A 57,671-nucleotide genomic window follows, 5' to 3' on the forward strand; every position below is an offset into this window, starting at 1 on the left:
CACCGAACTCGGCACTTAGCTTACTAGGTTAATCGATTGAAAGGCCACGTTGACCATAAGTATTTTTGATCATAAGCGTTAACGTTAGGCTTCCACAAATTAGCTCGTGGTGAGAGATGAGCGCTAAACAGACCCAGCTTCGGCTGGGTTTTTTATTGCCTGAAATTTGGTGAAGGTGTATTTGGAAAAGTGTAGTGCGGGTAAACAGAAGCGAAAGCGAGATTCCCTATCACGCTCGTTCCTCACTGTAGGGAATGACGGGATCGGGAAATGATAATTTCATCGCTTATTGTACCGAAGCTACCTTTCGTCATTCCAGAACCGAGTAAAACGAGGTATCAGGAATCTGACTTTTAATGAGCGGACTTGTTTAGTTCTCGCTTATCATTCTAGGGAGTGACGAGCTACTTATTGGTCGATGAGAAGATTCATCGTCATCCCAGAATCGAATAGAACGAGATCTCAGGGATCTCTTTTGGTTTTATATTCAACACCACGCTCAATAATCAAGAAAACGGGAAACTTTAGCGAATGTCGCCCTATTAATTGAAGCCCGATCACACTTTCCTTTGTTGTTGAAAAGAATATGAAAAAAAGCGCATTTTTTATTAAAGCTTCTAATTAAGGGGCCGTTAAAGGGATTGAGAGAAATGATATGTACCAATGTAAGGTGAGAGAGACACTGGTGCATAAACAAAATTGACATGTATTTGTGTGAGGTGAGAGTCACATAAGTACATTAAAAATGCCTAAAGGAGATCAACTATGGCGATTAATGTAAGCACAAATGTGTCTGCAATGACGGCTCAGCGCTACCTAAATAGCGCGGCTGAAGGTACTCAAAAATCAATGGAGCGTTTGTCTTCTGGCTATAAAATCAATAGCGCAAAAGATGATGCTGCTGGCCTACAAATCTCTAACCGCTTAACGTCGCAAAGCCGTGGCCTAGATATGGCTGTGAAAAACGCGAATGACGGTATCTCTATTGCACAGACAGCTGAAGGTGCAATGAATGAGTCAACCAACATTCTGCAACGTATGCGTGACCTTTCTCTTCAATCTTCAAATGGTTCAAACAGCAAATCTGAACGTGTTGCGATCCAAGAAGAAGTCTCTGCTCTAAATACAGAACTTAACCGTATTGCTGAAACGACCTCTTTTGGTGGTAATAAGCTTCTTAACGGTACTTACGGCAGCCAATCTTTCCAAATCGGTGCAGATTCTGGTGAAGCAGTAATGCTGACTATGAACAACATGCGTACCGACACTCAAGACATGGGTGGTAAGAGCTACGGCGTTACAGAAGGCAAAGATGCTTCTTGGCGTGTAGGTGCTGGTGCTGACTTAACAATCAAATACAACGATAAGTTTGGTGAAGCACAAGAGTTGTCTATTTCTGCGAAGGAAGGCAACGATATGGAAGAGCTAGCAACTTACATCAACGGTCAAAGCCAAGATGTTAAAGCGTCGGTAGGCGAAGGCGGTAAACTGCAACTTTTCGCTTCAAGCCAAAAAGTTGATGGTGATGTCGAGTTCGGTGGCAGTCTTGCTGGTGAACTAGGTATCGGTGCAGGTAAAGACGTTACTGTTAACGATATCGACGTAACATCGGTTGCAGGTGCAAACGAAGCTGTATCTATCATTGATGGCGCACTAAAATCTGTTGATAGTAACCGCGCATCTCTTGGTGCTTTCCAAAACCGTTTTGACCATGCAATTAGCAACTTAGATAACATTAACGAAAACGTTAATGCGTCTAAGAGCCGTATCAAAGATACCGATTACGCGAAAGAAACAACGGCTATGACTAAGTCTCAAATCCTACAACAGGCGAGTACTTCTATCCTAGCTCAAGCAAAACAATCACCATCAGCAGCTCTAAGCTTATTGGGCTAAACTTACCTCGGTAAGTAGCGGTAAACTCTACTCTGGGTAGAGTTTTACTGTATGGCTCATAAAGGAGGGAGGGAGAGTGTTATGGAAATATCATCCAACGCATCGAACATCCAGCCTTATGGCTCACCTAATGGCATTAAAATTGCAAGCGATGAAGGTAGTAGTGCGTCGAGTATTTCGCGACTAAAAGAAGCAACATCTTATGGCAAGGTAGAGAAATCGAAAGAGGAAGCTACCGAAGCAGCGATTCAATTAGCTCAACATAGACAAGAGCTAAATGATGAAGAGCGAGTCAAAATGGTGGAGAAGGTAAACGAGTTTATCTCCTCCCTCAATAAGGGTGTTGCCTTTAAGGTCGATGAAGAGTCGGGTAGGGATGTGGTGACCATTTATGAGACCACAACCGGTGATATTATTCGCCAAATACCCGATGAAGAAATGCTTGAAATTCTAAGACGCCTAGCAGCCCAAAACTCAAATAGTCGAATATTTGAGGTGAAGGTTTAAGTCGTATTATTGAGGTGGTTTAATGAGTTTTGGCCCAATGGGGATTTCGTCTGGCATGGATATCAATTCCATGGTCAGCAAAATTGTTGATTCGGAGCGTGTACCTAAACAGCAACGAATTGACAATGAACGAACGCGAATCGATACCAGCATTAGTGCCTATGGAAGACTCAGAGAATCCCTCGATTCGATGAAAAACCTGATGACAAACTTTCGTCAGGAAAAAGCTTTCGCTGTGCGAACAGTGGAAAGTACTGATGAAGCTCTTGTCTCTGCAACCGCGACTACCGAAGCGATCGCTGGCAAATATGCCATCGATGTGTTGCAGCTTGCCCAAAGCCATAAAGTGGCTTCTGATGTACTGTCAGAGGACATGAAATTTGGCCCAGGTAAGCTGCAGGTTTCGCTTGGTGATGACAGCTTTGATGTGCAAGTTGGCGACAGATCGAAACTTATCGATGTTGTTCGCAGTATAAACGGTGCAGATAGCAACCCAGGCGTTCGTGCATCTATTATCAACGATGTTGAAGGCCCACGACTTATCGTTGCCTCGAATCAGTCTGGTTCAGACCAGCAGATCAGCATCAACGTTGAGTCAGATGCCGCTAATCCCCTAAAAAAACTCGAATACAAAACTCTTGAAGAGCGCGTTAAAGCTTTAGAGAAAGCGCGCCTTGCAGCTCAAGATGTTCTTGCTCTAACTCCTGCAGGAAAAGCCGCACAACTCGTTGATGACGTAATTTCGAACGATGATCCAAATGCGAGTGAAACAATCGATGAAGACGGTAATGCCCTTCCTGCATCCCAGACCGACGCTACTTCATTAGCTGATGAAGGCTCTCAAAGCCTTAGCTACGGTGAGCAAGCCGCCGCCGACGGACAAGCTGCCCTTGATGCAGCTAAAGCGGCAAAATCTGTCATGCCGGAAGACAATATCCCAGGTTGGACGGAAACTGCATCTGGTACGCTTCTTGATTCTTACTACACACCTGAACTTGAGCTTGATGAAAAAGCGATAGAGAAAGCTCCTGATGTGCCGGGGTGGTCAAATGCTGCTTCAGGTACGTTGACAGATTCTTACGTGACGCCAAAAGAAGCCCAGCAAAAGCTAGAGGCTGAACAAGCTCGTATCGAAGAAAAGATCTCACAAGAAAAAGCAGAGCTCGCTGAGAAAGTTCAAAAAGGCGAATTGACCGCTGAACAAGCCAAAAAAATTGAACGTGCCAAACTCGATCCGGAAGAGCGTGAGCAATTAGAGAAGGTCGATAAAGCACAAGCTGATCTTGCTCAGGCTCAAGAGTCTTTCGATACCTACAGTGGTATGACGGAAGTTCAAGCCGGACAAGATTCAATGGTTGTCTTGGATGGCGTTGCTCAGCTCTCAAGTAACAACAATGTGATTGAAGATGCCGTGGAAGGCATCGATATTACGGTAAAAGGAAAAACACCTAAAGATAAGCCGCCGGCAGAAATTGGTGTGGAGTACGACCGTAATAGTGTTCGCCAAGACATTGAAGCTTTTGTTAATTCTTATAATCAGTTTTACCAAGTGTCTAAAAACTTGGCGGGTGTTGACCCAACGACTGGCCAAAAAGGCCCGCTGTCTGGTGACAGTACCGTGCGTAACGCCGACTCACGATTAAAAGGTGTGTTCTCATCAAGCATTGAAGGCGCACCTGATAACCTAAAATCTTTGACCGAGTTTGGTATCACGACCACAAGACAAGGCTCGTTAGAAATCAACTACGACATGCTTGACCGTCAACTTAACAATAACTTTGATAAGTTGGGTGAGTTCTTTGGTGGCAACAACGGCTTCGCCAAAAAAGTGGAAGACGCGATTCAAGGCATTACAGGTATCACGGGTTCAATCCGTACTCGAGAAAAGAGCTTGGTCGAGCAAAATTACCGCCTAGCAGATGACCAAAGCGCGCTTGACCGCCGCATGGACAGCCTTGAGAGCCGTACCCACTCTAAGTTCACGGCCATGCAAGATGCGACCAGTAAGATGCAATCTCAGTTGGGCAGTATGATGAATGCGTTGGGCTAATAGATGAATAGCCAGCTAAAAGAGCTTTGTGAACTCGATCAATTAATTCTCTCTAAGCTTGAATTTAGTGAAATTAATGCTGAAGAAATAACGCTGCTTGTCGATAACAGAGAACAGTTATTGCAAAACGTGCTTCAAATAATCGACTCACACCCCGACGTTAAGCAAAGTTCTGAATGGTTTGAAGCCATTATCAGAACCAGAAAATTAGTCGAATTGATGCAGTCTGAGACGAGTCGAGTAGGTAAGGCCCTACACAAATATCGTCACGGTGCTAAATCAGTTCAACAATACAAAAAGTTTTTATAGAAGAGGTTTACTATGCGCGGTTCTTTACAGGCATATAAAAAGGTATCAGTGGATAGTCAGCTAACGGCTGCCTCACCGCATAAGATTGTACAGATGCTAATGGCAGGTGCTATCGAGCGTTTGATTCAAGGTAAAGCGGCAATGCAAGCGGGTAACATCCCGGTGAAAGGTGAGCGACTTGGTAAGGCTCTAGATATCATTATTAGCCTACGCAGTTGCCTATCTATGGACGATGGTGGCGATATTGCGAAAAACCTAGATCAACTTTATGAGTTCATGATCACGCAAATTTCTGCGGCAAATCACAAAAATGACCCACAGCCTATTGATGATGTTATCGATATTATTCGCGAAATTAAGAGCGCTTGGGACCAAATTCCGAACGAATATCACAACTTGACGTCTGCTGACGTAGGTATTTAAAGAAAAATTGCAGTTTTAACCAATCTCATATCCCTTAATTGGTTGGTTGCCTTATTTTTTTAATCAAATAAAATAGAAGCCATTAGATAGCCTAATGGCTTTTTTCGTTGCTGATTTCCTAAATTTGTCCACGTAGACCATAATCATTGATACTTTTCATTGTTTTATAGACTACGTCGCTCACCGTTTTTCCGCATCGCACCAAAATAAAGGCAATAATTCCTACTTATGCAAGGTTTGGCAAAACTGCTTGTCGTCGACGATAGCGCTCAAGATCGTCACAATTTAAGCACAATATTAGAGTTTGTAGGAGAGAGCTGCGAAGTAATCAGCTCTGAACAAGCACGTAAAGTTGACTGGTCACTACAGTGGGCCGGCTGCATTATTGGTACCATTAAAGGTAAAGGCTTCAACGCATTACTGAATGAAAAGCTTGTTCACGCCAATCACATCCCTTTACTGGTGATTGGCAAAAACAATCACCCGGTTGACGAGTTGACTAACTATGTTGGTGAGCTTGAACTTCCGCTTAACTACCCTCAATTAAGTGATGCATTAAGACACTGTAAAGACTTCTTAGGTCGCAAAGGTGTTCAAGTGGTGTCTTCGGCACGCAAGAACACTCTATTTCGTAGCCTAGTAGGACAAAGTGCTGGCATTCAAGAAGTACGTCACTTAATTGAACAAGTCTCTTCTACGGAAGCGAACGTGCTGATTCTTGGTGAATCTGGTACCGGTAAAGAAGTTGTAGCGCGTAATATTCACTATCACTCTAAACGTCGTACTGGGCCTTTCGTGCCGGTAAACTGTGGTGCTATCCCACCAGATTTACTTGAGAGTGAATTGTTTGGTCATGAGAAGGGCGCGTTTACTGGTGCGATTACCGCACGTAAAGGTCGTTTTGAATTGGCTGAGGGTGGCACACTGTTTCTTGATGAAATTGGCGATATGCCAATGGCGATGCAAGTTAAGTTGTTGCGTGTACTGCAAGAGCGATGCTTTGAACGCGTCGGTGGTAACAGCACCATACAAGCTGATGTTCGTGTGATTGCGGCAACCCACCGCAACCTTGAAGATATGATCGATGATGATTTGTTCCGTGAAGATCTTTACTACCGCTTGAACGTATTCCCAATCGAAATGCCGGCGCTTCAGGACCGTAAAGAAGATATTCCACTGTTGCTTCAAGAGTTGATGACTCGAATGGAAGCGGAAGGCAGCATGCCTATCTGCTTTACCGCTCGTGCGATTAACTCTCTAATGGAGCACTACTGGCCAGGTAACGTTCGTGAATTAGCGAACCTGGTTGAGCGAATGGTTATCCTGTATCCAAACAGCTTGGTTGATGTGAATCACCTTCCAACTAAATATCGATACAGCGATATTCCTGAGTTCCAGCCTGAGTTTAATAGCTTTGTATCTGAAGAAGAGCAAGAGCGTGATGCACTTTCCGACTTGTTCGCAGAAGATTTCAGCTTTGATCAGCAAGATGAACTTGCTGACAACGCCAATGCACCTCAAGAGTTACCGCCAGAAGGGGTTAACCTGAAAGAGTTACTCGCGGATATGGAAGTGAATATGATCAATCAAGCCTTGGAAGCGCAAGGAGGCATTGTTGCCCGTGCTGCTGACATGCTTGGAATGCGCAGAACCACTCTGGTTGAAAAAATGCGTAAATATAACTTGCAGCGATAGTGTCCAGTTTTAGATGAAAACGAAAAACTAGCACACACTTTTTAGCTATTTGGCAATTCTAGCTAAGTGAACAGATAAACCATAGTCGAGTTGTTGCTTGCTTAACTATGTGATAAATATAGCAAATAGCCTGACTCGTGTTATACGTCTCAGGCTGTTTTAGTATTTGAGGCAAATTTTTGACATGCACGTATCGAACGAACCAGAAAATCAATCACACCTAGATTCTGTTGAGCAGCAGGTTGAACGCTATAAGCAAGTACTCGATGTAATGCCTGCAGGGGTTATCTTGTTAGATACTCATGGCGAAGTAAGAGAAGCGAACCCTGAAGCGCACCGTATCCTTGGGGTTGAGTTGGTTGGTGAGAAGTGGTTTTCAGTGATTCAAAGTGCCTTCGACCCAAAAGACGATGATGGTCATGAGATCTCATTAAAGAACGGTCGAAAGGTACGTTTGGCCATTTCAGCCTCTACTACAGGTCAGCTGATTTTGATTACCGACCTGACAGAAACTCGTCTATTGCAGTCTCGAGTGAGTGATCTTCAACGCTTGTCTTCGTTAGGTCGAATGGTGGCTTCGCTTGCTCATCAGGTCCGTACGCCGTTATCTAGTGCGATGCTGTATGCATCAAACCTTGCCGCGCCGAATCTGCCGCCGGCAACAAAAACGCGTTTTCAATCTAAGCTTATGGATAGATTGCATGACTTAGAGAAGCAAGTGAATGACATGTTGTTGTTTGCCAAAGGTGGCGATAATAAGGTGGTGAAACCTTTTACCGTGGCTGAATTGATTACCGAATTTCACCCTATGGTGGAAGCGGCATTGAAAACCAGTCAGATTGATTATTGCCAGGAAGTTGAGGGCGAACAGACTCAAATGTTTGGCAACGCCAACGCCATCGCTTCAGCGTTAAGTAACTTGGTTTTGAACGCGGTTCAAATTGCGGGTAAAGAATCGCAGATTGATGTTTTTTTTAGACCCGTAAACGGCGAGCTTAAGATATCAGTGCAAGACAGTGGGCCGGGCGTACCGAAAGAGCTTCAAGGTAAAATCATGGAACCCTTCTTTACCACTCGTTCGCAAGGTACAGGTCTAGGCTTAGCGGTTGTACAAATGGTATGTCGTGCACATGAAGGCCGACTTGAATTGATATCAGAAGAAGGGGACGGCGCATGCTTTACCATGTGCTTGCCGCTGGAAAGAAGTGCTTCTTCTGAAAACGAATAAGTTTTAACTGAATTTACACTGGAGAATCCTATGGCTCAAAGCAAAGTGTTAATCGTCGAAGATGATGAAGGTCTACGCGAAGCCCTTGTCGACACGCTCGCGCTTGCTGGCTATGAATGGCTGGAAGCGGATTGTGCGGAAGATGCTCTGGTCAAATTAAAGTCTAACTCCGTTGATATTGTCGTATCTGATGTTCAGATGGCAGGCATGGGTGGTTTGGCACTATTGAGAAATATCAAGCAGCATTGGCCAAATTTGCCTGTGCTGTTGATGACAGCTTATGCCAACATCGAAGATGCCGTTGCTGCAATGAAAGAGGGCGCCATAGACTATATGGCAAAGCCATTTGCGCCTGAAGTTCTGCTAAATATGGTGAGCCGTTATGCTCCCGTAAAATCGGATGATAATGGCGATGCTATCGTTGCCGATGAGAAAAGCATCAAGTTAATGATGTTGGCTGATAAGGTGGCTAAAACCGATGCCAACGTCATGGTATTAGGCCCAAGTGGTTCTGGTAAAGAAGTGATGTCTCGTTACATTCACAATGCCTCTAGCCGAAAAGATGGCCCGTTTGTCGCGATTAACTGCGCGGCGATCCCAGACAACATGTTAGAAGCGACGCTGTTTGGTTATGAAAAAGGCGCATTTACTGGCGCGATCCAAGCTTGCCCAGGGAAATTCGAGCAAGCGCAGGGCGGCACTATTTTGTTGGATGAGATCAGTGAAATGGATCTTAGCCTACAAGCCAAACTACTGCGTGTATTGCAAGAACGCGAAGTTGAGCGGTTAGGTAGCCGCAAGAGCATCAAATTAGACGTCCGCGTATTAGCGACCAGTAACCGTGATCTAAAACAGTATGTTTCTGAAGGGAACTTTCGTGAAGATTTATACTATCGCCTGAATGTATTCCCAATTTCTTGGCCTCCGCTTTGCGAGCGTAAAGGTGATATTGAGCCTTTGGCCAAGCACTTAGTTGAGCGCCACTGCACCAAGCTTGGTATGCCAGTGCCAGTGATGTCGGCACAAGCGATCAGTAAACTCGTCAATTATCCGTGGCCGGGAAATGTTCGTGAATTAGACAATGTGGTACAGCGTGCGTTAATATTGAGCGAACAAGAGAACATCTCTGGCGAGCACATCCTTCTTGAAGGTGTTGATTGGCAAGACGCAAGCAGCCTACAACAAATCGTCGAAGGCAGTGATGTTGCTGCGCCAGAAATCAAGCCTATTGCCGAAGCAAACCCAATTAATAAAATCGCGGCTAGCAGCGAGGGGTTAGGTAATGAGCTTAGAGATCAAGAGTATGCGATCATTCTTGAAACCCTGATAGCATGTAATGGCCGACGCAAAGATATGGCTGAAAAACTGGGGATTAGCCCTCGTACATTGCGTTACAAGCTGGCGAAAATGCGCGATGCTGGAATAGATATCCCAAACTGAGGATAGATTAGTAGTGTCAGCTTTCTGACTAGTGTAATACGATATCTAGTCAATTTAATGTGTGGCACGCTAATTGCTCTGTCAATAATACAGCTAAATAGATGGTCATAATTTTGACTCCTGAGGTAGTAGATGAGAATAGATGGTTTACAAGGCGAAATGCAGGCGATGATGGTCGAAGCTGCCAGCGCGCGTCCCGCAGCAACGGGGCAAGCGGTCGGTGCAGATTTTGGCAACATGCTGACTAATGCCATCAATAATGTGAACTCATTACAAAAGACCTCTGGTGATCTTCAAGCTCGTTTTGATAGTGGCGACCAAAGCGTATCCCTATCGGACGTGATGATTGCTCGTAATAAATCTAGCGTGGCTTTTGAGGCGACGATCCAAATTAGAAATAAATTGGTCGAATCGTACAAAGAGCTGATGAATATGCCGGTATAAGTTGGGTAGTTAAATAGTGGCAGATAATAGTCAAACAACAGATTTAACCGTAAGCGATAGCAACGACCACGCACTTATTGCAGGCTCTGAGCTAGACGGAGAAGGGCAAAATCCCGATCTAGGTGAACGCAGTTCATCGAAGTTCGATATGGCTGTCGGTGATCTCGATTTACTCCGTCAGGTCGTATTAGTCCTTTCTATCTCTATCTGTGTAGCGCTGATTGTGATGCTGTTTTTCTGGGTGAAAGAGCCAGAAATGCGTCCACTAGGGGCTTACGAAACAGAAGAATTGATCCCCGTTCTTGATTACTTGGATCTGCAAAAGATCGAGTACACGCTTGAAGGCAATACCATCTCAGTACCGGCGAGTGAGTACAACTCATTGAAGCTTAATATGGTACGAGCGGGTTTGAACCAAGAGCGAAACGCGGGTGATGACATCCTCATGCAAGACATGGGCTTTGGTGTATCACAACGTTTAGAACAAGAACGCCTTAAATTAAGCCGTGAAAGACAGCTTGCCAAAGCGATTGAGCAGATGAAACAGGTGCGTAAAGCTCAGGTTTTACTGGCGTTGCCGAAGCAAAGCGTGTTTGTGCGTCACAATCAAGAAGCCTCCGCTTCCGTATTCCTAACCCTTAAAACGGGCAACAATCTTAAGCAACAAGAAGTCGATTCTGTTGTTGATATGGTCGCTAGTGCCGTTCCGGGAATGAAAACCTCACGTATTACGGTAACCGATCAGCATGGTCGATTGTTGAGCTCAGGCTCTCAAGACCCAATGTCTGCAGCGCGTCGTAAAGAACACGAGTTAGAGCGCAATCAAGAACAGGCTCTACGTGAAAAAATTGATTCTATTCTGATTCCTATTCTTGGGTTTGGTAACTATACCGCTCAGGTTGATATTCAGCTCGACTTCAGTGCAGTGGAACAAACCCGAAAGCGTTTTGATCCGAATACACCTGCGACTCGAAGTGAATACACCTTAGAAGATTACAACAACGGTAATACTGTGGCGGGTATTCCTGGAGCTTTGAGTAATCAGCCACCTGCTGATGCCTCAATCCCACAAGATGTTGCTCAGATGAAAGACGGCGCAATGACGGGGCAAGGCTCGGTTCACAAAGAAGCGACCCGAAACTTTGAGTTAGACACCACCATCAGCCATGAACGTAAACAGAGTGGCACGGTGAATCGCCAGACGGTATCGGTAGCGATCAAAGACCGTCAATCGTTGAACCCAGATACGGGCGAAGTGGTTCATACTCCAATCCCTGCCAGCGAAATCAACGCGATTCGTCAGGTATTGATTGGTACTGTTGGATTTGATGAAAGCCGCGGTGATTTACTGAACGTGTTAAGCATGCAGTTCGCACCACAAGTGACAGATGTTGTGGCAGATGTGCCTATCTGGGAGCATCCAAACTTTAATGATTGGGTTCGTTGGTTTGCGAGTGCCTTGGTTATTATTGTGGTGGTATTGGTACTTGTTCGCCCTGCAATGAAGAAACTGCTTAATCCTGCAGCTGACAATGATGATCAAATGTACGGCCCTGATGGCATGCCAATTGGTGTCGACGGCGAAACCAGCTTAATTGGTGGTGATATTGAAGGTGGTGAGCTGTTTGAATTTGGTTCAAGCATTGACTTGCCAAACCTTCATAAAGACGAGGACGTGCTGAAAGCAGTACGTGCACTTGTAGCGAATGAACCAGAGCTAGCAGCTCAAGTAGTTAAGAATTGGATGGTAGATGGCTAACGAAATAGTTCCACAACAAACTGAAGGCGGTGAAGTGCTTGATGTCTCTAGCGTGGATATCGGCTCTATCTCAGGCGATGAGCGCGCTGCGATCTTGTTGCTCAGTTTAAACGAAGAAGACGCTGCTGGTATTATTCGTCACCTAGAGCCAAAGCAGGTTCAGCGTGTCGGTAGTGCGATGGCGCGAGCTACGGATTTATCTCAAGAGAAAGTCGGCGCAGTGCACCGTGCTTTCTTAGATGATATTCAGAAGTACACCAACATTGGTATGGGCAGCGAAGACTTTATGCGTAACGCATTGGTGGCTGCTCTGGGTGAAGACAAGGCGAATAACCTTGTCGATCAAATCCTTCTCGGCACAGGTTCGAAAGGTTTGGATTCGCTTAAGTGGATGGATCCTCGTCAGGTGGCGAGTATCATCATCAACGAACACCCTCAAATTCAAACGATTGTTTTGTCGTATCTCGATGCCGATCAATCGGCTGAGATTCTGTCACAGTTCCCAGAGCGTGTTCGTCTGGATCTAATGATGCGTATTGCGAACCTTGAAGAAGTTCAACCGTCAGCTCTTGCTGAACTGAACGAAATCATGGAGAAACAGTTTGCGGGTCAAGCGGGTGCTCAAGCTGCCAAAATTGGTGGCCTGAAAGCTGCGGCTGAGATCATGAACTACATGGACAACAACGTAGAAGGTGTCTTGATGGATCAAATCCGAGATCAAGACGAAGACATGGCAACCCAGATTCAAGATCTTATGTTTGTCTTTGAAAACCTAATTGAAGTTGATGACCAAGGTGTTCAGCGACTGCTGCGTGATGTTCCACAAGACATTCTACAGAAAGCGCTTAAAGGTGCTGATGATGGTCTACGCGAGAAGATCTTCAAGAATATGTCTAAACGTGCTGCCGATATGATGAGAGACGATATTGAGGCGATGCCGCCAGTGAAAGTCTCTGATGTGGAAGCGGCTCAGAAAGAGATATTGGGTATTGCGAGGAAGATGGCAGACAGTGGCGAGATTATGCTGTCTGGTGGCGCCGACGAGTTCCTTTAATACAGAAACCTCAAAAGCCCCACACTGTTGGGGCTTTTCTTTATCCAATCTCGAACCACAGATTAACTCCGTTTAACTGTTTGAATTTACAATGCAGTTGGATGCACTCATAGATAGGTACTGATATGTCAGGTGATAGAAAACGCGGCTTCCTTCGCCCTGAAGAAGATAATACGGTTGCCCAACCTCAGAAATGGGGGCTACCTGACTATACCTCTGATGTGAACAAACAAGCCAAAGAAACGGCCTTTAACTACGATCCTGGTTGGATGCCAACGGTTGAAGAAGCCATTGAAGATGAAGAGCTGGTTCTAACTGAAGAGCAGATCGAGCTGATCAAACAAGGTGCTTATCAGGAAGGCCTTCATCAAGGGCAAGAGGCTGGTTTTAAACAAGGTTACGAAAAAGGCAAAGAAGAAGGGTTTGCCGCTGGCCATGAAGAAGGCAATCAAGCTGGTAAGCTTGAAGGCGTGACCGCTGGCCAAGAGTACATTCAGCAACAAGTGGCCATCTTTATGGGGCTTGCCAACCAGTTTGCTCAGCCACTAGAGCTGATGAATGCTCAGGTTGAGAAGCAGCTGGTAGACATGGTACTGACCATGGTCAAAGAAGTGGTTCATGTTGAAGTGCAAACCAATCCACAAATCATATTAGATACCGTCAAAGAGTCGGTAGAGTCCCTGCCAATTTCTGGTCATGCAATTACATTGAAGCTTAACCCGGAAGATGTGGCGATCATTCGCTCTGCATATGGTGAAACAGAATTGGACTGCCGTAATTGGACGTTAGTTGCGGAGCCCGCACTTAATCGTGGTGATGTACAAATCGAAGCGGGTGAGTCGAGCGTTAACTACCGCATGGAAGATCGCGTGAAAAACGTCATTCAAAACTTCTGCGGCGCAAACCGTCACCAAGGTCATGAGTAATGCTTGAGTTAGCGAACCGTCTCAGTCAGTACAAAGTCGAAGGGCTAAAATCGCGACCAATTGCATCTGGTAAGTTAGTCCGTGTTGTTGGCTTAACGCTTGAAGCGACTGGCTGTAAAGCACCAATCGGCAGTTTGTGTTTAGTTGAAACTATGTCTGGTCAGATGGAAGCCGAAGTTGTCGGTTTCTCTGGCGATAATCTATTCTTGATGCCGAGCGAACAAATCACCGGGATCTTACCTGGCGCTCGCGTCACGCCAATGACCACCGAAAGTGGTATCCCTGTAGGAATGGAACTGCTTGGTCGAGTGATCGACGGCGTCGGTAATCCACTCGACGGCCTAGGTCCAATCTATACCGAGCAACGTGCTTCATTCAATGCTGAGCCAATCAACCCGTTAGCACGCAAACCGATTTCTGAACCCCTTGATGTTGGATTAAAAGCCATTAATGGATTGTTAACCGTGGGTAAAGGACAGCGTATCGGTCTGTTCGCAGGTTCTGGTGTCGGTAAATCCGTAACTCTGGGCATGATGACTCGAGGCACAACTGCGCAAGTAGTGGTCGTAGGCCTAATCGGTGAGCGTGGACGAGAAGTTAAAGAATTTATTGAAGAGATTCTTGGAGAGGATGGTCGTAAGCGATCTGTAGTGGTCGCGGCTCCTGCTGATTCATCGCCATTGATGCGACTGAAAGGCTGCCAAACCGCACTGGCCGTCGCCGAGTATTTCCGAGACCAAGGCTTAGATGTTCTGTTGTTGATGGACTCATTGACCCGTTTTGCTCAGGCTCAACGTGAAATTGCTCTGTCTGTGGGTGAGCCGCCAGCAACCAAAGGTTATCCGCCATCAGTATTCGCCAAGCTTCCTGCGCTGGTGGAACGTGCGGGTAACGGCAACGATGAACAAGGCTCTATCACGGCTTTCTTTACCGTGTTAACCGAAGGCGATGACTTACAAGATCCGATTGCGGATGCGTCGCGAGCGATTCTCGATGGTCACGTTGTATTGTCGCGTGAGATGGCCGATGCGGGTCATTACCCTGCGATCGATGTCGAGAAATCCGTCAGTCGTGTTATGCCGCAAATTACCACTGAAGAACATGTTTTGATGTCGAAAGCGGTAAGGCAAGTGCTGTCTATTTGTCGTAAAAACCAAGATTTGGTTTCGATTGGTGCTTATAAGCCAGGAACTGACCCTGCAATTGATAGTGCCTTCACTTTGAAGCCGAAATTGGACGAATACTTGCAACAGAAGATGAAAGAAACTGTCCCGTACGACATGTGTGTCAACATGCTGAAGCATGTATTGGGTGGCTAACGAGTGAATAAGGTTAGTCATGGATAACGCATTAGAATTTTTGCTCGATCAAGCTAAAGATCAAGAGAACCAAGCCGTACTTGCGCTTAACAAAGCGAACTCTGAGCTGCAAGGTTACTATGAGCAGGTTGCGCAGATTGAAAAGTATCGACTTGATTACTGCCAGCAGCTTGTCGACCGTGGTAAGGCTGGCTTAACGGCGAGTCAATATGGTCACTTGAATCGTTTCTTAACCCAGTTAGATGAAACATTATCCAAGCAGCGAGAAGCCGAGCACCACTTTAAAAATCAAGTCGACAATTGCCAAAACTACTGGATGGAGTTACGAAAAAAACGTAAATCCTACGAGTGGTTGATGGAGAAAAAGCAAAAAGAAAAAGCAAAGTTGCAAGACCTAAGAGATCAAAAGCAAATGGATGAGTTCTCGACGCTGTTATACAGCCGAAAGAAGATGTGATCCTAAGCCACGAATGACGCAGGTGCTGCTCTCGATATTGTGAGAACAGAACTTATAGGCATGTTTCTTGCTCCGTTTTATATAAAATTGCGCGTTATGCCCACCAAAGGCATAAAAAGCACCCGACTTTCTTTTTGTTGCCTGGTTCATGGCAGCAAAGCTAGTAGATAGAGCTTGTATATATGAATGTTAGTCTTTCCTCAAATTCAGCGGCCAACAAAACGTCATCGTTGTTGGACACCGGTTCTGCCTCTTCCAAGGTAGAAGAAACCGGAGACTCTAAAGGTTTCTTTGAATCCTTTAAGGAAGCGCTCGGCTTTGAAGAAAGTGACAGTAAAGCTGCAGTAAAAGACTCAGAAAGCACCACAAAATCTGATGCTAAACAGGCCTCTACCGAAGGTGAAGCGTCAGCTGAAGCGGATAAAGGTGATTCAGCCGAATCAAAGGCTACTGAGGAAGTGAGCGAAGCGCAAAGCAAGCAAGCAGCTTCAGGAGTAGAGGGTGACAAAGCCACAGATAAAACATCTACAGAGGCAGCGTCTGATTCCGCGGCTCAGCTCAAAGCCCATTCGAGCGCTGATAGCACTGTCGCTGATAACAATGTCGCAGATAAGGCGGTTGGTAAAGACGCGCAGGCTACGACTAACGATTCGAAAGAACAGGTTGCTCAACCCCAAGAGCAGGCTTCATCTGCGGTAGATGAGTCTAAGCAGGCATCGCAAGCAAGTGCCGCGATGAATGAAGGTAATAAGTTGCTTGGCCAGTTGGATGAGGCAAATAAAACGCTGAATCAGACTCCGAACGGCAAAGCCTTGCCACAACAGTCTCAGTTAGAACAGTCTCAGTTCAACCAAGCTCAAGGTAATATCCCAGGAGCTTCAGTTGCTGGTCTTTCAGTTGCAGGTGAAGCGGGTAAGCAAGTGAGCCAAGCCAATGCAGCGAATCAAGGTAGCGCTCTAGAAGTTGATTCTGAAATCGCTGTACTTACCGGAGGTAAGGGTGTTTCTCAGCTGACTGATGATGAAATCCGACAGTTGATGGATAAAGGCGTCACTCCAGAACAAATTGAAGCCAGTATGAGCCGAGAGCTGAGCCAAAAGAGTGCAGCTAGTGCGGTTGCTGCCGATCAGAGTCAAGCATTGTCAGCCGCGGATATTGAACTGGCAAAGCAAGTAGATGCCCATACCAAAGCGCTAAACCAATTGAATGGACAAATCGAATCAGAGCAGTCTGTTGTCGATAGCTTGCTTCACAAGCAACAAAGTGGTGCTAAGTTGACGGTTGATGAGCAAGCCGCTTTGGCTAAAGCGACCTCTAACCTAGACCTGTTGAATCAACAGCTCGCAAACGTTCAACAACAAGCAACAGCTCTGCTAAGTCAAGCTCCGGCTGCGAACAGTGCGTCTGGTGAACCCGCTGCTATCGATTGGGATAATACGGATTCAAGCGAAACTAAAGCCTTAGCTGCGGCAGCATCAACAGCAGCTGTAGCGACGGCGGCACAACAAGTGTCAGCGCAGGCCGCTTCTCAATCAGCAAACAATGCTCTTACGGATAAGGCGGCAATGCTGCACGCCAATAATGCGCACGCGGCCCAACAGGCAGCGGCTCAACAAGCCAAGCTTTCTTCACCTCAACAGCAAGCTGCGTTAGACCCTGCTTTAACTGCACAAGGGGTGGCGATGAATGCTGCGCCTGCCGCGACCAAAGCAGGTTCAACGGACATGTTACTTAAAGCCGGAGCTGGTGCAGCGGCACTGTCTGGTCTTGGAAAAGCGAGTGCTAAGGAAGATTCTAAAGATTCGACCTTTGCTCAGCAGATCGCTTCTGCTGCGGGTGTTCAAGGCGCTGCCACCGCGGGTTCTGCGCCAACTCGAGCTGAAATTCAAGCTGCTCAACAAGCGCCTTTGCAGCTTACTAAAGAACTCGCGAACGAGCAGGTAGCGGAAAAAATACAAATGATGATGTCTAAGAACCTTAAGAACTTGGATATCCGCCTCGACCCACCAGAGCTGGGTCAAATGAAAATTCGAATGACCATGAATAATGATGTGGCAAACGTGCACTTTACTGTGAGCAATCAGCAGGCGAGAGATGTGATTGAACAAACCTTACCTCGGTTGAGAGAGATGTTGGCTCAACAAGGGATGCAGCTTGCTGATTCGTCAGTTCAACAACAGAACTCTGGTCAGGGGCAGGAGAGGTACAACAGTGGTGAGCAACAATCCGGCGCTAACCGCACAAATGATGGTCAAGGTGACGAAAACCTTGATAGTGGCAGCAATCTTGAATTGAATGTCTCATCAAAGCGTGATGGAATTAGTTATTATGCCTAGTATCAGGCTAAGAAGACTAAGTTAATAAAAACATCAGTTAATAGAAAGAACCGTTAGTTAATAGAAAGAACAGGAAGTTAGAGTAAGATATGGCCGAAGAACAAGATGCACCTAAAGGGAAGAGTAAGCTCCTCATCATCATTATAGCGGTAGTCGTTTTACTGCTTGGTATCGGTGGTGCTTTGTTCTTTTTCTTAGGCTCCGATGATAGTGCCTCTGAATCTCAGTCTCAGCCAGCCACTGCTATGGTCGCTGCAGAGCCAGTTATGTATGTTAATATTCCTCAGCCCTTCTTGTTCAATGTGACAGGTGATAAAAAAGATCGCCTAGTGCAGATAAAAGCACAGCTGATGGTACGAGGCAGCAAGAATGAAGACTTGGCTCGCTATCACTCTCCTCTTGTAGAAAGTACGCTACTAGCAACGTTCGCTTCGGCCACGGTCGATCAATTGCGCTCTCCAACCGGACGAGTTGAACTGCGAAACAAGGCGACTGAAGATATTAAAGCAAGTCTGGCTCAAGCTGTTGGCCAGCCTGTGATTGAAAAAGTGTTATTCACTGACTTCGTAATTCAATAGGTAATTTGTGACCGATTTATTAAGCCAAGACGAAATTGATGCGCTGTTACATGGCGTTGATGATGTTGAAGACGTAGAAGATGTCTTAGAAACCGAGAATGACAGTGCGGTCAATTTCGACTTCTCATCTCAAGATCGAATCGTCCGTGGTCGAATGCCGACCCTTGAACTTATTAACGAGCGCTTCGCACGTCATATGCGGATTAGCTTGTTTAATATGTTGCGTAAAACGGCTGAAGTGTCGATCAACGGCGTACAGATGATGAAGTTTGGTGAGTATCAAAACACATTGTATGTACCCACCAGTTTAAATATGGTGCGTTTCCGTCCGTTAAAAGGTACGGCGCTGATCACCATGGAAGCACGTCTTGTTTTTATTCTTGTAGAGAACTTTTTTGGTGGTGATGGTCGTTTCCACGCCAAGATTGAAGGCCGTGAATTCACGCCGACTGAAAGACGTATTATCCAGCTGCTGCTGAAAATTGTTTTTGAAGATTACAAAGAAGCTTGGTCTCCAGTGATGGGGGTTGAGTTTGAATACCTGGATTCTGAAGTGAACCCAAGTATGGCGAACATTGTGAGCCCAACAGAAGTGATCGTTGTGAGTTCGTTCCACATCGAGGTAGATGGCGGTGGTGGTGACTTCCACGTTGTGATGCCTTATTCAATGGTTGAACCGATCCGTGAACTGCTTGATGCGGGTGTTCAATCTGACAAAATGGAAACCGACGTTCGTTGGAGTACCGCACTGCGTGATGAAATCATGGATGTGCCGGTTAACTTTCGTGTGAACCTTCTAGAGCAAGATATTTCTCTGCGTGATTTGATGGAGCTGCGCCCCGGTGACGTCATTCCAATGAACATGCCTGAGCACGCAACGATGTTTGTCGAAGAACTGCCGACCTATCGTGTGAAAATGGGGCGCTCTGGTGAGAAGCTCGCAGTACAGATTTCTGAAAAAATTCAAAGACCCCATGTGGTTAAAACTGATCTCGCTTTTCTAGGTAAGGACTTAATGTCTGAACTAGAAAACAGCGATGATGACGAATAGAAAATAGATAAAAGTATAGGAATTGGTAATGGAACCTAGTGAAGATCAAAAGCTAGCAGACGAATGGGCTGCAGCACTTGGTGAAGATCCTTCAGCACCGTCAATTGATGTTGATGACGTGCTTGCGGCACCACTTGATGAGCTAACTGATTCATCATCTCCGATTTCTGAAGATGAGCGTCGTAAGCTGGATACCATCATGGATATTCCAGTGACTATCTCAATGGAAGTTGGCCGCTCTCAGATCAGTATCCGTAATTTACTTCAGTTGAACCAAGGTTCGGTCGTTGAGCTAGATAGAATTGCTGGTGAATCACTGGACGTAATGGTCAACGGTACCTTGATTGCTCATGGTGAAGTGGTTGTGGTGAACGACAAGTTTGGTATTCGTTTGACTGACGTTATTAGCCAAACAGAACGAATTAAGAAGCTGCGTTAATGAGCTTTTTGTCTCAAAGACTGGCGAGCTCTTCTCTCGGAATGACAAAGCTGTTAAGAGGGGGCTTGGGAGTAGGGCTATTAATTGTTCCCTCCATTGCCTTTGCTGCAACGCCGCCATCTCTCGATTTAGCGACCACTTTTGGGTCGCTAATTTTCGTTATAGCCTTCATTTTATTTATTGCTTGGCTACTCAAGCGCATGCAAGTGCCTGCAATGTCGAATCAGCAAGGCTTGGCGATTGTTAGGCAAATTCCTGTAGGTACTAAAGAACGCATCGCTATTGTTCAAGCGGGTGATGAGCAGTTCTTAGTCGGGATTACCACGCAATCTATTCAGCTAATTTCTAAGCTCGATAAACCTCTTACTCAGGAGATGCTGGAAAAAAGTACATTTTCAAGTCAGCTTTCCCAGCTAATAAAAAAAGATGCAAACAAGTAACGGACTTTTGAACTCATCTTACGTTTGCCAAAACGGAGCTTTCCGAATGGTTAAAGTGTTGTTGGTTCAGCTCACTCTTCTCTGCTCACTCGTATTCAGTATGTCGGTATTTGCACAGACTGAAGATGGCACCGTCATTCCGGCGAATACCGCTGGCTCAGAGTCGGTAACCATCAGCACGATGGAACAATTCCAAGCCAAATCGACAACCATGACCACGGGCAGCTTAACCGGCAATGGTGGCGGCATACCTGCCTTTACCATGACAACCAATGCTAATGGCGGTGAAGACTACTCGATAAACCTTCAGATCTTGGCGTTAATGACCATGCTTGGCTTCTTGCCAGCGATGGTGATTTTGATGACCTCGTTCACCCGTATTGTGGTGGTGATGTCTATTTTGCGTCAGGCGATGGGTTTACAACAAACACCGTCTAACCAAGTGATTATTGGTATCGCAATATTTTTGACCTTTTTCATTATGTCACCGGTAATCAATCAGGTTAACGAACAGGCGGTTCAACCTTATCTCAATGAACAGATATCGGCACGACAGGCATTCGATGTTGCCCAAGGTCCGATCAAGTCTTTCATGCTCAAACAGACTCGAATCAAAGATCTTGAAACCTTTGTTGAGATCTCTGGTGCGGAAGTGACCAACCCTGAAGATGTCTCTATGGCGGTTCTGATTCCTGCGTTTATCACATCGGAATTAAAAACGGCTTTCCAAATCGGCTTTATGTTGTTCTTACCGTTCCTAATCATCGACTTGGTGGTGGCATCGGTATTGATGGCCATGGGTATGATGATGTTGTCACCGATGATTGTATCGCTGCCGTTTAAGTTGATGTTGTTTGTTCTTGTTGATGGCTGGAACTTGATCCTCTCCACACTCGCCGGCAGTTTTGCCTTGTAGCTGGGGGAATAATGAATCCTGAAATATTCGTAGAGTTGTTCCGAGATGCCCTTTGGATGGTACTCATCATGGTTTGCGCCATTATCATCCCGAGCCTGCTGATCGGTTTAGTTGTCGCTGTATTCCAAGCGGCGACCTCTATCAATGAACAAACACTGAGTTTCCTGCCGCGTTTGATAGTAACTTTGTTGGCGTTGATGCTATTTGCACACTGGATGACCCAGATGATGATGGAGTTCTTTTTCGAACTCATCGAACGCTTGCCGCAAGTTCTGTATTAGACCGATATGGAATACCCAACGAGCCTTGTACTAGAGTGGTTAGCCAATTATTTTTGGCCATACACTCGCATCTCAGCGATGCTGATGGTGATGACGGTAACAGGGGCACGCTTCGTGTCGCCGCGTATTCGTCTGTATTTAGGTTTGGCTATCACCTTTGCCGTGATGCCCGCAATTCCTGCTGTTCCCAAAGAGATCGAACTGCTCTCTTTCCAAGGGTTCTTAACGGTGTTTGAGCAAATCGTGATTGGTGTTGCCATGGGCTTTGTTACTCAGTTTATGATTCAGACCTTCGTCATGCTCGGCCAGATCTTGGGTATGCAATCTAGCTTGGGCTTCGCCTCAATGGTTGACCCCGCTAACGGACAGAATACGCCAGTACTTGGTCAGTTGTTCATGTTGCTTGCGACCATGTTTTTTTTGGCGACAGATGGTCACTTGAAAATGCTGCAGTTGGTGGTGTTCAGTTTTAAGACTTTGCCGATTGGCAGTGGCTCTCTGACTTCGGTCGATTTTCGAGAACTCGCGTTGTGGCTCGGTATCATGTTCAAAACGGCATTAGCAATGTCGTTGTCGGGCATTATCGCGCTACTAACGATTAACCTTTCTTTTGGTGTAATGACGCGTGCTGCACCTCAGTTAAACATCTTTTCTTTGGGTTTTGCATTTGCGCTACTCGTGGGTCTGTTACTTTGTTGGTACATCCTTGGCGGCTTGTATAGTCACTATGAGCTATTCTGGATGCAAGGCGAACAACAGATATGTCGTCTAATCCGGTTAGATTGCTAGGGGACTGAAATGGCAGAGTCAGACGGTCAAGAACGCACAGAAGACGCCACGCCCAAACGCTTGCAACAGGCCAAAGAAAAAGGGCAGGTTGCAAGGTCGAAAGAGCTAGCGTCGGCGTCGGTACTGATAGTAGGTGCGATTGCATTAATGTGGTTTGGCGAATCGATGGCGAAGGCGTTGTTCGAGGCTATGCAACGTCTGTTTTCTCTGAGCCGCGACGAGATTTTTGATACCAATAAACTCTTCGAAATTGCCGGTGGTGCACTGGTGAATTTGCTGTTTCCGCTGTTTTTGATCCTGATAACCTTATTCGTTGCAGCAGTCATTGGTGCGGCGGGTGTCGGTGGGATTAACTTTTCAATGCAAGCCGCGATGCCAAAGGCGTCTAAGCTCAATCCACTCAGTGGTATCAAGCGTATGTTTGGCCTACAAAGTTGGGTTGAACTTCTCAAATCTATTTTGAAAGTAGCTCTTGTATCAGGCATGGCCATTTATCTGATTCAGGCCTCTCAGCATGATTTAATGCAGCTGAGCATGGATGTTTATCCGCAGAATATCTTTCATGCTTTGGATATCTTGCTCAACTTTATTCTTTTAATCAGTTGCTCTCTGCTTATTGTGGTGGCGATTGATATCCCGTTCCAGATCTGGCAACACGCCGATCAATTGAAGATGACCAAACAAGAAGTCAAAGACGAATTCAAAGATACTGAAGGTAAGCCGGAAGTGAAAGGGCGAATTCGTATGCTTCAAAGGGAAGCGGCTCAACGTCGAATGATGGCTGATGTTCCTCAAGCGGATGTGATTGTGACCAACCCAGAGCACTTTTCCGTGGCATTGCGCTATAAGCAGAATCAAGATAAAGCGCCGATTGTGGTTGCCAAAGGTGTCGACCACATGGCGATGAAAATCCGAGAAATTGCGCGCGAAAACGACATCTATATTGTTCCAGCGCCGCCATTGGCGAGGGCGCTTTATCACACCACTGAGCTAGAACAACAAATTCCTGACGGTCTGTTTACGGCAGTTGCGCAGGTACTTGCATATGTTTTCCAGCTTAAGCAGTACCGAAAACGAGGAGGGGAGAGGCCAAAACTGCAAGATTCTAATATGCCGATCCCACCTGATTTACGTCATTAGATCAATTGCTTGAGCTCTGCGTGATGAACCTTGATAATAGCGAGCTAGCTAATCTTCTTTTTATTGAGGTGATGGCGATAATTTGACGTGAGATGTTGGTACAGTGTTTGCTGTAGTAAGCCTGAACATTATAAGCCCATAGCAAAACAGCCCTGACTAAGATCTAATCCACTTCTTCAGAGAGCTACAACATAGCGAAACTGTCTAGATTTATGAAATTCTCTCTGCCTTTTGCGGACAAGCTACCTAAAATCCCTAACCGTGCCATGCCTGCGATTGGTGCGCCTGTTATGGTACTTGCCACGCTTGCTATGGTGGTGTTGCCCATTCCAGCTTTCTTGTTGGATATGTTCTTCACCTTTAATATTGCACTGTCTATGGTTGTGCTATTGGTTTCGGTTTATACCCGTAGGCCTTTAGACTTCGCTGCATTCCCGACCGTGCTGCTGATTGCGACTCTGCTTCGATTGGCCTTGAACGTTGCTTCAACACGTGTGGTATTGCTCCATGGCCATGAAGGTGGTGACGCTGCTGGTAACGTGATTGAAGCCTTCGGTAACGTGGTTATCGGTGGTAACTACGCTGTCGGTCTAGTGGTGTTCTTGATTCTAATGATCATCAACTTCATGGTTGTAACCAAAGGTGCGGGCCGTATCTCAGAAGTAAGTGCGCGTTTCACTTTGGATGCGTTACCGGGTAAACAGATGGCAATCGATGCCGACTTGAACGCAGGTTTGATCGACCAAGACCAGGCACGTCTGCGACGTTTTGAAGTAACCAAAGAAGCCGACTTCTACGGTTCGATGGACGGTGCATCTAAGTTTGTTAAAGGCGATGCGATCGCTGGTATCTTAATCTTGTTCATCAACATCATTGGCGGTTTGAGCATTGGTATGGCTCAGTTTGACCTTGGTTTTGGTGAAGCAATCGAAATCTACACGCTACTGACTATCGGTGATGGTCTGGTTGCACAAATCCCGTCACTGCTCCTTTCTATAGCAGCTGCAATGATGGTAACGCGTCAAAATACTGATGAAGACATGGGGCAACAGCTCGTCTTCCAGATGTTCGACAATCCAAAAGCCTTGATGATCACCGCCGCTATCCTTGGCATCATGGGTATTGTTCCGGGTATGCCACATTTCTCGTTCTTGAGCCTTGCTGTTATTGCGGGCGCGGGTGCGTATTACATCGATAAGAAAAACAAAAAGAAGGCGGAAGAACCTAATCTTCCGGCGACCGTTGAAGCGAATGGAGAAGCAGGCTCTCAGAAGGAGCTTTCTTGGGATGATGTTCAACCTGTCGATATTATTGGTTTAGAAGTGGGTTACCGTTTAATTCCTTTGGTTGACAGAGACCAAGGGGGCGAACTGCTTGAACGCGTTAAAGGTGTGCGTAAGAAGTTGTCTCAAGACTTTGGTTTCTTGATCCCAGCGGTACACATTCGCGATAACCTAGAGCTGACACCAAACAGCTACCGAATTACCCTGATGGGTGTCGCAGTAGGTGAAGCTGAGATCAAGCCTGACATGGAGCTCGCGATCAACCCGGGCCAAGTGTACGGTATGATCGATGGTGAGCCGACAATCGACCCTGCATTTGGATTAGAAGCGGTATGGATTCGTGAAGAGCAGCGTGAACACGCACAAGCTCTAGGTTATACCGTTGTCGATTCTTCTACAGTATTGGCGACACATCTTAGCCAACTGCTTACCAACAACGCATCACAGCTTATTGGTCACGAGGAAGTTCAGAACTTACTTGAGATGCTTAGCCGCTCAACACCTAAGCTGGTCGAAGGTTTTGTACCGGATCAATTGCAGTTGGGTGTGGTTGTGAAAGTGCTACAGAACCTATTGAATGAAGCTATTCCAATTCGTGACATTCGAACTATAGTCCAAACTTTGTCGGAGTATTCAGGTAAGAGTCAAGAACCTGACATACTTACTGCGGCGGTTCGTATCTCATTGAAACGATTAATTGTTCAAGAAATCAATGGTATAGAGCCAGAGTTGCCAGTGATAACCCTAATTCCTGAGCTGGAACAAATCTTGCATCAAACCATGCAGGCATCCGGCGGAGAATCTGCTGGTATTGAACCTGGTTTAGCCGAACGTTTACAGACCTCCCTCAGCCACGCTACGCAAGAGCAGGAGCTGAAAGGTGAACCAGCGGTGCTACTGACCTCTGGTGTGTTACGCTCGACTCTGGCTAAGTTCGTGAAAAACACGATCCCAAGCTTGAGAGTCTTGTCTTACCAAGAGATACCGGACGAAAAACAGATACGTATAGTACAAGCTGTTGGTAATTAAGCCGCCTAATTAGAACGGACGATCGAATTGAAAATTAAACGATTTTTTGCAAAAGATATGCGAACGGCGCTGCTCCAAGTTAAAGAAGAACTTGGCTCAGAGGCGGTGATCATGTCTAACAAAAAGGTCGCAGGTGGCGTGGAAATTGTTGCCGCTATTGATGGCGAATCTAGCCCTTCAACAGCAAGCCAGAGACTAAATAAACCTCAGCAGCCTGCACAAAGCCAATATACGCAAATGGCCGCGCCCGCAGCTCCTGCAGGGCGACGTCAACTAGACGATGACAAGGTTAGCCTGCAGTCGAATGCTGAAGGTGGACGCTCAATGACTAAGCGCTTTGCGAATATGCTAAAACAATACAGTCATGGCGCCGAGGATGAACCACAACATCGTGCTGAAAATGAAGATTCATTGTCAGCATTGCTTAATCGCCAATCAAGCACGGGTCATAACCCTCATAGTCATCAGACTCAAAGCAATCTGCAGTCTCATGGCCATCAGCAGTCTCACGGTAACCAACAGTCTCACGGCAATCTTGATTCAGCATTTGCTCGTGAAACAGGTTTGTCTAAGTTGATTGCTGAAGACCGCAGAGTCGAGCGTCCGGCACCTCGCTTGGATCCTACTCGTTATGATCGCGGTCGTGAGAACACTCACTCGAAAGGCTCTGATTCTGAAATGGAAACGATGCGCGAAGAGATGACCTCAATTCGTCGTCTGTTAGAACATCAAGTATCTGGATTAATGTGGCAAGAAGTTGAGCGTCGTGAACCGCTCAGAGCGATGCTTATTAAGCGCCTTGAGCGTATGGGTGTTTCTGCAGAGCTGGCCGATCAGATGGCTTGTTACATTCCTGAAGATACCAAACCAGCGCGTGCATGGAAGGCTTTGTTAGCACTGGTTGCTGACCAAATCTCTGTCACTCAGAAAGATATTTTAAAACGCGGCGGTATTGTGGCTCTACTTGGCCCAACCGGTGTGGGTAAAACGACAACTGTTGCAAAGCTAGCTGCACGTGCTGCCATGGAATATGGCGCAGATAACGTCGCACTAGTGACAACTGACACATATCGTATAGGTGCACATGAGCAGTTATCGATCTATGGTCGAATTATGGGTTGTCCTGTAAGAGTTGCTAAAGATTCTAGCGAACTGGCCGATGTAATATATCAGTTACGTAATCGTCGCCTGATTCTGGTCGATACTGCAGGCATGGGACAACGAGATGTTCGCCTATCTGAGCAGTTAGACACATTGATGCAAGAGAGTGGTTCCGTTATCAATAGCTACCTTGTGTTGCCTGCAACTGCACAACGCAAAGTGCTACAAGAAACAATTGAACACTTTAGAAGAATCCCGTTGTCGGGATGCATCATGACTAAATTGGATGAATCCCTCAGTCTTGGTGAATTCATCAGTGTCGTAATACAAAATGCATTACCAGTTGCTTACATAGCAAATGGTCAACGAGTTCCTGAAGATATCGTTATAGCTCAGCCAAAGTACATGATTGCTAAGGCTAATGAGTTATTAGAAAAATCTACAGAGAATGAACCTCATTACTGGAATAGCGATTCTGAAGGGCTCTAGGCGGCGGATAAATATGAATGAAAATATGATACATGATCAAGCTAGCGGCCTCCGTCGCTTAACCAAGCCTTCACTCACAAAAGTTATCGCTGTCACCGGTGGTAAGGGAGGCGTTGGTAAATCCAATGTGACGTTAGGTATGGCTATTTGCATGGCGCGCCAAGGCAAAAAAGTCATGGTGTTAGATGCCGATTTAGGGCTAGCTAACGTCGATATCATGCTGGGTATTCGTTCTAAACGAAACCTTGGGCATGTGTTGGCTGGCGAATGTGAACTTAAGGATGCGATTGTCGAAGGGCCGCACGGAATTAAAATTATTCCAGCGACATCGGGCACACAAAGCATGACTGAACTTTCACACGCACAGCATGCTGGTTTGATTCGCGCATTTGGTTCGCTTGAAGACGAGATGGATATCTTGTTGGTTGATACCGCTGCCGGAATTTCGGACATGGTGATCAGTTTCTCAAGAGCGGCGCAAGACGTGGTTGTTGTGGTATGTGATGAACCTACCTCAATCACAGATGCATATGCTTTGATTAAGCTTTTGAGCAGAGAGCACCAAGTTCAGCGATTCAAAGTTGTTGCAAATATGGTCAGAAGCTACCGAGAAGGCCGAGAATTATTTGCAAAGTTGACTTTGGTCACAGAGCGCTTCTTGAATGTGAGCCTCGAACTCGTAGCATGTATTCCTTTAGATGATAAAGTACGTCAATCAGTCAAGAGACAGAAGATCGTAGTAGATGCGTATCCTCGCTCTCCAGCTGCGTTGGCAATCAGCTCTTTGGCTAATAAAGCATTGACCTGGCCAATACCAAAAACACCAAGTGGGCACTTGGAGTTCTTTGTTGAAAGGCTGCTGAATCGTACTGAATTTATAGAGGAACCATTTGGTGAATAAAGCGCTTACTTACGACCAACATGCTAATCACAATAGCCAACAGGCTTTTTTTGAGAAGTATTCTGTGTTGGTTAAACGTATCGCTCATCACTTGTTGGGGCGATTACCGCCTAATGTATTGGTTGATGACTTAATTCAAGCTGGCATGATCGGCTTGATTGAAGCGCAACAAAACTATGATGGTACCAAAGGCGCAAGCTTTGAGACGTATGCTGGTATTCGGATTCGTGGGGCAATGTTGGATGACATTCGCCGCGGGGACTGGGTACCGAGATCGGTTCATAAAAACAATCGAGAAATCAGCAGTGCAATCGCGGAATTAGAGGGTATCCTCAACCGCGACCCGAGTGATGCCGAAGTGGCAAAACATATGGGACTCACTTTGGAGCAGTACCACAGTGCTTTAACTGATATTAATTGCTCAAGACTGGTTGGGATCGAAGATTTAGGCGTCTCAGATGATGTAATATCTCCGAATGAAGACTCTCAAGATAACACGCCTTTTCAAGGGGTTGCTGATGAGTCATTCCGCCAAGCTCTGATCGACTCGATAAAACAACTTCCGGAAAGAGAAGGCCTTGTGCTTTCGCTTTATTACGACGAAGAACTCAATTTAAAAGAGATTGGGGAAGTGCTAGGTGTCAGCGAATCTCGTGTCAGCCAAATACTGAGCCAATCTATGCAGCGTTTACGCACTAAGTTAAGTGCTTGGACACAGAACGACTAACAACACTGATCCTATTCAGTGGAGGCTAATTTGAACAAAAACATGAAAATTCTCATTGTTGATGATTTTTCAACGATGCGCCGAATTGTTAAAAACCTACTTCGCGATTTAGGTTTCAACAACACTCAAGAAGCAGACGATGGCTTGACCGCGTTACCTATGCTGAAAAAAGGCGAATTTGATTTCGTGGTAACTGACTGGAACATGCCAGGCATGCAAGGTATTGACTTGCTTAAACACATTCGCGCAGATGCAGAACTTAAGCACCTTCCAGTGCTTATGATCACAGCAGAAGCGAAGCGTGAGCAGATCATCGAAGCAGCGCAAGCGGGTGTTAATGGTTACATTGTGAAGCCTTTCACTGCTGCAACGCTGAAAGAGAAACTTGATAAGATTTTTGATCGCTTATAAGCATCAATAAGTTTTAGGTACTTCTAGATAAACGCTGACTGATAAGTTATCTGTTTATCTCGATAGCCTAAGCGCACAAAGTATGCGGAGTAAGGCCGAACTCAGGATGATTTCATTAGAACAAGCAAAAAAATTAGTAGAGCTGCTTGAGAACGATGAGCAGCAAGATGCTGATTCTCTTGTTAGAAGCATTTATGAAGATAATTTTAGTCTTCAAGACAATCCAATGCTTCAAGAAATAGGAAGTCTGACTCGCGACCTCCATGACTCTTTGACTCAATTTAATTTCGATGAGCGCATTAGCGTTATCGCAAATGACGAAATCCCCGATGCAAGGGATCGCCTTCAGTATGTCATTGATAAAACGGAAGTTGCGGCAAATAAGACGATGGACGCTGTCGATCGCTGTATGCCAATTGCAGACAACCTACACGAGTGTTTACTTCAAGTAAGGCCTCAATGGAATGAACTGATGCATGGCCGCATTGAGCTGGCACAATTTAAAGCTTTATGTCACCGCATTGATGGATTGCTTGTCCAAGTAGAGGGCGATAGTACCGAACTACGTGGACAACTGACTGAAATCTTGATGGCTCAGGATTTCCAAGATTTAACTGGGCAGATAATTAGCAAAGTTATTACCTTGGTGAATGAGGTTGAAGGACGCTTAGTTGAGATTCTCACCGTATTTGGTGCGAATCAGACTGAGCCAACTCCAAAATCAGAGAAGAAAGCATCGATTGCTCCAGAAGGGCCAATCATGAATCCAGAAGAGCGCGAAGACGCTGTTGCTTCTCAGGATGAAGTCGACGATTTGTTATCCAGTCTTGGATTTTAAAGGTAACGTATGAGCTACGATTTAGACGAAGATATTCTTCAGGACTTTTTAGTCGAAGCAGGAGAGATCCTTGAACTTCTATCAGAGCAACTGGTAGAGCTTGAGAATAACCCTGACGACAAAGACCTATTAAATGCTATTTTCCGTGGTTTCCATACAGTAAAAGGTGGTGCTGGTTTCTTAGCATTAACTGAGCTGGTGGATACTTGTCATGGTGCCGAGAATGTGTTCGACATTCTACGAAACGGTCAGCGCAGCGTAACATCAGGCTTGATGGATACTATGCTGCAGGCGTTAGATACTGTTAATACACAGTTCCAAGCCGTGCAAGATCAGGAGCCTTTAGTACCAGCAGACCAAGCTTTATTGGATGAACTTCACCGCCTCTGCAAACCAGAATCAGCGGATGAAGTTGCACCAGTAGAAGCGCCAGCACCTGTTATCCCAGAGCCTGTCGTTACAGCCCCTGAACCGGTTGTCGAAAGTTCAAGCATCAGTGCCTCATCTGTGGATGATATCTCTGAAGACGAGTTTGAGCGCCTGCTTGATGAACTTCACGGAAAAGGTGGTTCACCAACAGCACCTTCTGCACCTACACCGCCGCCAGCACCAGTTGCACCTCAGCCTGTTGCTGACAGTGGTGATATTACTGATGACGAATTTGAGAAGTTGTTGGATGAATTGCACGGCGCGGGTAACAGCCCGACAGCGGCAAGTTCAACGCCTCCTCCACCGCCAGCGCCTCCGGCAGCACCTGTTTCGGCGATGTCTGAAGGCGATGACCTGATGACTGACGAAGAGTTCGAGAAGTTACTAGACCAACTGCATGGTTCAGGTAACGGACCTTCGATTGAAGAGCTCGATGCTGCGACTAAGCCTGCAGAAGTGAAGTCTGCGGCAGTTGCACCACAAGCTGCGCCTAAGCCTGCTGCTCCGGTTGCGGTTAAAGAAGAACCGAAACCTAGTGCTCCAGCAAAAACTGAAGTTAAAGCGCCAGCGAAGAAGCAGCAAGCTGAAGCTACAGTTCGTGTCGATACATCAACACTGGATACCATCATGAACATGGTGGGTGAACTGGTATTGGTGCGTAACCGACTTGTCAGTCTTGGCCTAAACAGCAATGACGAAGAAATGTCGAAAGCTGTCTCTAACTTAGATGTTGTTACTGCAGACCTACAAGGCGCGGTAATGAAGACTCGTATGCAGCCGATCAAGAAAGTATTTGGTCGCTTCCCACGAGTTGTCCGTGACCTTGCGCGTAGCTTGAAGAAAGACATCGTTCTTGAAATGCGTGGCGAAGAAACTGACCTTGATAAAAACTTGGTAGAAGCACTTGCTGATCCCCTGATTCACTTGGTGAGAAACTCTGTCGACCATGGTATCGAAATGCCGAACGACCGTGTTGCTGCGGGTAAATCACAAACGGGTAAAGTGATTCTGTCTGCCTCTCAAGAAGGTGATCACATTGAGCTGGCTATCGTTGATGACGGTGGCGGTATGGACCCTGATAAGCTTCGTGCTATTGCGGTCAAACGTGGCCTGATGGATGAAGATGCAGCGTCTCGTTTATCAAATAAAGAGTGTTTCAACCTGATTTTTGCTCCTGGCTTCTCAAGCAAAGAGCAGATCTCGGATATCTCTGGTCGTGGTGTAGGTATGGACGTTGTGAAAACGGCGATCAACACACTGAACGGCTCTATTGATATTGATTCAGAAATGGGACAAGGCACCAAGATCACCATCAAGGTTCCACTAACCTTAGCGATTCTACCAACCTTGATGGTCGGTGTTGCGGGTCACCCATTTGCATTGCCATTGGCATCGGTTAACGAGATCTTCCACCTAGACTTAAGCCGCACAAACGTGGTTGATGGTCAGCTAACGATCATCGTTCGCGATAAGTCTATTCCGTTGTTCTACTTGCAAAACTGGCTTGCTCCTAAAGCGGGTATTGTTGAACTGCGTAAAGGGCACGGCCATGTTGTTATCGTACAACTTGGTAGCCAACGAGTTGGTTTTGTTGTCGATACGCTTATCGGTCAAGAAGAAGTCGTGATCAAGCCACTTGATAAGCTTCTGCAAGGCACGCCAGGAATGGCAGGCGCGACAATTACAAGTGACGGACACATTGCATTGATTCTAGATGTGCCGGACTTGTTGAAGCAGTACGCAGCTGCGTCAAGAATTTAATTTAAGGATAAATATGGCGATTAAAGTATTAGTCGTTGATGATTCGAGTTTCTTTCGTCGTCGCGTTAGCGAGATCATCAACTCAGAGGCTCGCCTAGAAGTCATTGATGTAGCTGTAAACGGTAAAGAAGCCGTTGAGAAAGCGAAACAGCTAAGACCTGACGTAATCACGATGGACATTGAAATGCCTGTCATGGACGGCATCACTGCCGTTCGTGAGATCATGGCCGCGTCTCCAACGCCTATTTTGATGTTTTCATCGTTAACGCATGATGGAGCGAGAGCAACGTTAGATGCATTAGATGCAGGTGCTCTCGACTTCCTACCTAAGAAGTTTGAAGACATCGCACGTAACCGCGATGATGCGGTTGCATTGCTTCAACAGCGTGTGATTCAGATTGCTGCAAAGCGTGCGTTTATGCGTCGTGCTCCTATTGCACCGAGAGCGACAGCAACGACTTCAACATCTACGCCATTACGCCAACCGATTTCAACAGCAGCTGCGACTTCGACAGCGAAGCCAGCGGTTGCATCAACGGCAAAATTCAGAGCGTCAGGTAAGAAATATCAATTAACGGCAATTGGTACGTCGACTGGTGGCCCGGTTGCGCTACAGAAGATTTTGACGCGCATCCCTGCTAACTATCCACATCCGATTGTGTTAGTTCAGCATATGCCAGCAACATTCACAGCTGCGTTTGCTAGTCGATTGAACACCTTGTGTAAGATTGAAGTCCGTGAAGCGCAAGACGGTGATGTGTTGAAACCAGGAGTGGCGTATCTTGCTCCGGGTGGTAAACAGATGATGGTTGATGGCCGCGCAGGCTCTGCACGTCTAAGAATTATCGATGGCGGCGACCGAATGAATTACAAGCCTTGTGTAGATGTCACATTTGGCTCTGCAGCGAAGATCTACGGTGACAAAGTGTTGTCTATGATACTGACCGGTATGGGCGCAGATGGTCGAGAAGGTTCGCGTATGTTGAAAACCGCGGGCTCGACGATTTGGGCACAAGACGAAGATAGTTGTGTTGTATATGGTATGCCTCAAGCTGTAGCAAAAGCTGGCATTTCTACTGAAGACCTACCTCTCGACCGCATCGCGGAAAGGATTTTGGTTGAAGTTGGGTTAGCTTAGGTAAATCGAAATGATTGTTTGGAGTGTTGCAAACCAAAAAGGTGGTGTTGGTAAAACGACCACGACCGTGACTCTAGCAGGTTTACTTGCGTTGAAGGGGCACCGTGTTCTGTTGGTTGATACTGACCCACATGCATCACTGACCACCTATCTGGGTTACGACTCAGATACGGTGGAATCGAGCCTGTTTGATTTGTTTCAGTTGCGTGAGTTTAACGCGCAGACAGTAAGACCTTTGCTTTTACAAACGGAAGTTGAAGGTATCGATATTATTCCTGCGCACATGTCTTTGGCCACATTAGACCGTGTAATGGGAAATCGAAGCGGCATGGGGTTGATCTTGAAGCGCGCTTTGGCCGCTTTGAAAGGTGACTATGACTATGTGTTGATCGATTGTCCGCCAATTCTGGGGGTGATGATGGTCAATGCATTGGCTGCTAGTGATCGTATTTTGATTCCGGTACAGACTGAGTTTTTGGCGATGAAGGGCTTAGAGCGCATGATTCGCACTTTGACCATCATGCAGAAGTCTCGCAAAACGCCGTTTAAGGTGACGATTGTCCCGACGATGTACGACAAGCGAACCAAAGCCTCACTGCAAACATTAACGCAGCTCAAAGATGATTATCCAAACCAAGTTTGGACGTCTGCTGTGCCGATAGATACTAAGTTTCGAGATGCGAGCCTAAAACGCCTACCAGCATCTCATTTTGCATCGGGTAGCCGTGGTGTATTTGCTTATAAACAGTTGCTTATTTATCTCGAAAGGTTGGCGATAAATGAGCGCGAATAAAGAATCAGTATTGGCGCAGCCAAGTCTCTCCAGTGAACAAGCTCTGGATGATTACTTTACTGCGTTATTAGGCGATGAAAGCTTTGAATCTGACGACTTTTTTGTTGACGAGTCGAGCGACGAATCACAATCTGAAGAGCCAGAGCCAGAGCCAGAGCCAGAGCCAGAGCCAGAGCCAGAGCCAGAGCCAGAGCCAGAGCGCCAATTTTCGAGTCACCACTCAAGCTACGCAGAAATACGCGCGGCTGAGTTTGAGGTTCCTAACCTTGAGGATGTTCAGAAACTACTGAGTCGTTTAGAGGCGACCAATGTTGTTGATGAACTGAACCTTGATGAGTTGATGGATCAGAACACCCAGAAAATCGCCCAGCAAGCAGATATGCAAATGTTTGATGCCGCGGTTGAATCTGTTCAGGTGTTTGAAGAGCCAGAGATTCAAGATTGGAATCTTCCACAACCTGATTTATCAATTGCTGCAGAGCCACTGGTTGAAACGCAGCAATTTGAAGAGTTACAAGCTGAATCGCTGGAGATGGAACAAGTAGAAGTTAAGGCTGTTGAACCTGAACTTGACGTCCCTAAGCCCGAGACAGTTATTGAACCTGAAACTCAAGCAGGAGGTGCTGACCAGTTTACCTCTTGGGAAAGTACGGTTCGCACAGAAGACTTTCAAGTTTTGTATTTTGATGTAAACGGCGTGACCTTTGCGGTGCCACTTGATGAGCTTGGCGGCATCCATCGCCTTGAAGAGTTAAGCCATATCATTGGTAAGCCAGCTTGGTATTTAGGTTTACAAACCAACCGTGATAGTCAGCTAGATGTGGTCGACACCGCAAAATGGGTGATGTCTGAGAAACTATCGAGTGACGAATACAAAGAAAACTATCAATATATAGTGATGCTTGGAGAGAGCTTGTGGGGGCTTGCAGGCACCGAGTTAAAAGGCACCGAGCTACTTAATACAGATAAAGTACGTTGGCGAGAAATGGCAGGGAAACGCCCATGGCTCGCTGGTATGGTAAAAGAAAAAATGTGTGCTTTGATCCATGTCGAAGCATTAATCGCCATGCTAAATGCAGGGCTAGATGTAAAAGCATTGAGCTAGTACCAAGATTGGTACAGCAAAAGCATCAAGTTAATAATAGTGGTCGGTAACGACGGCAAGAGGATTATCTATGTCTCATATGAGTGAAGTTGAAGTAAGAAAAGATCCAACCAATGATGAAGTACTTCAATGGGTGACATTCCAGCTAGAAGAAGAAACTTACGGCATCAATGTAATGCAAGTACGTGAAGTACTGCGTTACAGTGAAATTGCTCCGGTACCGGGTGCTCCAGACTACGTTCTAGGTATTATCAACCTGCGTGGTAATGTTGTTACTGTTATCGACACTCGTTCTCGCTTTGGTTTGATGCAAGGTGAAATCACAGATAACACTCGTATCATCGTTATTGAATCTGAGCGTCAAGTTATTGGCATTCTAGTAGATAGCGTTGCTGAAGTGGTTTACCTACGTTCTTCTGAAATCGACACAACGCCAAGTGTTGGCACTGACGAAAGTGCTAAGTTCATTCAAGGTGTCAGTAACCGTGATGGCAAGCTGCTTATCTTAGTAGATCTAAACAAACTACTAAGCGAAGACGAATGGGATGAGATGGCTCACCTGTAATGTTTGAAGCGCTTCCTTTAACCCCTGTTGCTCTGATATCAGGCGTTGGGGTTTTTACGTTATTCATCCTGATTTTGATTAGCAAAGTAAAACGTGCGATTCAAAAGCAGCTCGATCAGTCACGCCTGCAAGTTCGTAACTTGGACAAAGAGCTTCAAAAATCGAGTAAGCAATTACTTGAGGTTCGCTCGGTTGTGGTTGGCCTTGGCCAAAAAGTAACTGAACAGCAAGATCTGATAAAGCACTTGAATGAGCGTATTGTTGAGTTGGAACATGCTGACACTGACGGCCGCTTATACACGCGTGCGACAAAAATGGTTCAGCTTGGTGCCGGGATAAACGAACTGATTGAAGAGTGTGAACTACCTAAAGCGGAAGCTGAGCTAATGATGTCTCTACAGAATAAGCTCGCGGGTAAGGAGAAAATCCCTTCGTTGAGAAGTAACCCTTCATCGTACGATGATCAACCCGATGCCTCTCGCGATCGCAGAGACCCGTCTCGACGTCGTTAAATTGAGCGCTTAATTCGTATTGAACAATTGATGTTTATTACGTATTCCTTTTAAAAGAAGCTTCGGCTTCTTTTTTTATGCCTGTTTTATCTATATAGAACGATGTTTATAAGTGCTTGTATCTAAGACAATATCTTGTTTGTTGATGAAAATGTGTAAATTGTGATGCGGTGGTAACAGTTTCTTACCGACTTTGTTCTATCGAAAACGCCTAGTCCTGTTTTGTCACCATGTTGGTGTGCTACTATAGCCCTCTCATTACTCGACTAAATTTACCTATGCTAGAAGTCTCAAATTTAACTGCTATTCGTGACGACAGGGTTCTATTTGAATCGTTGTCTTTTCAATTGAAACCAGGTGAACTGGTTCAGGTTGAAGGTCGTAACGGTACCGGGAAAACGACACTCCTTAGGATTATTACTGGCTTAGGTGATCGCGATGACGGCACTATCTCTTGGGATGGTGAGTCTATCGAATCGAGTCGAGACGTGTATCATCAAAATTTGCTTTTTCTTGGTCACCAAACTGGTGTGAAGCGCGAGCTAAGTGCCTATGAGAACCTGAGTTTCTATCAGTCGATTCACAGTGGTGGTACGAGCAAAGAAGAGCTTTACCACGCGTTGGCTCAAGTCGGGCTTGCGGGCAGAGAAGACGTACCTGCGGGGCAACTTTCAGCGGGGCAACAGCGCCGAGTCGCATTGGCTCGTCTTTGGTTGAGTAAGCAAATGTTGTGGATTCTCGATGAACCGCTGACTGCGATTGATAAGCAGGGCGTGAAAGTTCTCGAATCTCTTTTTTCTCAGCATGCAGACAACGGTGGCATTGTGTTATTAACCACGCACCAAGATATGTTTGCTGATAGCCCGAAACTAAGAAAAATAAAGTTGGGTGAGTAATATGATCTCTTCTATGACCACGATTATCCGACGTGAGCTGCTTATCGCATTCCGACGTCAAGCGGATATCTTTAACCCTCTGTGGTTCTTCATCATTGTTATCACGCTTTTCCCTTTAAGTATCGGCCCTGAGCCAAACCTACTTGCACGTATTGCTGCGGGTATTGTTTGGGTGGCCGCTTTGCTCTCGGCATTGCTCTCTTTAGAGCGCCTTTTCCGCGATGATTTTCAAGATGGTGCCCTTGAGCAGATGATGCTGATGCCCATCCCGTTGCAGTTGGTAGTCTTGTCCAAGGTCATAGCACACTGGTTGTTGACCGGGTTACCATTGATTTTAATCAGCCCATTGTTAGCTGTTTTGTTGTCTTTAGATTTTGATACATGGCTCTCAGTTGTGTTGACCTTGTTGGTAGGTACACCCGCATTGAGCTTTATTGGTGCGATTGGTGTTGCGTTGACCGTTGGGTTACAGAAGGGCGGAGTCCTATTAAGCCTGTTAATTCTGCCGCTTTACATCCCCATTTTGATTTTCGCGACGTCAGCGATTGACGCTGCGGCATTGGGCGTTGCATACAACGGCCAGTTGGCGGTGCTTGGGGCGATGTTAATGGGGGCGATGACTCTGACACCTTTTGCGATCAGTGCCGCACTTAGAGTGAGTGTGAACTGATAAGGGTTCCGTTATCGTATAGCTAATGTGAACCAAACGTGTCGATTGGACTCATAGAGTCAGTAAAACTGAAAGCAAGAAAAATAAAATTATTATAATTATAGCTTTAATAGCTGTAAGCAATATGAAGTAAGAGTGAGATTACAACATGTGGAAATGGCTCCATCCCTATGCCAAAGCAGAAACCTCTTATCAGCTTGCTGGTAAACTTTTGCCATGGTTTTCGATCCTAGCGCTATTGTGTCTATCCGTCGGTACCGTGTGGGGGCTTGCATTTGCGCCTTCAGATTACCAACAAGGTGATAGTTTCAGAATCATCTACATCCATGTTCCGTCTGCCATCTGGTCGATGGGCGTTTACATGTCGATGGCGATTGCTGCCTTTATCGGTTTGGTATGGCAGGTGAGACTATCTGATATGGCCGCATTGGCGATGGCGCCGATTGGTGCTGTATTTACCTTCATTGCACTGCTAACCGGTGCGGTTTGGGGTAAACCAATGTGGGGTGCTTGGTGGGTTTGGGATGCACGTTTAACCTCAGAGCTGATTCTTCTATTCTTATACTTGGGTGTGATTGCACTTCACCACGCATTTGATGACCAAAAAACAGCCGCTAAAGCAGCAGGCATTTTGGCAATCGTTGGTGTCATCAACCTACCTATCATTCACTTTTCCGTAGAGTGGTGGAACACACTTCACCAAGGCGCGACGATCACTAAATTCGACAAGCCTTCTATATCAAGTGACATGCTATGGCCGCTTCTTCTTAACATCTTCGGCTTCGCCTTTTTCTTTGGTGCTGTGACTATGGTTCGTTTCCGTAACGAAATCATCAGTAAAGAGAGTCACCGTCCATGGGTTCGCAAGCTTGCGGCCGAAAAAGCGTAGTAGGGTAGGTAATTATGTATTTTGAATCTTTGAGTGATTTCTTTGCCATGGGGGGCTACGCCTCATATGTATGGAGTGCATTTGGAATCACATTTCTCGCGATGATCATTTTACTGGTCGTAAGCGTTCGTCGTGGTAAGCAATTACTAAATGAAGTACAAGCTAAGATTGATCGTCAGGCTCGTATCGATGCAGCAAAAAATATGGAGAACACTCTATGAACCCAAGACGTAAAAAGAGGCTGGGCATTGTCTTAGCGATCTTTTTTGGTATCAGTGCGACTGTTGGATTGATGGTTTACGCACTTAACCAGAACATGGATCTGTTCTACACACCAACTGAGCTGGTCAACGGCAAAGATGGTAAAAAACCTGAAGTTGGTCAACGCCTACGTATTGGTGGCATGGTCGTAGTCGGCTCTGTAAGCCGTGACAATGAATCACTACGTGTAAGCTTTGATTTGCAAGATGTAGGCCCTAAAGTAACGATTCTATACGATGGCATCCTTCCTGATCTTTTCCGTGAAGGCCAAGGTATTGTTGCTCAGGGTGTGCTTAAAAATGCAACGACAATCGAAGCGTTTGAGGTGTTGGCAAAGCACGATGAAGAGTACATGCCTTCTGAAGTTGCGGAAGCAATGAAGAAAACCCATGAGCCTTTGCAATACACGACTGAACAAAAAGAAGGAAATGCTCAATGATAGCCGAGATCGGCCATTTTGCGATGATCCTGTCCTTGGGACTTGCATTGCTGCTAAGCGTGCTCCCATTGTATGGAGCCGCTCGAAATAACACATTATTGATGAACAGCGCACGACCGTTGTCGTGGGGTATGTTCGGATTCTTAGCGATTTCGTTCTTTATCTTGTGTTACGCGTTCTACACCAATGATTTTACGATTCAATACGTAGCAAGTAACTCGAATAGCCAACTGCCTTGGTACTACCGAATTACGGCGGTTTGGGGCGCTCACGAAGGTTCATTACTGCTTTGGGTTCTTATCCAAGCGGGTTGGACAGTTGCAGTAGCGACGTTTAGCCGTGGTATGCCTCAAGAGTCTGTGGCTCGCGTACTGGCTATCATGGGTTTGATTACTGTCGGCTTCTTGCTGTTCATTATCGTAACGTCTAACCCGTTCCTACGTACATTGCCTTTCTTCCCTGTAGATGGCCGCGACTTGAACCCACTACTGCAAGACCCGGGTTTGATTATTCACCCGCCAATGCTTTACATGGGTTATGTAGGTTTCTCGGTAGCGTTCTCTTTCGCCATCGCTTCTCTAATGAGTGGTCGTTTAGATACGGCATGGGCTCGTTGGTCTCGTCCTTGGACAATCGCAGCTTGGTTATTCCTAACAGTAGGTATCGCACTAGGCTCTTGGTGGGCTTACTACGAACTTGGCTGGGGTGGCTGGTGGTTCTGGGATCCAGTAGAAAACGCTTCATTCATGCCTTGGTTGGCTGGTACTGCACTGATGCACTCACTAGCGGTAACCGAAAAGCGTGGCACATTTAAAGCGTGGACAGTATTGCTAGCTATCTCTGCATTCTCGCTAAGCTTACTAGGTACATTCTTAGTTCGTTCAGGCATCTTGGTATCGGTTCACGCGTTTGCGTCGGATCCTGCTCGCGGTATGTTTATCCTAGGTTTCCTAGTCTTCGTTATCGGTGGTTCACTGCTGTTGTTTGCTGTTAAAGGCGCATCGGTTCGTGTTCGTGGTAACTTCGATCTGGTTTCTCGTGAGAACGCACTGCTTGGCAACAATATCTTATTGATTGCAGCCCTAGTGGTTGTGTTAGTAGGTACGTTATTACCACTAGTTCACAAACAGTTAGGCTTGGGATCGGTATCTATCGGTGCTCCATTCTTTGACATGCTGTTCTTCTGGCTAATGATTCCGTTCTCGTTCTTGCTTGGTATCGGTCCTCTGATCCGCTGGAAACGTGACAACCTGTCTAAGCTTGTTAAACCAATGCTGATTTCAGGTGCATTCTCACTGGGCTTAAGTGCGCTAATGGTTGCTCTATTGGCTGACCGCTTCAGTGGTACTGCGTTTGCTGGCTGGGTAATGGCATTCTGGATCATCTTCATGCACGGCTTTGAGCTGCATGAACGTGCGACTCACCGTCATACGTTTATGAAAGGTCTAACTAAGTTGCCTCGTAGTCACTGGGCGATGGTGTGTGGTCACATCGGTTTAGCTGTGACAGTGATTGGTATCGCGATGGTGCAAAACTACAGCATCGAACGCGATGTTCGTCTGGCACCTGGTGAAAGCTACCAGCTTGAAGAATACAGCTTCCTGTTTACAGGGGTTCGTGACAAAGATGGTCCTAACTACGATGGTTACATTGCCGACTTTGAAATTACTAAAGAAGGCAAATACATCAACACGCTTCACGCGGAAAAACGTTTCTACACCACCGCTAAGTCTATGATGACGGAAGCAGCGATTGACCGTGGTGTAACGCGCGATCTTTATATCGCAATGGGTGAACGTTTAGACGATAACAAATCTTGGGCTGTACGTATCTACTACAAACCATTTGTACGTTGGATCTGGGCAGGCTCTTTGATCATGTCGATTGGTGGCGCTATTGCTATCAGTGACCGTCGTTACCGTTTCCGTAAGCCAACAAAAAAGTCGGCTGAAGAGCAGGAGGCTTAATCCGAATGAACAAGAAGATTTTATTCATTCCATTGATTGCGTTCATGGTTCTAGCTGGAATCTTTGCAACGCAATTAATGCGCAACCAGTCGGGCGATGACCCAACTAAGCTTGAATCCGTATTGATTGGTAAGCCTGTGCCTGAGTTTGACCTAGAAGATCTAGAGCAACCAGGTAAGCTGCATGATCAAGCTATCTTTAAAGGTGAGCCGCTGCTTCTTAACGTATGGGCGACTTGGTGTCCTACTTGTTATGCAGAGCACTCTTACCTGAACAAACTTGCTGGTCAAGGGGTTAAGATCATTGGTCTTAATTACAAAGATGATCGCAATAAAGCGGTTGGTTGGTTAAAAGAGCTGGGTAACCCGTACCTAATCAGCCTGTTTGATGGTAATGGCATGCTAGGTCTTGACCTCGGCGTGTATGGCGCACCTGAAACTTTCCTAATTGATGCTAACGGTGTGGTTCGTTACCGCCATGTTGGTGATGTGAACCCGACCAACTGGGCATCGACGCTTGAGCCGATGTATCAAGAGTTGTTGGAGGAATCGAAATGATTAGAAAGGCATTGATTACTCTATTTGCTACGTTCGCAATCTCAGCGACGGTTTCTGCTGCACCTATCGAATTTCATGAATTTGATACCGTAGATCAAGAGCAGCAGTTCAAAGAGCTAAGCAATACATTACGCTGCCCTAAATGTCAGAACAACACGATTGGTGATTCGAACGCTGAGTTAGCGGTCGACTTACGTCAAAAAGTGTACGAGATGACAAAAGACGGTAAGTCGAAGCAAGATATCATTGATTACATGATTGCTCGCTACGGTAACTTTGTGACTTACAATCCACCACTGACACTAGCAACATCGATCCTTTGGATTGGTCCGTTTGCGGTGGTTGTGTTTGGATTTGGTTTGATCATTTTGCGAAGCAGAAAGTCAAAATCGAAAGCGGCAGTAGAGTCAGATAAAGACTGGGATGCAGACAAAGAAGCTCGCTTAAAAGCGTTACTCGATGAAGAGAACGACGGAGATAAGAAGTAATGACTCTATTTTGGATTTCTACCATTATCCTTTCGCTAGCGGCAATTTTCTTAATTGTTCTGCCTTTCATTAACAAGAAGGCAAACAATGACGAAATGCTTCGCGACGAGTTGAACAAAGCATTCTATAAAGACCGTCTTGTCGAGTTAGAAGTAGAAGCAGAGGAAGGTCTTGTTGATAACCAACAAGAACTGATCGATGATTTGAAACAGTCTCTGCTTGATGATGTTCCTGCACAAGAAGAGATGAAGAAGACTCAAATCTCAACGGTTGGTGTGGTTGTACCGTCGATCATCCTTGTCGTCGTTGTGACTTATGGTATGTACTTTAAGTTCGGTGCGTTGGACAAAGTTCAACACTGGCAAGAAGTGAGCTCGAACCTTCCTGAATTGTCTAAAAAGCTAATGTCATCGGAAGGTGGTGCACTAACGGATGATGAGTTGGAAGATTTGACTCTAGCGCTTCGTACTCGTCTGCATTACCAACCAAAAGATTCAACAGGTTGGTTGCTACTCGGTCGTATTGCACTGGCTAACCGCGACGCTGAAACAGCAAAAGATTCTATGGAACGAGCTTACAAGCTTGAACCTAAGAATGAAGATGTTCAGTTAGGTTTCGCACAAGCACTGATGCTTTCTCCTGATGAAGCTGATCAAAACCAAGCTCGTTTGATTTTGAGCCGTTTGATTCAAAACGATTACGTTGACCTTCGTGTGTTCTCACTGCTTGCGTTTGATGCGTTTGAGCGTCAAGACTACCCAGGTGCTGTGAAGTACTGGAGCATCATGCAACAGATGATTGGTCCACAAGACAGTCGCTATGAAATGCTTTCGCGCAGTATTGAAAGTGCTCAGAAGAAAATGGGCGACAATATGGGTGTCGACCAAGGTAAGACTGTTGCTGTAACGCTCGATCTATCTGCAGACGTGAATGCTGACCCTAACTCAGTGTTAATTGTTTCAGTACACAGAGCAGATGGTTCTCCAATGCCTATCGCAGCCGCTCGTTACCCACTAGGGACTTTCCCTCGTACTGTTGTGCTAGATGACGGCAACAGCATGCTGGAAGGACAAGAGCTGTCTAGCCTTGAAACTCTGATGGTTAGAGCTAGGCTTGATACAGACGGCAACGTTTCAACTCGCGAAGGCGATTGGTACGGTGAAAGTGAAGTGGTTGAACTGGGTGCTCCAGTTACCATTGATATCAATAAGCAATATTAATCATCACTTTGCATAGGTGTTAGCTATTCCGATTTGCAGATAAACGGTATAGACTTAGCCAAACAATTGAGGCCAGCGATTGCTGGCCTTTTTTATTATTCCTTATGGAAAAGGTGATATGTCTGTCAGTGTTTTAAGACTCTCGAGTTTACTTTTTATCGCAAGCTTAACGGTTGGGTGTTCAAGTGCGCCGGACGAAAGTGTTAACGATGATAACCTCGAAACCTCTGAATACGTCGAAGAGTCCCACCCGAATGATCCTTTTGAAGGCTTCAACCGAGCGATGTGGGATATCAACTACGAATATCTAGATCCTTATTTAGTTCGCCCTGTTTCCCTCGCTTATGTTGACTACACCCCTGTGCCAGTACGTTCTGGTATATCCAATTTTCTAGCCAACTTAGACGAACCATCAAGCATGGTGAATAACCTTATTATGGGCAATGGCGAAAAAGCACTCGACCATTTCAATCGTTTTTGGATTAACTCAACGATTGGTTTGTTAGGCTTAATCGATATTGCCAGCGAAGCGGGGATCACTAAGTACGATGATAAGTCGTTCTCTGATGCGATTGGTCATTACGGGGTAGGGAATGGTCCCTACTTCATGGTGCCGGGTTATGGCCCAATAACAACGCGTGAAGTAACTGAAACCGTTGATGGCTTGTATGTGCCTCTGTCGTTTCTGAACTTTTGGGCTAGCTTAGGCAAATGGGCATTTGAAGGCATGGAAACACGTGCTCAATTAGTGTCACAAGAAGCGCTGTTGGATGATTCCCCAGATCCATACGCATTAACCCGTGATGTTTATATTCAACGTCGTGACTTCAAAGCGGAGATTGAACCTGAAGAGGTCGATCTTGAAGAAGAGGACTTCATCGATGGTTATCTAGAAGATTACTAGAAAATCGATAAAAGAAAGGCTCGATGTTGAAAACAACATCGAGCCTTTTTAATGCTTTCTACTTTCAGAGGAGTAGATTAGAAACGGTAGTTAGCTTGGATACCAACTAACCAGATGCTACCTGTCACTTCACCTTCGAAGTTGCCACCAAATAAATCCGCTGCAGCATCGGTTTCATGCATTTTAGCGTCTTTCGCTAGGATGTAAGTGAAACCAGCATCTAGAGTTAGCTGCTCAGACCATTGGTAGCCTGCACCAATACTCAGCCAAGTACGATCTGTTTCAGGGATAGTCGCAGTGCGGTGCTCTTCGCTTACTGCCGAAGTGTCGTAAGCAATACCAGAACGCAGAGCCAGTTTTGGTGTCATTTGGTAAGTCGTACCAATTGCAAAGCGGTAGTTGTCTTCCCAGTTCTCTTGTTTGATCTCAACGCTGTTTTCACCAGGGAAATCCGCTACAAGTTCTTTAAAGCTGCTCCAGTTTGTCCAGTTAACACTCGCGTGAACTGCAACTTTTTCTGTTAGCTGGTGGAAGCTCGCAAGTTCTGCTGTTGCTGGAAGTGCAAGATCCATTGAACCATTTTTGTGCGCCGCCGGGTTTGCCTGGTTGAAACCAAAGCCTTGTGCATAACCTTCTAGAGTTAGATCAACTTCTGACTTGTAAGTAAAGCCAAGGCGGTTGTTTTCATTAATCTGCCACGCTGTACCAATTTGCCAGCCCCATGCAGTGTCATCACCTTCCATATATTTTAAAGGAGTACCTGCTGGTAATGGAACAAGCGAGTTTGCTGTAGATACCGCACCAAAGCTACCTTCAGCCATGATGTAGCGAATACCGCCACCTATAGATACACTTTCAAGTACTTGGTATGCAGCGTTTAGGTTTAGCTCCATTGTAGTAACACTTGCTTCGTTACCATGGTTAGCGCCACCAAAGTCTTTCCCTAGGTCTGTTTCCATACCGTAGTTAGTACCAGCAGCAAAACCTAAAGCAAATTTTTCGTTGTACTTATGAGAAACGTAAAAGTTTGGGATAACTGCACTGTGTGCAAAATCACTAGAATTTGATGAAGTTGTTTTGCCCATCATAGACGTAGAAGTACCGTCGATATCGATGTTCGGGTCAACATAGATAGCACCAACAGAAACCTGAGTGCCTTCTAGATAAGTCAGCATTGCAGGGTTACGCCATTGAGCATCTGCACCGTCAGCCATTGCTGCTTCACCAGCGTATGCGCGGCCTAGGCCTGTTGCCGAGTATTCTGCTAGTTGAAAACCTGCCGCGTGAGTTACGGTAGAAGTCGAAAGTAGTCCAACTGCCACAGCAGCAGATAGAAGAGTCTTATTCATTTTCATTATTATGTTCGCTGAATCATAAGTATTTAGTGGCGTGATTCTACTTTTAGAGTCATTACTTTAAAAATGAAATTCGAATAAAACAGTGTTTTAGGGATTTAATGAGTAAATGTGTTTAATTATTAGAGAAATAATCTAAATGTTTCGGCTGTGTTGCGAAGTTTGAGCGTACACTTGTAGTCATATATTGGTCTTGCAGGCTACAGCTGTAAGCTTAAATTGATGCGGGTCAGTGACTTAGGCAATAAAAAAGGGTCGCATAAAGCGACCCTTTAAGACTTATAACTTCGATTATATTAGAAGCTACGGCTGTACTGTAGACCTAGAAGGATTGCATCTGCACGAGTAGTTGCTGAAACAGATGTGCCTAGAGGTGTACTTTCATTTACGTTTTTAACGTCTTCACCTAATAGGTAAGTGAAGCCAAAGTCTACGTTAGATGCAGTATCGATATGGTATGTGAAACCAGCTGAGAACCATTGACGGTCAGAATCAGGTACTGATACTGATTTTAGGTCATCTTGTGCAGCGATGTCATACATGTAACCAGCACGTAGATCCCAGTCGTTGTTTAGGTAGTAAGTAGTACCAACAGAGATGTGACCGGCATTTTTCCACTCGTAAGCGGCATCAGGTGTTGTTGCTGTACCACCGAACTCAATTTTATCGAATGCTTTCCAACCAACCCACTGCAGAGAGTAGTGCACAGCAAACTTGGTATCTTCAAGTTTGTGGTAACCAGAGAATTCTGCCATATCTGGTAGAGGAAGTTTGATCTCCTGACCTTTACTATCTTCTGCTGTGATTTCTGGGCTGTAGCGGTAAGATAAGCCGAAGCGATTGTTTTCGTCTAGCTCATAAACAGTACCTACGTTGAAGCCAACGCCCCAACCATCAGCTCCGTCGATATCAACTAAGCTCAAGCCATTAAATGGACTGTTCGGATTTGCTGATAGGTTACTACTTGTCGTACGTTTAAGCGTACCTTTACCGTAGATAATATCAAGACCAGCACCGAAGCTCCATTGGTCGTTCAAGCGGTATGAACCAGCAAGGCCGAAGTTAAGGCTCATGATATCTGTTTCACCACCAAATTCTGAAGCAGCAAAATCGCTACCAAAGTCTGTAGATGTACCGAAATTCGAGTAAGCATTTACACCCCAAGCAAACTTTTCATTTACTGGAACGATAAGGTGGATGTTCGGTGCAACTGATGTACCGCCTGCGTCATCGTAGTTTGATGAGGTTGGAGTACTAATTGGGTTCATTGCTGAAGTGTATGTTGCATCAGATACTTTAATGTCTGTAGTGATTGTTTCAAAACCAAGAGATAACTCAGTTTTATCAAACATTGACATTGCAGCTGGGTTACGAGCCATTACTGACGCGTTATCTGCGATTACAGCATCACCAGCGAAAGCACGGCCAAGGCCGGTTGCTGATTGTGCGTTAAGTTGGAAACCTGCTGCCATCGCTTGCGAAGACGCCAGTGTAATTGTTACTGCTAAAAGAGACTTTTTAAACAGACGCGTGTTGTTGGTAGTCATTCATTTATTCCTTTATATATCCGCCTCTACAGGGCGATTAATTCGAGCAATTGCTCAATGGTGGCTGATCCTATTCGGAAGTATACGATATACAAATCCGACCATTGAGAAATTTGAGTGGAAAATTATGGAAATGACGCCTATCTGGCACGAAAATGGTGCGAAATGCTATTTTTTAGAGTTTTAACTCTAGAGTTATTGGTCTTGTGAATGGTTTGGCGGGTTATTTATAAATAAAGCCCAGCAATATCAGTGATATAATTGCTGGGCCTTTTATTACGGGGCTTTAAGAGCGAATTAGCTCATCGGTTTGATCATTTTTGTCAGCTTTTCGGCGATTTTGGAAACATCCTCACCATTTTCACCAACAAGGATTAAGCTGCTGCCATCTACGGGTGTTACCGAGCCGGACATGCCTTTTTCATCAAAGTCGATAGGTTTGTCTGTCGGAATACCGGTTAAAAACAACGTTACTTTGCCTTTTGCGCCTTGGAAGACCATATGCACTGCGTTGGATTTACCAAAGCCACAGTGGTTTAGGTAATAGACGTGGTAAGGGAAAGCATCATCAAACTGAAAAGCAAATGGGTTCATTTTTGCGTTGATTTGCTGCGATGTGACCTGTTCATCGATGGAACTAACAAAACTCTTTTCATCAACAACATGCTTCATCGCTGTATCAACCAAACTAGCTTGAGCTGGTGAAACGAATGCGTTGCCCCAATTTACTTGGCCAACTAATAAGCCTGCAACGAATGCTACCGAGGCAGCCATTGCCATTGCTCTTCTCGCAAACGTAGGCCTTACCACTTTGCTTTCTTCGCTTGAGGTCTGATTGAACAGAATGCGATCAGCAAGATCGTCTGGCACATCCACATTCATCGCAGAGTGGATCTGTTTATCTAGCGCTAATACATCGTCTAAGAAATTACTATTGGCTTCGTTATTGGCGGTTGCATCAACAATATCTTGTGTACGTTGTTTAGGTTCCGACAATACACGACGACGAAATTCCAAATCATCCATTATGTTGCCCCCTCTCTGCCTCTTCTGTATCCAACAGCTCTTTCAACTGATTTCGAGCTCTGAATAAACGTGTCATCACCGTGTTTTTGTTGAGATCGAGAATATCGGCAATCTCATCACCACTAAAACCACCAATCACTTGCAAGAAGAGCGGTTCACGGTAATCGATTTCAAGTTTCATGATCTGCGCTTGCAACCACTGATGCTGATGGTGCGGGTCATCGCTAACACTAGCATCATTACCGTGATCGTCGATATCAACCAGATCAAACTGTTTGCGTTCAAATCGTCGAGCGTTCTCGCGTCTCAAGATAGTAATCAGCCAAGATTTAGCGGCTTTTTCATCTTGAAGGCTATCGAGTGACTTCCATGCACGAAGGCAAGTTTCTTGAACTAAGTCTTCGGCAATGCTTTTGTCTTTGCATAACCAATAGGCGTAGCGAAAGAGGTCACGATGATAGGCACGCACGAGTGCTTCGTATTTTCTTTGTTTGTCCATATCAGAGTTGACCGGACGCTTGGCTGTTTTCTTTCCAAACATTTTTATTATTGACACACGAGCCTCCATAATTGCTCTGCGTATAGCTGTCCTCTATACGTTGTGCTTTGTTTTTATATTTTTAGAGCTAACGATCGGCAGGAAATCGTAAAATCACATTAAAATTGATCTACTTCAAAATCTAAGGCCTCGAACAAGCTATAGTACACCTTGTCGTCTAGTTAGTCATTCGTGGCTAGCATGTTGAGCAAGACGACACTTCCTTTTGAAGGCTGACTTTACTTTCTCCTAATCAGGAAACTGATTATTTCAATTGGCGCTAAGTTAATTGCTTTATATACATTCCGACCACACAGCTTTGTGTGGTTTTTTTTTACCTCAAGAAAACCATTCCCTACAAAGCGATAACAGTATTTACTTACAATAGTTTAGTCTCTTACGACAACCTTTCCCCCAAAAAGGTTCGCCTGAATGTGCAGTTATATTTTCAAACAGTGAGATACTCGTATCACGTTTATTTAAACGCTCGTTTGATTTAATTAACAACTTCTTTACAATGCTTCAGGTCAGACCTCTTAACTTTAAGGAGAAACCATGGGCAAACAGGAAGTCAAAACGCGTTCTGGAGAACGTGTTGCCGTTGTCGCTGGATTACGAACCCCATTCGCTCGTCAGAGTACAGAATTTAGCCAAGTGCCTGCGGTTGACCTAGGCAAAATGGTTGTGAGCGAAATGCTTGCAAGAACGGATGTCGATCCTGCGCTTATCGAGCAAGTTGTGTTCGGCCAAGTCGTGCAAATGCCAGAAGCGCCGAACATTGCGCGTGAAATCGTGTTGGGCACAGGCATGGACATCAATACCGATGCCTACAGTGTCACACGAGCATGTGCGACCAGCTTCCAAGCGGCAGTTAACGTGACCGAAAGCATTATGGCTGGCACGATTGATGTCGGTATTGCGGGCGGTGCGGACTCTTCTTCTGTATTGCCAATCGGTGTTTCGAAAAAGTTAGCGGCAAATCTATTAGCGCTGAGTAAAACGAAAACTATGGGTCAAAAGCTGAAGATTCTTAAAACGCTTTCAGTAAAAGATTTGATGCCAGTGCCGCCTGCTGTTGCAGAGTACTCGACCGGTTTATCCATGGGACAAACGGCTGAGCAGATGGCGAAGACACATGGTATTACTCGCGAAGCTCAAGACGCACTTGCTCACCGTTCTCACTCTTTGGCTTCTCAAGCATGGAAAGAAGGCAAGATCAAAGACGAAGTGATGACAGCATTCCCGGCGCCTTACAAAAAGTACCTAGCGGAAGACAACAACATTCGCCACGACTCAACAGTTGAAGGCTACGCTAAGCTGCGCCCTGCTTTTGACAGAAAGTACGGCAGTGTAACGGCAGCCAATGCTACGCCCCTTACCGATGGCGGCGCAGCAGTGATGTTGATGCGCGAAGGCAAAGCGAAAGAGCTAGGCTTAGAAGTGCTTGGCTATATTCGTGGCTACGCATTCTCAGCGATTGGTGTTGAAACGGATATGTTGATGGGGCCGACTTACGCGACCTCTCAAGTATTGAAGAATACGGGTCTAGAGTTGTCAGACCTAACACTGATCGAGATGCATGAAGCGTTTGCAGCGCAAGTTCTTGCGAATGTAAAAATGTTTGCGAGCGATGAGTTTGCTCAGAAGAATCTTGGCCGTGACAAAGCGATCGGTGAGATTGATATGGAGAAGTTCAACGTGCTGGGTAGCTCAATTGCTTACGGACACCCGTTTGCGGCAACTGGTGCGCGAATGATGACTCAAACATTACGTGAACTGAAACGTCGCGGTGGCGGCTTGGCACTTAACACAGCGTGTGCGGCTGGTGGTTTAGGTGCAGCAATGATCTTGGAGGTAGAATAATGTCTACGACTCTTGATGCAACAACAGAAAAAGAAACAGTGGCTCAACCAGATTCAACGTCTGCGACTGAATCAACCCAAAAGAAAACGACAGCATTTTCTCTTAACATCGATGACCAAGATATTGCTTGGTTGGCGATTGATGTGCCAAACGAGAAAATGAACACGCTACAAGCGGCTTTTGCTGAAGAAATGAAAGCGATCTTCGAGCAACTCAAAGAAAAGCAGAGCCGAGTTAAGGGCTTAATCGTTCATTCTCTTAAGCCAGATAACTTTATCGCTGGCGCTGATGTAAGAATGCTGGATGCTTGTAAAACCGCTGATGAAGCGCAGTCTTTAGCTCGCCAAGGTCAAGAGATGTTCCAAGCATTATCTGATCTTCCATACCCAGTTGTTGCAGCGATTCACGGCCCATGTTTAGGTGGTGGCTTAGAGCTCGCACTGGCGTGTGATTACCGTGTATGTACTGATTCAGATAAGACGCGTCTTGGTCTACCTGAAGTGCAACTAGGTTTATTACCAGGTTCTGGTGGTACGCAGCGTCTTCCTCGTTTGATTGGTTTGCTACCGTCACTCGATCTAATCCTAACGGGCAAGCAACTGCGCGCTAAGAAAGCGAAATCACTTGGTGTTGTGGATGCTTGTGTCCCTGATACCATTTTGCTTGAAGTAGCAAAAAGCTTTGTTGAAAAGAATACGGGCAGTAAAAAAGGTAAGCGTCTGGCGTCGAAAAGCCAAGCGTCGACTAAAGAAAAGCTGATTTCACGCACGGGTCTTGGTCGCAAAGTGATTTTTGAACAGGCTTCAAAGAAGACGAATCAGAAAACACGCGGAAATTACCCAGCAGCAGATGCGATTCTAGACGTCATTCGTTATGGCCTAGAGAACGGCTTTGATAAAGGCCTTCAGTACGAAGCGAAGCGTTTCTCTGAACTAGTGATGACCTCTGAGTCAAAAGCCCTTCGTTCGATTTTCTTTGCAACCACCGAAATGAAAAAAGAACATGGCGCAGACGCAGAGCCAAAGGCCGTTAAGCGTGTTGGTATACTGGGTGGCGGCCTTATGGGCGCAGGTATTAGTCATGTAAGCGTTGCAAAAGCGAAAGTACCGGTTCGTATTAAAGACGTATCAAATGAAGGCGTTCTGAACGCGCTGAACTACAACTTCAAGTTGTTCGATAAGCAGCGTAAGCGTCGCATTCTGAGCCGAGCTGGTCTTGAAGGTAAGATGCTTCAGCTTTCTGGTGGTATCGACTTTACAAGCTTTAACCACACCGATGTGGTGATTGAAGCGGTATTTGAAGATCTCGACCTTAAGCAATCAATGGTTGCGGACATCGAAGCCAATGCCAAGCCAGACACGATTTTCGCGACGAATACTTCATCACTGCCAATCCATAAGATTGCAGAGAAGGCGCAGCGACCAGAAAATGTGGTCGGTCTTCACTACTTCAGCCCAGCAGAAAAAATGCCGCTAGTAGAAGTAATTCCTCATGAAACAACCTCAGAAGAGACGATTTCAACGGTTGTGGCATTAGCGAAGAAGCAAGGCAAGACGCCGATTGTTGTTAAAGACACAGCAGGTTTTTATGTGAACCGCATTCTTGCTCCGTACATGAATGAAGCTGCGCATTTGTTACTAGCGAACGAGCCGATTGAAAAGCTCGACAGCACCTTATTGGACTTCGGTTTCCCGGTCGGCCCAATTACCTTATTAGATGAGGTCGGTGTGGATATCGGCGCGAAGATTATTCCTATTCTAGTAAATGAACTTGGCGATCGTTTCCAAGGCCCAGACGTGTTCGATATTCTTTTGAATGACAACCGTAAAGGTCGTAAGAGTGGTAAAGGTTTCTACACCTACAAGGGTAAAAAGAAGGAAGTCGACAAGTCAGTTTACAAGCTGCTTAAACTGCAACCTGAACCTAAGCTGAGCGATAACGATATTGCAATGCGCTGTGTGTTACCGATGCTAAACGAAGCGGTTCGTTGTCTAGATGACGGTATTATCCGTAGCCCTCGTGATGGCGATATTGGTGCTATTTTCGGTATCGGTTTCCCTCCGTTTTTAGGTGGTCCGTTCCGTTACATGGACCAAATCGGTATTAAGTCACTGGTTGAGATGATGAACGATTTTGCTGTGAAGTACGGTGATCGTTTCGCGCCATGTGATGGCCTACTGACGCGTGCTGGTTTGGATGAGTCATTTTATAAGTAACTCTCTAACTCATTGATTACGAAGCCTACATCAAGCGATTGATGTGGGCTTTATTTTTTATGAGAGTATCCAAAAGGAATGAGGTTCCCGACTCAGTGACTCTTCCTTCTTGGGAATGACGAAAGACAGATGAAAGTAAGCTATTAGTGTTAATAGGGAAATTATGGCTAAATGCATTGCAATTGAAACTAACGTCATCTCCTAAAGCGACGAAGGAGCGTAATAGGAGATCTGCTTTATGTTCGACCAATAAAAAAGGTTGATGCTTTCACATCAACCTTTGATTTCTAAAACACTCTTATCAACCAAGCTCAGTATCTTTCGGGCGCAACTGAAACTCATCAATAGAGCCAATCTCCACACCTGCCGACAACTTCTCTTCCTCATAATGGGCATTACCGTGCGCATGCATAATCAGACGATTTGCGGTGCGTGGTTTTAGTTGGCTGACCACAAAACGCATCATGTCTGAGCGAGTTAACCCTTTAAGATCTTCCAACACACGCTCTCTCTGATTGAATTCCAAGTCCTTGTTGCCTATCGCAACCCATAAGCGTTGAGCACGTCCTCGCAAAGTCGTATCTGGTGTCGAAATCTGATTCCAGAGACCGCGTTTACTGCTGTGCCATTGGTAGTCGTTAAGCTCTAACAACACCATATAGAAGGCATTGAGGAACTCATCTATCGAGGCTAATAAGTCTGCTGGAGCAGCATTCGGTGATTGTACATACAACACAATACCTGGGTGTCGGTTGAGTGGCATATTACCTGTGCCGACCATGTAACCTAGCTGCTGCTTGGTACGGATCTCATGGAAGAAGGTGGCTGACATCAAATGGTTCGCCAATGAATACAGCGCAATGTTTTTAGGAGAAATATCAGCGCACTGGTAATAAACCACGATTGCCGAATCATCTTGGTTACACACCACTTCACGCTGGAAGCTGCCGTTTTCACCTAGCATAATTAACGGGCGCAATGACTCTTCGTAGGCTTGGTCTTGAACGCGTAGGGCATCTTTTAGCGTTTTCGCCATTTTATGTGCGTCGGCTTTTTTCCAGTCGCCATACACAAACATTTCTACGTGCAGTTCAGCCAAGATTGCTTGAACAAAAGAAGAGAGTTCATCGACCTCTATCGTTTCCAGCGCTTCAATTAATACAGAATAGGGCGGGTTATTTGGCTGAAGTATCCCTGTCATCGCATTAAACAGCTGCGAAATAGGGCGGTCTTGCGACGCATTATTCCAGTTTCTTAGCAATTGATGCTTAATCGTTTCGAAGCGTGTTGGACTAAAGTCGCGTGCTTGAAAGCGTTCAAGGATCATATTGAGCAATTGTGGTTGCTTCTCGCTGAATCCAGAAAGTGTGAGTGTAACGCCGCCCTGATGGGTATACATGTTGTAACCCATTCCGGCGATTTCAGCTTGATAGGTATCTTTTTCGAGCGAGTCTAAGAACATTTCTACACACAAGCGCGTTTTAACGATATTTCTTGGGCTAGCGACTGAGTGTGGGCTGTCGATAGCAACATACACCACCCCTTTCGGTACTCGAAATTGATGGTCTTGCAGGTGCCATAGCTTAAAGCCATCGAGCTCTTCTAACAGTTGTGGGAACTTAGCGTCACCTTCGAGTTCAGTTGGGTCTAGATCGTAGCAAATAAACGGGTTTTTGCTTGGGAGTTCAAACTGCCAACCGGGGTTAATGCATGCAAAGCATTGAACTTGTTCAGCGCTAAATGGTGTGACCGAGTAGGGCGTAAAATACCACTTCGCTTCTCTGTCATACTCGAATCCCTGAGCAACAATGGTCGCACGCATGTTGTCGACGGTTAAGTTAGGAAGCAAAGAGCGTTGCAACTCGTCATCGAAATGCGACATCTTGTAATCGCCATACACCACATCTTGCTCTTGATAGTGCTGCATGTTGATAACAAGGTGGCTAACCACGTCTAGTGGCCTTGCTGGCTCTTGAAAGCGGAAAGCAGACTCTAATACGGCACGTTTTTCTAGGTAGCGCCACTCTTCTATGCCTTGTTGCTCGATTAATTTGATGTACTGAAATATCGCTTGGATGATGTTATCGGTTTTGGTTAAACCTTCAATGGTCAACGAGCAACTGACTGTGAAATCACGGTAGTTACTGCCGCTCGCGCCACCACCCGCAGAGAGGGATGTTATCCAACCTTTCTCTTTAAGTTGCATCATCAAACTGCCTTCACCTTCGTAACCTAAAAGATGGGCAAAGAACGACAATGGTTTAACGCCATAGTGCTCGTCCATGCTTGGCATAGGGAAGGTTAAGATCAGTTTGCGAACTTCTTTAATTGGCTCAACGCGGACTTGAACGCCGGTGCTTAACTCACCAACAATGGGTACTTCAACCTTCTTGCCTTGTAGGTTGTGATTGGTGATCGAGCTAAAGCGACCCTCAACCCAGCTTTGCATTTCATCTAAAGACTGATTGCTAGACAGTGTTAGCGTCATTAAGTCAGCCGAGTATTGTTGCTGGTGGAAAGCTAAGATCTCTTGTCGAATCGTCTCGCCGTTTCTGTCGCCCAACGTATCGATATTACCGACAGAAAACTTCGAGAATGGGTGATTGTGATTCACCAGTTCTTTGGTAACTTGGTACAGGCGTCGCGAATCGTCGTTGAGTTTCATCTTGTATTCGGAATCAACGGCTTGGCGTTCTTTATCTAATGCTTCTTCGTTGAACAGCGGAGCGGTAAAAAATTGGCTAAAGCGATCGAGTGCGGTTTCAAAGGCATTCAATTCAACATCAAAAAAGAAGCAGGTGTGTTCTGTTCCTGTCCAAGCATTGTTACTGCCGCCATGTTGGCTGATAAAACTTTGGAACTCTCCGACCTTTGGATACTTTTCAGTTCCTAGAAATAGCATATGCTCTAAGTAGTGAGCTAAACCCTCTCGGTCTATAGGGTCATCAAAATGCCCCACATTGACGGCTAATGCGGCTGCTGCTTTTTGAGCATTTTGATCCTGAACTAACAGTACACGTAACCCATTATTTAAGGTTATGTAGCGGTATTGATGTTCATCATTTGGGCTTAAGTGCACAGGAGCATCTCCAGAGAAGGTGGTTTTTAAATTATGTACCCGATGATTCGGCGTGCAAACCTTGTGATCATATTTTGGGATATGAAGTGCTTTTTGGTGATTTCTAAATCACTTTTATCGATTTTTATCAGTAATTTATTTTCTTTTAACAAGATTGTTAAGAAAGTCGAATTCTTTAGCAAGTGACTTGATATAATTATTTATATAGACTGCGGCTCCCTCTGGATTGAGGGCCAAACGCTAAGTAGCGTATCGCTGATATGGGATATATCGACTTTCGAAATGTTACGTAGACAGGACTGAACATGAAAATATTCATAATGCGCCACGGTGAAGCAGAACATTTTGCTAACTCGGATGCAGAACGAGCGTTAACTAAGCGCGGTAAGATGGCGTCTCTTGCGGTGGCTCAAGCTGCAAACGAGCAGGGCATCAGCCAGTTCGATAAAGTACTTGTGAGCCCATATTTGAGGGCACAAGAAACGTGGTTAGAGATCTCTCAGGTGTTTTCTGGAAAGAAAGTAGAAACCTGTGATGATATTACGCCTTATGGAATGTCCGACGATGTGTTTGATTTGACCGTGGCAATGGCTGAAGTAGAAAAACTAGAGACCATTTTATTTGTTTCTCATTTACCTCTAGTGGGCTACCTAACAGCAGAGTTTGCAACAGGCATGGCACCGCCTATGTTTCCAACTTCTGGCTTAGCGTGTATCGACTTCAATCTTGAGACACAAAAAGGCGAGTTACTTTGGAATATCAATCCATAGTCGACGCTTAATCTAAGTTGTCTCTCGTAAGCAAAATGAAAAGGGCACCTCAAATATTTGAGATGCCCTTTGTTGTTTTTGACGTCGAGCGGATTCGAAAACCAGAATTATTTCTCAGGAATCGACAACAGAACCAATAGTGCGCCATTGCCGCCGAACTCTAACGGCGCTTGGTGGAAAGCCATCACATCAGGGTGTTGTGCTAGCCACAACGGCACTTTCTGTTTAAGGATGTGTTTACCGATACCATGCTGAACACAGGCACACGCTACGCTTTCTTTCACGCAGTGCGCAATCATCGCGCCAAGCTCACGTTTAGCTTCTTGTTGAGTCATACCATGCATATCGAGATACACATCAGGAACGTAGACACCACGACGTAAGCGCTTTACCTCATATTTCGAGACATCATCGCGAGCATAGCGTG

54 protein-coding genes (1 of these 54 running past the window's edge) are annotated in these 57,671 nt (G+C 45.6%); 48 read left to right on the forward strand and 6 right to left on the reverse strand.

What is annotated here, in order from left to right; genetic code table 11:
• The first annotated feature begins 765 nt into the window (after positions 1 to 765).
• The 45 genes from BCV39_RS01900 (at position 766) to BCV39_RS02120 (ending at position 44,850) form a co-directional block, all read left to right on the forward strand.
• On the forward strand, positions 766 to 1,896 hold the full coding sequence (locus BCV39_RS01900; protein ID WP_048661527.1) for a flagellin: 1,131 nt from the start codon (positions 766 to 768) through the stop codon (positions 1,894 to 1,896).
• 81 nt (positions 1,897 to 1,977) lie between these two features.
• Positions 1,978 to 2,403 (forward strand): flagellar protein FlaG, encoded by a 426-nt coding sequence (gene flaG, locus BCV39_RS01905; RefSeq protein ID WP_048661526.1) that lies wholly within the window; start codon positions 1,978 to 1,980, stop codon positions 2,401 to 2,403.
• Between the two features lie 22 nt (positions 2,404 to 2,425).
• Complete coding sequence (gene fliD / locus BCV39_RS01910; protein WP_102432856.1) at positions 2,426 to 4,453, forward strand: flagellar filament capping protein FliD; 2,028 nt, start codon at positions 2,426 to 2,428, stop codon at positions 4,451 to 4,453.
• A gap of 3 nt (positions 4,454 to 4,456) precedes the next feature.
• Entirely contained in the window at positions 4,457 to 4,762 is a 306-nt protein-coding gene (locus BCV39_RS01915) for a flagellar protein FliT (RefSeq protein WP_048661524.1), read from the forward strand.
• Positions 4,763 to 4,774: 12 nt separating this feature from the next.
• Positions 4,775 to 5,185, forward strand: a complete 411-nt coding sequence (fliS, locus tag BCV39_RS01920) for a flagellar export chaperone FliS (RefSeq protein ID WP_004736194.1) — start codon at positions 4,775 to 4,777, stop codon at positions 5,183 to 5,185.
• Positions 5,186 to 5,413: 228 nt separating this feature from the next.
• A complete protein-coding gene (locus BCV39_RS01925; protein ID WP_048661523.1) occupies positions 5,414 to 6,880 on the forward strand; it encodes a sigma-54 dependent transcriptional regulator in 1,467 nt (488 codons plus the stop codon).
• A 184-nt stretch (positions 6,881 to 7,064) separates the two neighbouring features.
• On the forward strand, positions 7,065 to 8,108 hold the full coding sequence (locus BCV39_RS01930) for an ATP-binding protein (protein ID WP_048661522.1): 1,044 nt from the start codon (positions 7,065 to 7,067) through the stop codon (positions 8,106 to 8,108).
• Positions 8,109 to 8,138: 30 nt separating this feature from the next.
• Positions 8,139 to 9,548: a sigma-54 dependent transcriptional regulator gene (locus BCV39_RS01935; RefSeq protein ID WP_017060685.1), complete on the forward strand. Its 1,410-nt coding sequence runs from the start codon at positions 8,139 to 8,141 to the stop codon at positions 9,546 to 9,548.
• A gap of 132 nt (positions 9,549 to 9,680) precedes the next feature.
• Positions 9,681 to 9,992 carry a flagellar hook-basal body complex protein FliE gene (gene fliE / locus BCV39_RS01940; RefSeq protein WP_017060684.1) on the forward strand — a complete coding sequence of 104 codons (312 nt, stop codon included), beginning with the start codon at positions 9,681 to 9,683 and terminating at the stop codon, positions 9,990 to 9,992.
• 16 nt (positions 9,993 to 10,008) lie between these two features.
• On the forward strand, positions 10,009 to 11,751 hold the full coding sequence (gene fliF, locus BCV39_RS01945; protein ID WP_048664320.1) for a flagellar basal-body MS-ring/collar protein FliF: 1,743 nt from the start codon (positions 10,009 to 10,011) through the stop codon (positions 11,749 to 11,751).
• Positions 11,744 to 12,805 carry a flagellar motor switch protein FliG gene (gene fliG / locus BCV39_RS01950; RefSeq protein ID WP_048661520.1) on the forward strand — a complete coding sequence of 354 codons (1,062 nt, stop codon included), beginning with the start codon at positions 11,744 to 11,746 and terminating at the stop codon, positions 12,803 to 12,805. The genes fliF and fliG overlap by 8 nt, the downstream gene beginning before the upstream one ends.
• 125 nt (positions 12,806 to 12,930) lie before the next feature.
• Complete coding sequence (gene fliH / locus BCV39_RS01955) at positions 12,931 to 13,731, forward strand: flagellar assembly protein FliH (protein WP_048661519.1); 801 nt, start codon at positions 12,931 to 12,933, stop codon at positions 13,729 to 13,731.
• On the forward strand, positions 13,731 to 15,050 hold the full coding sequence (gene fliI / locus BCV39_RS01960; RefSeq protein WP_017060680.1) for a flagellar protein export ATPase FliI: 1,320 nt from the start codon (positions 13,731 to 13,733) through the stop codon (positions 15,048 to 15,050). Before fliH ends, fliI begins: the two co-directional genes overlap by 1 nt.
• Before the next feature lie 19 nt (positions 15,051 to 15,069).
• The gene (gene fliJ, locus BCV39_RS01965) at positions 15,070 to 15,507 is read left to right on the forward strand and encodes a flagellar export protein FliJ (RefSeq protein ID WP_048661518.1); all 438 of its coding nucleotides are present in this window, start codon (positions 15,070 to 15,072) and stop codon (positions 15,505 to 15,507) included.
• A 182-nt stretch (positions 15,508 to 15,689) separates the two neighbouring features.
• Positions 15,690 to 17,843 carry a flagellar hook-length control protein FliK gene (locus BCV39_RS01970; protein WP_102432855.1) on the forward strand — a complete coding sequence of 718 codons (2,154 nt, stop codon included), beginning with the start codon at positions 15,690 to 15,692 and terminating at the stop codon, positions 17,841 to 17,843.
• 89 nt (positions 17,844 to 17,932) lie between these two features.
• The gene (gene fliL, locus BCV39_RS01975) at positions 17,933 to 18,421 is read left to right on the forward strand and encodes a flagellar basal body-associated protein FliL (RefSeq protein WP_048664313.1); all 489 of its coding nucleotides are present in this window, start codon (positions 17,933 to 17,935) and stop codon (positions 18,419 to 18,421) included.
• A gap of 7 nt (positions 18,422 to 18,428) precedes the next feature.
• Positions 18,429 to 19,472, forward strand: a complete 1,044-nt coding sequence (gene fliM / locus BCV39_RS01980; RefSeq protein ID WP_048661515.1) for a flagellar motor switch protein FliM — start codon at positions 18,429 to 18,431, stop codon at positions 19,470 to 19,472.
• Between the two features lie 28 nt (positions 19,473 to 19,500).
• The gene (fliN, locus tag BCV39_RS01985) at positions 19,501 to 19,911 is read left to right on the forward strand and encodes a flagellar motor switch protein FliN (RefSeq protein ID WP_004739851.1); all 411 of its coding nucleotides are present in this window, start codon (positions 19,501 to 19,503) and stop codon (positions 19,909 to 19,911) included.
• Positions 19,911 to 20,351, forward strand: coding sequence for a flagellar biosynthetic protein FliO (gene fliO / locus BCV39_RS01990; RefSeq protein ID WP_048664311.1), 441 nt, complete (start codon positions 19,911 to 19,913; stop codon positions 20,349 to 20,351). The genes fliN and fliO overlap by 1 nt, the downstream gene beginning before the upstream one ends.
• Positions 20,338 to 21,267 (forward strand): flagellar type III secretion system pore protein FliP, encoded by a 930-nt coding sequence (gene fliP / locus BCV39_RS01995; RefSeq protein ID WP_198591313.1) that lies wholly within the window; start codon positions 20,338 to 20,340, stop codon positions 21,265 to 21,267. Before fliO ends, fliP begins: the two co-directional genes overlap by 14 nt.
• Positions 21,268 to 21,278: 11 nt before the next feature.
• A complete protein-coding gene (gene fliQ / locus BCV39_RS02000) occupies positions 21,279 to 21,548 on the forward strand; it encodes a flagellar biosynthesis protein FliQ (protein WP_029235191.1) in 270 nt (89 codons plus the stop codon).
• Positions 21,549 to 21,554: 6 nt separating this feature from the next.
• Positions 21,555 to 22,337, forward strand: coding sequence for a flagellar biosynthetic protein FliR (gene fliR / locus BCV39_RS02005; protein ID WP_017060672.1), 783 nt, complete (start codon positions 21,555 to 21,557; stop codon positions 22,335 to 22,337).
• Positions 22,338 to 22,346: 9 nt separating this feature from the next.
• Complete coding sequence (gene flhB, locus BCV39_RS02010) at positions 22,347 to 23,477, forward strand: flagellar biosynthesis protein FlhB (protein WP_048661512.1); 1,131 nt, start codon at positions 22,347 to 22,349, stop codon at positions 23,475 to 23,477.
• Between the two features lie 212 nt (positions 23,478 to 23,689).
• Positions 23,690 to 25,789 (forward strand): flagellar biosynthesis protein FlhA, encoded by a 2,100-nt coding sequence (gene flhA, locus BCV39_RS02015; protein ID WP_048668500.1) that lies wholly within the window; start codon positions 23,690 to 23,692, stop codon positions 25,787 to 25,789.
• A gap of 27 nt (positions 25,790 to 25,816) precedes the next feature.
• Positions 25,817 to 27,379: a flagellar biosynthesis protein FlhF gene (gene flhF, locus BCV39_RS02020; protein ID WP_048661510.1), complete on the forward strand. Its 1,563-nt coding sequence runs from the start codon at positions 25,817 to 25,819 to the stop codon at positions 27,377 to 27,379.
• A gap of 13 nt (positions 27,380 to 27,392) precedes the next feature.
• A complete protein-coding gene (locus BCV39_RS02025; protein WP_048661509.1) occupies positions 27,393 to 28,280 on the forward strand; it encodes a MinD/ParA family protein in 888 nt (295 codons plus the stop codon).
• A complete protein-coding gene (locus BCV39_RS02030) occupies positions 28,273 to 29,007 on the forward strand; it encodes an RNA polymerase sigma factor FliA (protein ID WP_048661508.1) in 735 nt (244 codons plus the stop codon). Before BCV39_RS02025 ends, BCV39_RS02030 begins: the two co-directional genes overlap by 8 nt.
• Positions 29,008 to 29,049: 42 nt before the next feature.
• The gene (gene cheY / locus BCV39_RS02035; RefSeq protein ID WP_016767062.1) at positions 29,050 to 29,418 is read left to right on the forward strand and encodes a chemotaxis response regulator CheY; all 369 of its coding nucleotides are present in this window, start codon (positions 29,050 to 29,052) and stop codon (positions 29,416 to 29,418) included.
• A 106-nt stretch (positions 29,419 to 29,524) separates the two neighbouring features.
• Complete coding sequence (locus BCV39_RS02040) at positions 29,525 to 30,256, forward strand: protein phosphatase CheZ (protein WP_048661507.1); 732 nt, start codon at positions 29,525 to 29,527, stop codon at positions 30,254 to 30,256.
• 9 nt (positions 30,257 to 30,265) lie between these two features.
• On the forward strand, positions 30,266 to 32,446 hold the full coding sequence (locus BCV39_RS02045) for a chemotaxis protein CheA (protein WP_102432853.1): 2,181 nt from the start codon (positions 30,266 to 30,268) through the stop codon (positions 32,444 to 32,446).
• Positions 32,447 to 32,459: 13 nt separating this feature from the next.
• Positions 32,460 to 33,584 (forward strand): chemotaxis response regulator protein-glutamate methylesterase, encoded by a 1,125-nt coding sequence (locus BCV39_RS02050; protein WP_048616090.1) that lies wholly within the window; start codon positions 32,460 to 32,462, stop codon positions 33,582 to 33,584.
• 10 nt (positions 33,585 to 33,594) lie between these two features.
• A complete protein-coding gene (locus BCV39_RS02055) occupies positions 33,595 to 34,377 on the forward strand; it encodes a ParA family protein (protein WP_048661505.1) in 783 nt (260 codons plus the stop codon).
• Entirely contained in the window at positions 34,364 to 35,482 is a 1,119-nt protein-coding gene (locus tag BCV39_RS02060) for a chemotaxis protein CheW (RefSeq protein ID WP_102432852.1), read from the forward strand. Before BCV39_RS02055 ends, BCV39_RS02060 begins: the two co-directional genes overlap by 14 nt.
• A 70-nt stretch (positions 35,483 to 35,552) precedes the next feature.
• Entirely contained in the window at positions 35,553 to 36,047 is a 495-nt protein-coding gene (locus tag BCV39_RS02065) for a chemotaxis protein CheW (RefSeq protein ID WP_017056895.1), read from the forward strand.
• A complete protein-coding gene (locus BCV39_RS02070; protein ID WP_102432851.1) occupies positions 36,047 to 36,559 on the forward strand; it encodes a DUF2802 domain-containing protein in 513 nt (170 codons plus the stop codon). Before BCV39_RS02065 ends, BCV39_RS02070 begins: the two co-directional genes overlap by 1 nt.
• Before the next feature lie 278 nt (positions 36,560 to 36,837).
• Complete coding sequence (gene ccmA, locus BCV39_RS02075; protein WP_048607846.1) at positions 36,838 to 37,455, forward strand: cytochrome c biogenesis heme-transporting ATPase CcmA; 618 nt, start codon at positions 36,838 to 36,840, stop codon at positions 37,453 to 37,455.
• A 1-nt stretch (position 37,456) separates the two neighbouring features.
• Positions 37,457 to 38,125 carry a heme exporter protein CcmB gene (ccmB, locus tag BCV39_RS02080; RefSeq protein WP_004736228.1) on the forward strand — a complete coding sequence of 223 codons (669 nt, stop codon included), beginning with the start codon at positions 37,457 to 37,459 and terminating at the stop codon, positions 38,123 to 38,125.
• Between the two features lie 148 nt (positions 38,126 to 38,273).
• Entirely contained in the window at positions 38,274 to 39,014 is a 741-nt protein-coding gene (locus tag BCV39_RS02085; RefSeq protein WP_017064107.1) for a heme ABC transporter permease, read from the forward strand.
• A gap of 14 nt (positions 39,015 to 39,028) precedes the next feature.
• Positions 39,029 to 39,235 (forward strand): heme exporter protein CcmD, encoded by a 207-nt coding sequence (gene ccmD, locus BCV39_RS02090; RefSeq protein ID WP_009848525.1) that lies wholly within the window; start codon positions 39,029 to 39,031, stop codon positions 39,233 to 39,235.
• A complete protein-coding gene (ccmE, locus tag BCV39_RS02095; protein ID WP_017064106.1) occupies positions 39,232 to 39,714 on the forward strand; it encodes a cytochrome c maturation protein CcmE in 483 nt (160 codons plus the stop codon). Before ccmD ends, ccmE begins: the two co-directional genes overlap by 4 nt.
• Positions 39,711 to 41,681, forward strand: coding sequence for a heme lyase CcmF/NrfE family subunit (locus tag BCV39_RS02100; RefSeq protein WP_048661502.1), 1,971 nt, complete (start codon positions 39,711 to 39,713; stop codon positions 41,679 to 41,681). The genes ccmE and BCV39_RS02100 overlap by 4 nt, the downstream gene beginning before the upstream one ends.
• 5 nt (positions 41,682 to 41,686) lie before the next feature.
• Positions 41,687 to 42,238 (forward strand): DsbE family thiol:disulfide interchange protein, encoded by a 552-nt coding sequence (locus BCV39_RS02105; RefSeq protein ID WP_017066365.1) that lies wholly within the window; start codon positions 41,687 to 41,689, stop codon positions 42,236 to 42,238.
• Positions 42,235 to 42,726, forward strand: coding sequence for a cytochrome c-type biogenesis protein (locus BCV39_RS02110; RefSeq protein WP_017066364.1), 492 nt, complete (start codon positions 42,235 to 42,237; stop codon positions 42,724 to 42,726). Before BCV39_RS02105 ends, BCV39_RS02110 begins: the two co-directional genes overlap by 4 nt.
• Positions 42,726 to 43,946 (forward strand): c-type cytochrome biogenesis protein CcmI, encoded by a 1,221-nt coding sequence (gene ccmI / locus BCV39_RS02115; protein ID WP_048661501.1) that lies wholly within the window; start codon positions 42,726 to 42,728, stop codon positions 43,944 to 43,946. Before BCV39_RS02110 ends, ccmI begins: the two co-directional genes overlap by 1 nt.
• A gap of 118 nt (positions 43,947 to 44,064) precedes the next feature.
• Positions 44,065 to 44,850 carry an MlaA family lipoprotein gene (locus BCV39_RS02120; RefSeq protein WP_102432850.1) on the forward strand — a complete coding sequence of 262 codons (786 nt, stop codon included), beginning with the start codon at positions 44,065 to 44,067 and terminating at the stop codon, positions 44,848 to 44,850.
• Between the two features lie 77 nt (positions 44,851 to 44,927).
• Here BCV39_RS02120 and BCV39_RS02125 read toward each other — a convergent pair whose 3' ends face one another.
• From BCV39_RS02125 to BCV39_RS02140, 4 genes are all read right to left on the reverse strand, one after another.
• Entirely contained in the window at positions 44,928 to 46,205 is a 1,278-nt protein-coding gene (locus BCV39_RS02125) for an outer membrane protein transport protein (protein WP_102432849.1), read from the reverse strand.
• Between the two features lie 296 nt (positions 46,206 to 46,501).
• Complete coding sequence (locus BCV39_RS02130) at positions 46,502 to 47,752, reverse strand: outer membrane protein transport protein (RefSeq protein ID WP_102432848.1); 1,251 nt, start codon at positions 47,750 to 47,752, stop codon at positions 46,502 to 46,504.
• A gap of 297 nt (positions 47,753 to 48,049) precedes the next feature.
• The gene (locus BCV39_RS02135) at positions 48,050 to 48,778 is read right to left on the reverse strand and encodes a DUF3379 domain-containing protein (RefSeq protein WP_102432847.1); all 729 of its coding nucleotides are present in this window, start codon (positions 48,776 to 48,778) and stop codon (positions 48,050 to 48,052) included.
• The gene (locus BCV39_RS02140; protein ID WP_017060646.1) at positions 48,771 to 49,319 is read right to left on the reverse strand and encodes a sigma-70 family RNA polymerase sigma factor; all 549 of its coding nucleotides are present in this window, start codon (positions 49,317 to 49,319) and stop codon (positions 48,771 to 48,773) included. The genes BCV39_RS02135 and BCV39_RS02140 overlap by 8 nt, the downstream gene beginning before the upstream one ends.
• A gap of 552 nt (positions 49,320 to 49,871) precedes the next feature.
• On the opposite strand from BCV39_RS02140, the gene fadI reads away from it, so the two are divergent.
• Positions 49,872 to 51,179 (forward strand): acetyl-CoA C-acyltransferase FadI, encoded by a 1,308-nt coding sequence (fadI, locus tag BCV39_RS02145; protein WP_048607862.1) that lies wholly within the window; start codon positions 49,872 to 49,874, stop codon positions 51,177 to 51,179.
• A complete protein-coding gene (fadJ, locus tag BCV39_RS02150; protein ID WP_170960914.1) occupies positions 51,179 to 53,395 on the forward strand; it encodes a fatty acid oxidation complex subunit alpha FadJ in 2,217 nt (738 codons plus the stop codon). The genes fadI and fadJ overlap by 1 nt, the downstream gene beginning before the upstream one ends.
• A gap of 301 nt (positions 53,396 to 53,696) precedes the next feature.
• Here fadJ and BCV39_RS02155 read toward each other — a convergent pair whose 3' ends face one another.
• A complete protein-coding gene (locus BCV39_RS02155) occupies positions 53,697 to 56,474 on the reverse strand; it encodes an insulinase family protein (protein WP_102432846.1) in 2,778 nt (925 codons plus the stop codon).
• 305 nt (positions 56,475 to 56,779) lie between these two features.
• On the opposite strand from BCV39_RS02155, the gene sixA reads away from it, so the two are divergent.
• Positions 56,780 to 57,244: a phosphohistidine phosphatase SixA gene (gene sixA, locus BCV39_RS02160; RefSeq protein ID WP_048664281.1), complete on the forward strand. Its 465-nt coding sequence runs from the start codon at positions 56,780 to 56,782 to the stop codon at positions 57,242 to 57,244.
• 107 nt (positions 57,245 to 57,351) lie between these two features.
• Here sixA and smrB read toward each other — a convergent pair whose 3' ends face one another.
• Positions 57,352 to 57,671: the 3' portion of an endonuclease SmrB gene (smrB, locus tag BCV39_RS02165; protein WP_102432845.1), read on the reverse strand. The gene runs 211 nt beyond the window's last position; only the last 320 of its 531 coding nucleotides appear in the window; its start codon lies off the right edge, out of view; the stop codon is at positions 57,352 to 57,354.

It is taken from the genome of Vibrio sp. 10N.286.55.E10 (assembly GCF_002872555.1).
Classification (GTDB): domain Bacteria; phylum Pseudomonadota; class Gammaproteobacteria; order Enterobacterales; family Vibrionaceae; genus Vibrio; species Vibrio crassostreae.

Excerpts from the sequence above, each read along its gene's own strand:
- ccmE (WP_017064106.1), top strand. The coding sequence starts at position 39,232 with ATGAACCCAAGACGTAAAAAGAGGCTGGGCATTGTCTTAGCGATCTTT.
- BCV39_RS02130 (WP_102432848.1), bottom strand. The coding sequence starts at position 47,752 with ATGACTACCAACAACACGCGTCTGTTTAAAAAGTCTCTTTTAGCAGTA.
- fliR (WP_017060672.1), top strand. The coding sequence starts at position 21,555 with ATGGAATACCCAACGAGCCTTGTACTAGAGTGGTTAGCCAATTATTTT.
- BCV39_RS01930 (WP_048661522.1), top strand. The coding sequence starts at position 7,065 with ATGCACGTATCGAACGAACCAGAAAATCAATCACACCTAGATTCTGTT.
- BCV39_RS02060 (WP_102432852.1), top strand. The coding sequence starts at position 34,364 with ATGAGCGCGAATAAAGAATCAGTATTGGCGCAGCCAAGTCTCTCCAGT.
- fadI (WP_048607862.1), top strand. The coding sequence starts at position 49,872 with ATGGGCAAACAGGAAGTCAAAACGCGTTCTGGAGAACGTGTTGCCGTT.
- ccmA (WP_048607846.1), top strand. The coding sequence starts at position 36,838 with ATGCTAGAAGTCTCAAATTTAACTGCTATTCGTGACGACAGGGTTCTA.
- fliP (WP_198591313.1), top strand. The coding sequence starts at position 20,338 with ATGCAAACAAGTAACGGACTTTTGAACTCATCTTACGTTTGCCAAAAC.
- ccmB (WP_004736228.1), top strand. The coding sequence starts at position 37,457 with ATGATCTCTTCTATGACCACGATTATCCGACGTGAGCTGCTTATCGCA.
- sixA (WP_048664281.1), top strand. The coding sequence starts at position 56,780 with ATGAAAATATTCATAATGCGCCACGGTGAAGCAGAACATTTTGCTAAC.
- cheY (WP_016767062.1), top strand. The coding sequence starts at position 29,050 with ATGAAAATTCTCATTGTTGATGATTTTTCAACGATGCGCCGAATTGTT.
- fliE (WP_017060684.1), top strand. The coding sequence starts at position 9,681 with ATGAGAATAGATGGTTTACAAGGCGAAATGCAGGCGATGATGGTCGAA.
- BCV39_RS01970 (WP_102432855.1), top strand. The coding sequence starts at position 15,690 with ATGAATGTTAGTCTTTCCTCAAATTCAGCGGCCAACAAAACGTCATCG.
- BCV39_RS02040 (WP_048661507.1), top strand. The coding sequence starts at position 29,525 with ATGATTTCATTAGAACAAGCAAAAAAATTAGTAGAGCTGCTTGAGAAC.
- fliJ (WP_048661518.1), top strand. The coding sequence starts at position 15,070 with ATGGATAACGCATTAGAATTTTTGCTCGATCAAGCTAAAGATCAAGAG.
- BCV39_RS02050 (WP_048616090.1), top strand. The coding sequence starts at position 32,460 with ATGGCGATTAAAGTATTAGTCGTTGATGATTCGAGTTTCTTTCGTCGT.
- BCV39_RS02110 (WP_017066364.1), top strand. The coding sequence starts at position 42,235 with ATGATTAGAAAGGCATTGATTACTCTATTTGCTACGTTCGCAATCTCA.
- BCV39_RS02070 (WP_102432851.1), top strand. The coding sequence starts at position 36,047 with ATGTTTGAAGCGCTTCCTTTAACCCCTGTTGCTCTGATATCAGGCGTT.
- fliL (WP_048664313.1), top strand. The coding sequence starts at position 17,933 with ATGGCCGAAGAACAAGATGCACCTAAAGGGAAGAGTAAGCTCCTCATC.
- BCV39_RS02120 (WP_102432850.1), top strand. The coding sequence starts at position 44,065 with ATGTCTGTCAGTGTTTTAAGACTCTCGAGTTTACTTTTTATCGCAAGC.
- BCV39_RS02025 (WP_048661509.1), top strand. The coding sequence starts at position 27,393 with ATGAATGAAAATATGATACATGATCAAGCTAGCGGCCTCCGTCGCTTA.
- BCV39_RS01915 (WP_048661524.1), top strand. The coding sequence starts at position 4,457 with ATGAATAGCCAGCTAAAAGAGCTTTGTGAACTCGATCAATTAATTCTC.
- fliN (WP_004739851.1), top strand. The coding sequence starts at position 19,501 with ATGGAACCTAGTGAAGATCAAAAGCTAGCAGACGAATGGGCTGCAGCA.
- fliQ (WP_029235191.1), top strand. The coding sequence starts at position 21,279 with ATGAATCCTGAAATATTCGTAGAGTTGTTCCGAGATGCCCTTTGGATG.
- BCV39_RS02045 (WP_102432853.1), top strand. The coding sequence starts at position 30,266 with ATGAGCTACGATTTAGACGAAGATATTCTTCAGGACTTTTTAGTCGAA.
- BCV39_RS02140 (WP_017060646.1), bottom strand. The coding sequence starts at position 49,319 with ATGTTTGGAAAGAAAACAGCCAAGCGTCCGGTCAACTCTGATATGGAC.
- fliS (WP_004736194.1), top strand. The coding sequence starts at position 4,775 with ATGCGCGGTTCTTTACAGGCATATAAAAAGGTATCAGTGGATAGTCAG.
- BCV39_RS02135 (WP_102432847.1), bottom strand. The coding sequence starts at position 48,778 with ATGGATGATTTGGAATTTCGTCGTCGTGTATTGTCGGAACCTAAACAA.
- fliO (WP_048664311.1), top strand. The coding sequence starts at position 19,911 with ATGAGCTTTTTGTCTCAAAGACTGGCGAGCTCTTCTCTCGGAATGACA.
- ccmD (WP_009848525.1), top strand. The coding sequence starts at position 39,029 with ATGTATTTTGAATCTTTGAGTGATTTCTTTGCCATGGGGGGCTACGCC.
- BCV39_RS01925 (WP_048661523.1), top strand. The coding sequence starts at position 5,414 with ATGCAAGGTTTGGCAAAACTGCTTGTCGTCGACGATAGCGCTCAAGAT.
- flhB (WP_048661512.1), top strand. The coding sequence starts at position 22,347 with ATGGCAGAGTCAGACGGTCAAGAACGCACAGAAGACGCCACGCCCAAA.
- BCV39_RS02065 (WP_017056895.1), top strand. The coding sequence starts at position 35,553 with ATGTCTCATATGAGTGAAGTTGAAGTAAGAAAAGATCCAACCAATGAT.
- BCV39_RS02085 (WP_017064107.1), top strand. The coding sequence starts at position 38,274 with ATGTGGAAATGGCTCCATCCCTATGCCAAAGCAGAAACCTCTTATCAG.
- BCV39_RS02100 (WP_048661502.1), top strand. The coding sequence starts at position 39,711 with ATGATAGCCGAGATCGGCCATTTTGCGATGATCCTGTCCTTGGGACTT.
- BCV39_RS01900 (WP_048661527.1), top strand. The coding sequence starts at position 766 with ATGGCGATTAATGTAAGCACAAATGTGTCTGCAATGACGGCTCAGCGC.
- fliH (WP_048661519.1), top strand. The coding sequence starts at position 12,931 with ATGTCAGGTGATAGAAAACGCGGCTTCCTTCGCCCTGAAGAAGATAAT.
- fliG (WP_048661520.1), top strand. The coding sequence starts at position 11,744 with ATGGCTAACGAAATAGTTCCACAACAAACTGAAGGCGGTGAAGTGCTT.
- flhA (WP_048668500.1), top strand. The coding sequence starts at position 23,690 with ATGAAATTCTCTCTGCCTTTTGCGGACAAGCTACCTAAAATCCCTAAC.
- fliI (WP_017060680.1), top strand. The coding sequence starts at position 13,731 with ATGCTTGAGTTAGCGAACCGTCTCAGTCAGTACAAAGTCGAAGGGCTA.
- fadJ (WP_170960914.1), top strand. The coding sequence starts at position 51,179 with ATGTCTACGACTCTTGATGCAACAACAGAAAAAGAAACAGTGGCTCAA.
- fliD (WP_102432856.1), top strand. The coding sequence starts at position 2,426 with ATGAGTTTTGGCCCAATGGGGATTTCGTCTGGCATGGATATCAATTCC.
- BCV39_RS02125 (WP_102432849.1), bottom strand. The coding sequence starts at position 46,205 with ATGAAAATGAATAAGACTCTTCTATCTGCTGCTGTGGCAGTTGGACTA.
- BCV39_RS01935 (WP_017060685.1), top strand. The coding sequence starts at position 8,139 with ATGGCTCAAAGCAAAGTGTTAATCGTCGAAGATGATGAAGGTCTACGC.
- ccmI (WP_048661501.1), top strand. The coding sequence starts at position 42,726 with ATGACTCTATTTTGGATTTCTACCATTATCCTTTCGCTAGCGGCAATT.
- BCV39_RS02105 (WP_017066365.1), top strand. The coding sequence starts at position 41,687 with ATGAACAAGAAGATTTTATTCATTCCATTGATTGCGTTCATGGTTCTA.
- BCV39_RS02055 (WP_048661505.1), top strand. The coding sequence starts at position 33,595 with ATGATTGTTTGGAGTGTTGCAAACCAAAAAGGTGGTGTTGGTAAAACG.
- flaG (WP_048661526.1), top strand. The coding sequence starts at position 1,978 with ATGGAAATATCATCCAACGCATCGAACATCCAGCCTTATGGCTCACCT.